This is a genomic window from Streptococcus macedonicus ACA-DC 198 (genome assembly GCA_000283635.1).
GTDB lineage: Bacteria > Bacillota > Bacilli > Lactobacillales > Streptococcaceae > Streptococcus > Streptococcus macedonicus.
Genome location: HE613569.1, coordinates 87501 through 145171 on the forward strand (window position 1 = coordinate 87501; position 57671 = coordinate 145171).

A 57671-nucleotide genomic window follows, 5' to 3' on the forward strand; every position below is an offset into this window, starting at 1 on the left:
CTTTTTTTAGTTTTTGATATAATTAACTGGTTAATGAAATGAGGTGTGAAATATGCAGCTAGAGAAGCAAGTAGATAAGTTAGTAAATCAAATTTTGTTGAAAGCAGAAAATCAGCATGAATTGTTGTTTGGTGATTGTCAGAGTGGTGTTGCCATAACAAATACTCAAGAGCATATCTTAATGCTTCTGTCACAAGAACGTTTGACAAATTCTGATTTGGCAAAACGTTTGAATATTAGTCAGGCAGCGGTAACGAAGGCAATTAAGTATTTGGTGAGTCAAGGAATGTTAGCGTCTGTGAAAAATAAAGAGGACGCACGAGTGACCTATTTTGAATTGACAGACATTGCTAAGCCAGTTGCCAAAGAGCATACTCATCATCATGATGCAACATTGGCTGTTTACAAAAACTTATGTCACCAGTTTTCTGAGGATGAACAAGACGTTATTGCACGATTTTTGAAGGTCTTTTCAGATGAGTTAGAAGGGCGAGAATGAGATATATTACTGTAGAAGATTTGTCTTTTCAATATGATAGTGAGCCAGTTTTAGAAGGAATTAACTATCATCTTGATAGTGGAGAATTTGTCACTTTAACAGGTGAAAATGGTGCTGCCAAATCTACGTTGGTAAAGGCGACATTAGGTATTTTGACACCAAAAAGTGGTCAAGTAACCATTTCAAAAACGAATAAAGAGGGTGAGAAGCTTCGCATTGCTTATTTACCACAGCAAATTGCGAGTTTTAACGCAGGTTTTCCATCAACGGTTTATGAATTTGTGAAATCAGGGCGTTATCCAAGGAATGGTTGGTTTCGTCGTCTGACCAAGCATGATGATGAGCATGTCAAAATTAGCTTAGAATCTGTTGGCATGTGGGAAAATCGTCATAAGAGAATTGGTAGCTTGTCAGGTGGGCAAAAACAGCGTGTTGTTATTGCTAGAATTTTTGCATCTGATCCTGATATTTTTATTTTGGATGAACCAACTACTGGTATGGATGCTGGAACGACAGAAACTTTTTATGAGTTGATGCATCATAGTGCGCATAAACATGGAAAATCTGTTTTGATGATTACTCATGATCCAGATGAGGTAAAACATTATGCTGACCGTAACATTCATTTGGTACGTAATCAAAAGACGCCATGGCGTTGTTTTAATGTGCATGGTACTGATGTGAAAGGGGCTGTTGATGTTGATTGAAATATTTTCTTATGATTTTATGCAACGTGCTATTATGGCAGTAATTGCTATTAGTATTTTTGCCCCGATTTTAGGAGTTTTCCTTATCTTACGCCATCAAAGTTTAATGAGTGATACGCTTAGCCACGTTTCTTTGGCCGGTGTTGCTTTAGGTATTTTGCTTGGGACTTCAACAACTTGGTCAACGATTCTTGTTGTCACGATTGCTGCGGTTATTTTGGAGTACTTGCAGACGGTTTATAAGCATTATGTTGAAATTTCAACAGCTATTTTAATGTCGCTTGGTTTGGCGATTTCGTTGATTGTGATGAGTAAGTCTGAAAATGGTAGTAGTGTTAATTTGGATCAATATTTGTTTGGTTCGATTATTACGATAAATATAGGGCAGGTAATTGCGCTATTTACCATTGCAGTTGTTGTTGTGTTTCTAACGATTTTATTTATTAGACCAATGTATATTTTGACATTTGATGAGGAGACAGCTTTTGTTGATGGTCTGCCTGTTCGTTTAATGTCTGTTCTCTTTAATATTGTGACAGGGATTGCGATTGCTTTGACAATTCCTGCGGCTGGAGCTCTTTTGGTTTCAACGATTATGGTTTTGCCAGCAAGTATTGCTATGCGCTTGGGAAAGAATTTTAAATCGGTCATTCTTATTGGTGTAATCGTTGGTTTTATCGGTATGGTAGCTGGTATTATCACCTCTTACTACTGGGAAACACCTGCGAGTGCTACCATTACAGTTATTTTTGTGGGAATTTTCCTTTTGGTGAATTTATTTAATATGATTTTTCATCGTAATAGCTAAAAAAGAGGGGAGCCCTCTTTTTTTGTTGTAATAAAAAACAGACACCCAAAGGTGCCTGTAAAGATTATACTAATTAGTATGTTAACACGAAGTATTTTTTCTTACCGCGACGGATAACTGTTAGTTCGTTATCGATTTTATCGTCGTCAGAAAGTGTGTAGGCTAAATCTTGGATACGTTCACCGTTGATGTAGATGGCACCATTTTGAACGTCTTCACGTGCTTGACGTTTTGATGGTGAAATTTTTGTGGCTACAAGAACTTCAACGATATTGCGGTTATCATCGGCTTTAACAGCGTAGTTAGGAACGTTGTTTAGACCTTGTTTCAATTCTTTTGCTGAAAGGCTCTTGATGTTTCCGGCGAAAAGTTGTTCAGTGATTTTAAGGGCTTGTTTGTAAGCTTCTTCGCCGTGAACAAGTGTGACAACTTCGCGTGCTAAGATCTTTTGTGCTAAACGTTCATGACGAGCTGCGTTGAATTCTCTTTCGATTTCAGCGATTTCTTCTAGTGAAAGGAATGTAAAGATTTTCAGGAAGCGAACAGCGTCGTCATCCATAACGTTGAGCCAGAATTGATACATTTCGTATGGAGATGTTTTGTCGGCATCAAGCCAAACAGCATTTCCTTCAGATTTACCGAATTTTTTACCTGTTGAATCAGTGATGAGTGGTACGGTCATGACATAACCTGTTTTATCAGCTTTGCGGCGTAGCAACTCTGTACCAGCAGTCATATTTCCCCATTGGTCTGAACCACCGATTTGCAAGGTAACGTTGTATTTGTCATTTAATTCGTAGAAATCGTAACCTTGCATGATTTGGTAGGCGAATTCAGTGTATGAGATACCAGTTTCGATACGTTTTTTAACGGATTCTTTACTCATCATAGCGTTGACAGTAAAGTATTTTCCGACATCACGTAGGAAGTCAATGAAGCTGACATTACCAAACCAATCATAGTTGTTTACCATAACGGCTTTGTTGTCACCATTTTCGAAATCAAGGAAACGTGATAATTGATTTTGAATCTTAGTTACCCAGCCGTCAACAGTTTCTTTAGTTTGAAGACTGCGTTCAGCATCTTTGAATGATGGGTCACCGATAAGTCCAGTAGCTCCTCCAACAAGAGCATATGGTTTATGTCCTGCCAATTGAAGGCGGCGTGATGTTAAAATAGCAACTAGGTGACCAAGGTGCAAGCTATCAGCTGTAGGATCATAACCAGTATAATAGGATACTTGCCCTTCTGTTAATGCTTTGACAAGGGCTTCTTCATCAGTCGTTTGAAAAACCAAGCCACGTTCTTTGAGTTCTTCGAATATGTTCACGAGCTTTCTCCTTACTTAAAATTTTGAGGTTGATAGTAATTTCTAGCTAAGCTAAATCTACCCCAATGATATATTGTAGTTTACAGGCTATTATATCAAAAAGCGGTACTTCTATGCAAGCTTTATCAAAGTTTGGTATAATATTAATGAGGTATTAGAATGTTTAAGAGAAACAAGAAAAAGAAAAAAACAAATCACCAGAAATTTAGTGTTATAGATTTGGGTTCGGTTGCTTTAAGAACAGTGAAATTATTAACCGACTTTTTTTATATTATTATCATCCTGTTTGGGATGTTAGGGGCGGGGATAGCTTTTGGTTATCTTGCAAGTCAGATTGATTCTGTCAAAATTCCTAGCAAGGAAAGTCTGGTTAGTCAGGTAACATCTCTGACTAGGATTTCAGAGATGTCGTATTCTGATGGTAGTTCGATTGCAAGTATTGATACTGATTTGTTGCGAACACCTGTTGAAAGCGACGCTATTTCAGACAATGTTAAAAAAGCTATTATTGCGACTGAGGATGAAAACTTCGAGAGCCATGATGGTGTTGTTCCAAAAGCTGTTTTTCGTGCAATCTTAGCTTCAGTACTTGGTTTGGGTGAGACAAGTGGTGGGTCAACTCTTACGCAACAGTTGATTAAACAACAAATTTTGGGAGACGATCCAACCTTTAAACGTAAATCACGCGAAATTATCTACGCATTGGCGCTAGAACGTTATTTGAGTAAAGATGAGATTTTGACTGATTATCTTAACGTCTCTCCATTCGGACGTAATAATAAAGGTGAAAATATTGCTGGGATTGAAGAAGCAGCGCAAGGGATTTTTGGCGTTTCAGCCAGTGATTTGACAATTCCACAAGCGGCATTTTTAGCTGGTTTGCCACAAAGTCCGATTGTCTATTCTCCGTACACAGCTGCAGGGCATCTAAAAAACGAGGAGGATATGGCTTATGGTTTGTCTCGTCAGCAAGATGTTCTTTATAATATGTATCGCGCAGACTATTTGACTAAAGCTGAATATGAGGAATATAAGGCTTATGATGTTAGTCAGGATTTCATTCAACCTGAATCAACGACAACGAGTGAACATGATTTCCTTTATTATGCTGTTTTAGAAGAGGCTCAGGATATCATGTATGATTATTTGGTTGATCAAAATGGTGTTTCTGAACAAGAATTAAAAAATGATTCAACGAAGGAATCTTACCAAAAATTGGCTTTAGAAGCATTGCAACAGGGTGGTTATACCATCAAAACAACAATTGATAAAGATGTTTATAACGCCATGCAGAATACCGTAGTACAATACGGTAGCACGCTTGATCAAGGAAGCTCAGAAACGGTTGAAGTTGGTAATGTCTTGATGGATAATTCAACTGGAGCTGTTCTAGGATTTATTGGTGGACGGGATTATTCAACTAACCAGAACAACCATGCGTTTGACACTGCGAGGTCACCAGGATCAAGTATTAAGCCGATTATCGCGTATGGGATTGCTATTGACCAAGGGCTTTTAGGTAGTGCTAGTATGTTATCTAACTATCCGACAACTTTCTCTAGTGGTCAGTCAATCATGCACGGTAGTGAAGAAGGAACGGCAATGGTTACTCTCCAAGAAGCTTTGAATACGTCATGGAATATTCCAGCTTATTGGACGTATCAAATGTTGCTCAATGATGACGTTGATGTTGAATCTTACATGAAGAAAATGGGATATGATATTGATGATTATTCTATTGAAAGCTTGCCTTTAGGTGGAGGAATTGAGACAACGGTTCTTCAACAAGTTAATGCTTACCAAATGATTTCAAATGGTGGTGTTTACTTGAAAGATTACATGGTTGATAGTATCACAGATAGTCAAGGCAATGTTATTTATCAACATAAAGCTAATCCTGTACGTGTCTTTTCTGAAGCAACGGCTAGCATTTTAAATCAGTTATTAAAAGAAGTTATCACTGGTGGTGGTACGACAAAATTTTATTCAGATTTGAAGAGTTTAAATGCGACAGCCGCTAGTGCGGATTGGACAGGTAAAACCGGTACAACTGACAATTATACAGACGTGTGGCTTGTGCTATCAACACCGAAAGTAACGCTTGGTGGTTGGGCAGGTAATGACGACAATACTTCTTTACCTGATGCAGCAGGATATACTTATAACGCGCAGTACATGGCTTATTTGGTTAATGCTATCTACAATGCTGATTCAAGTGTCTTAGGTGTTGATAAGAAATATAGTTTGTCTTCAAGTGTTATCAAATCAACAGTTCTTAAAGCAACAGGTTTACAGCCTGGTACGGTGACGGTCAATGGTCGTTCGCTTACTGTGAATGGTGAAACAACGACAAGTTTTTGGGCTAAGAATGGTGCGGGTACAATGACTTATAAATTTGCTATTGGTGGTACAGATAGTGATTATACAAAAGCTTGGGAAAGTTTGTTGACTAATTCCTCTATCACAACAAGTAGCAGCAACTAATATACTTGCAAGAATTGAAAAAATAAGGTATAATGTTAACAACTATTTGTCGTCTGCTTTAGTTGAAATATTGTCCAACTAAGGTTTACAGCAGTTAAATCACACTTTTATTGGTCAGATTTAGCTGCTCTTTTTGTGCCTAATTTTAGAAAAAATAGGAGTTGTAACCTATATTTAAAGATTCTAAAAATTCACATCAACGACACACTTGGCAGGGTGTTTTAACGAGCAGCCTAACTATAAAGGTCAAGATGAAAAATAATGATGATTCTCGTTAAAATGAAGGGAATCGGGTTATGTGACATTTATTGACCTCTGTATTTTAATGAAGGAGTAAAAAACTTGGCAGGACATGAAGTTCAGTACGGAAAACACCGTACACGTCGTAGCTTTTCAAGAATCAAGGAAGTTCTTGATTTACCTAACTTGATTGAAATTCAAACGGATTCTTTTAAAGACTTCTTGGATAATGGATTGAGAGAAGTTTTTGAAGATGTACTTCCGATTACAAACTTTACGGATACTATGGAGCTTGAATTTGTTGGTTACGAGTTAAAAGAGCCTAAATATACGCTTGAAGAAGCTCGTATCCACGATGCATCTTATTCGGCACCTATTTTTGTAACCTTCCGTTTGATTAATAAAGAAACAGGAGAAATCAAAACTCAAGAAGTTTTCTTCGGTGATTTCCCAATCATGACCGAAATGGGTACATTCATTATCAATGGTGGTGAACGTATTATCGTTTCTCAGTTGGTTCGTTCTCCTGGTGTTTATTTCAACGATAAAGTTGATAAAAACGGTAAAGTTGGTTACGGTTCAACTGTAATTCCTAACCGTGGAGCTTGGCTTGAATTAGAAACAGATTCAAAAGACATTGCTTACACACGTATTGACCGTACACGTAAAATTCCATTTACAACACTTGTACGTGCACTTGGTTTCTCAGGTGATGATGAAATCATAGATATCTTTGGTGACAGCGAGCTCGTTCGTAATACTATTGAAAAAGATATTCACAAAAATCCATCAGATTCACGTACTGACGAAGCACTTAAAGAAATTTACGAACGCCTTCGTCCAGGTGAACCAAAAACAGCTGATAGCTCACGTAGTTTGCTTGTAGCTCGTTTCTTTGACCCACGTCGTTATGACTTGGCAGCTGTTGGACGTTACAAAATCAATAAAAAACTTAACGTCAAGACTCGTCTCTTGAATCAAACCATTGCTGAAAACTTGGTTGATGCTGAAACTGGTGAAATTCTTGTTGAAGCTGGTACAGTAATGACACGTGACGTGATTGATTCAATTGCTGAACAATTAGATGGTGATCTTAACAAATTTGTTTACACACCAAATGATTACGCTGTTGTCACTGAACCTGTTGTTCTTCAAAAATTCAAAGTTGTGTCACCAGTTGACCCAGACCGCATTGTTACAATCGTAGGTAATGCCAATCCTGATGATAAAGCGCGTGCGCTTACACCAGCAGACATCTTGGCTGAAATGTCATACTTCCTTAATCTTGCTGAAGGTCTTGGTAAAGTTGACGATATCGACCACCTTGGTAACCGTCGTATTCGTGCCGTTGGTGAATTGCTTGCTAACCAATTCCGTATTGGTCTTGCTCGTATGGAACGTAATGTTCGTGAACGTATGTCAGTTCAAGACAATGAAGTGTTGACACCACAACAAATCATCAACATTCGTCCTGTAACTGCGGCTGTTAAAGAATTTTTCGGTTCTTCTCAATTATCACAGTTCATGGACCAACACAACCCACTTTCTGAATTGTCTCACAAACGTCGTTTGTCAGCCTTAGGACCTGGTGGTTTGACTCGTGACCGTGCTGGTTATGAAGTTCGTGACGTGCACTACACTCACTATGGTCGTATGTGTCCAATTGAAACTCCTGAAGGACCTAACATTGGTTTGATTAATAACTTGTCAACATACGGACATCTTAATAAATATGGTTTCATCCAAACACCATATCGTAAAGTTGACCGTGCTACTGGTGTGGTTACAAACGAGATTGTTTGGTTGACTGCCGATGAAGAAGATGAATACACGGTAGCGCAAGCTAACTCAAAACTTAACGAAGATGGAACATTCGCTGAAGAAATCGTTATGGGACGTCATCAAGGTAATAACCAAGAATTCCCATCAAACATCGTTGACTTCGTAGATGTTTCTCCTAAACAAGTAGTTGCCGTTGCGACAGCATGTATTCCTTTCCTTGAAAACGATGACTCAAACCGTGCTCTTATGGGTGCCAACATGCAACGTCAAGCGGTGCCATTGATTGATCCACATGCACCATATGTTGGTACTGGTATGGAATATCAAGCAGCTCACGATTCTGGTGCCGCTGTTATCGCTAAACACGATGGACGCGTAGTTTTCTCAGATGCTGAAAAAGTTGAAGTTCGTCGTGAGGATGGTTCACTTGATGTTTACCACATTACTAAATTCCGTCGTTCAAACTCAGGTACAGCATACAACCAACGTACACTTGTTAAAGTTGGTGATATTATTGAAAAAGGTGACTTCATTGCTGACGGACCTTCTATGGAAAAAGGTGAAATGGCACTTGGTCAAAACCCAATCGTTGCCTACATGACATGGGATGGTTACAACTATGAAGATGCCGTTATCATGAGTGAACGTCTTGTTAAAGAAGATGTTTACACATCAGTTCACTTGGAAGAATTTGAATCAGAAACACGTGATACTAAGTTAGGCCCTGAAGAAATCACTCGCGAAATTCCAAACGTTGGTGAAGAAGCTCTTAAAGACCTTGACGAAATGGGTATTATCCGTATCGGTGCTGAAGTTAAAGAAGGTGATATCCTTGTAGGTAAAGTAACACCTAAAGGTGAAAAAGACCTTTCTGCTGAAGAACGCCTTCTTCACGCAATCTTCGGTGATAAATCTCGTGAAGTACGTGATACATCACTTCGTGTGCCACACGGTGGAGATGGTGTTGTTCGTGATGTTAAAATCTTCACACGTGCTAACGGTGATGAATTGCAATCAGGTGTCAACATGCTCGTTCGTGTTTACATTGCACAAAAACGTAAAATCAAAGTCGGAGATAAAATGGCCGGTCGTCACGGAAACAAAGGGGTTGTTTCTCGTATCGTTCCTGTTGAAGACATGCCATATCTTCCAGACGGAACTCCAGTTGATATCATGTTGAACCCTCTTGGGGTGCCATCTCGTATGAATATCGGACAAGTTATGGAACTTCACCTTGGTATGGCAGCTCGTAACCTCGGTATTCACATTGCAACCCCAGTCTTTGATGGGGCAACATCAGAAGACCTTTGGGATACTGTTCGTGAAGCTGGTATGGATAGCGACGCTAAGACAGTTCTTTATGACGGTCGTACAGGTGAACCATTTGATAATCGTGTCTCTGTTGGTATCATGTACATGATCAAACTTCACCACATGGTTGATGATAAACTTCACGCTCGTTCAGTTGGTCCTTACTCACTTGTTACACAACAACCTCTTGGTGGTAAAGCACAATTTGGTGGACAACGTTTCGGTGAAATGGAAGTTTGGGCTTTGGAAGCTTATGGTGCATCAAATGTCCTTCAAGAAATCTTGACATACAAGTCAGATGATGTGACTGGACGTCTTAAAGCTTATGAAGCTATCACTAAAGGTAAACCAATTCCAAAACCAGGTGTACCAGAATCATTCCGAGTGCTTGTTAAAGAATTGCAATCACTTGGTCTTGATATGCGTGTGCTTGATGAAGATGACAACGAAGTAGAACTTCGTGATCTTGATGAAGGTGAAGACGACGATGTTATGCACGTTGATGACCTTGAAAAAGCTCGTCAAAAACAAGAAACTGAATCTGCCGAAAAAGTAGAAGATTCTGCTGAAGAAAATAAATAATAGGAAACAACAATTTAGACATGGAAAGTGCAAACAAAATTTGCCTTTCCTAGTCAGATTGTTTGAATGAGTCCTATAACGATAAATAATGTCTTGCAGACAAAAAGTTTGTAAGTCGTGACAAGCTAGAAAGTAGCTCTGCTATTTTCAAAAGAACAATAAAGAAAGGTAAAACTAGTGGTTGACGTAAATCGTTTTAAAAGTATGCAAATCACATTAGCCTCACCAAGTAAAGTCCGTTCATGGTCTTATGGTGAAGTTAAAAAACCTGAAACAATCAACTATCGTACGCTCAAACCAGAACGTGAAGGTCTTTTTGATGAAGTAATCTTTGGACCAACAAAAGACTGGGAATGTGCTTGTGGTAAATATAAACGTATTCGTTATAAAGGAATTGTTTGTGACCGCTGTGGTGTTGAAGTAACACGTGCTAAAGTTCGTCGTGAACGCATGGGACACATTGAATTGAAAGCTCCAGTATCACACATCTGGTACTTCAAAGGTATTCCATCACGCATGGGACTTACTCTTGACATGAGTCCACGTGCTCTTGAAGAAGTTATTTACTTCGCTGCTTACGTAGTTATCGATCCAAAAGATACTCCGCTTGAACCAAAATCACTTTTGACTGAGCGTGAATATCGTGAAAAATTACAAGAATACGGACAAGGATCATTTGTTGCGAAAATGGGTGCTGAAGCTATCCAAGATCTTCTTAAACGCGTTGATTTGAAATCTGAAATCGCTGAACTTAAAGAAGAATTGAAAACAGCAACAGGGCAAAAACGTATCAAAGCTGTCCGTCGTTTGGACGTGCTTGATGCTTTTTACAAATCTGGTAACAAACCAGAATGGATGGTACTTAACATCTTGCCAGTTATTCCACCAGATCTTCGTCCAATGGTGCAATTGGATGGTGGACGTTTCGCTGCATCTGACTTGAATGACCTTTACCGTCGTGTTATCAACCGTAACAACCGTTTGGCTCGTTTGCTTGAATTGAATGCCCCAGGTATCATTGTGCAAAATGAAAAACGTATGTTGCAAGAAGCTGTTGATGCTCTTATCGATAACGGTCGTCGTGGTCGTCCAATCACTGGTCCTGGTAGCCGTCCTCTTAAATCTTTGAGCCACATGCTTAAAGGTAAACAAGGTCGTTTCCGTCAAAACTTGCTTGGTAAACGTGTTGACTTCTCTGGACGTTCAGTTATCGCCGTAGGTCCAACACTTAAAATGTATCAATGTGGTGTGCCACGTGAAATGGCTATCGAATTGTTCAAACCATTCGTAATGCGTGAAATCGTTGCGCGTGACTATGCTGGTAACGTTAAAGCAGCTAAACGTATGGTTGAACGTGGTGATGAACGTATTTGGGATATTCTTGAAGAAGTTATCAAAGAACACCCAGTACTCCTTAACCGCGCACCGACTCTTCACCGTTTGGGTATCCAAGCCTTCGAACCAGTCCTTATTGACGGTAAAGCACTTCGTCTTCACCCACTTGTTTGTGAAGCCTACAATGCCGACTTCGATGGTGACCAAATGGCCATCCACGTGCCACTTTCTGAAGAAGCACAAGCTGAAGCACGTATTCTTATGCTTGCCGCAGAACACATCCTTAACCCTAAAGATGGTAAACCAGTCGTAACACCATCTCAAGATATGGTTCTTGGTAACTACTACCTTACTATGGAAGACTCAGGTCGTGAAGGTGAAGGAATGATCTTCAAGGACCGTGATGAAGCAGTTATGGCTTACCGCAATGGTTATGTTCACTTGCATACTCGTGTGGGTATTGCCGTTGATAGCATGCCAAATAAGCCATGGACTGACGAACAGAAACATAAAATCCTGGTTACAACTGTAGGTAAGATTCTCTTCAACGATATCATGCCTGAGGATTTACCTTACCTTCAAGAGCCAAACAATGCTAATCTAACAGAAAAAACTCCAGATAAGTACTTCTTGGCACCAGGACAAGATATTCAATCTGCTATTGACAGCTTGGAAATCAATGTACCATTTAAGAAGAAAAATCTTGGAAATATCATTGCGGAAATCTTTAAACGTTTCCGTACAACAGAAACATCAGCTTTCCTTGACCGCTTGAAAGACCTTGGTTACTATCATTCAACTCTTGCTGGTTTGACAGTGGGTATCGCCGATATCCCAGTTATCGATAACAAACAAGAAATTATCGATGCAGCTCACAGCAAAGTTGAACAAATCAATAAAGCCTTCCGTCGTGGTTTGATGACTGATGATGACCGTTATGTTGCTGTTACCACAACATGGCGTGAAGCTAAAGAAAAACTTGAACAACGTCTGATTGAAACACAAGATCCTAAGAATCCTATCGTTATGATGATGGACTCAGGAGCTCGTGGTAACATCTCTAACTTCTCACAACTTGCCGGTATGCGTGGTTTGATGGCTGCTCCGAACGGACGTATCATGGAATTGCCTATCCTATCTAACTTCCGTGAAGGTTTGTCTGTCTTGGAAATGTTCTTCTCAACTCACGGTGCTCGTAAAGGTATGACCGATACAGCCCTTAAGACTGCCGACTCTGGTTACCTTACTCGTCGTTTGGTTGACGTTGCCCAAGACGTTATCATTCGTGAAGACGATTGTGAAACTGACCGTGGTCTTGTTATTCGTGCTATCACTGATGGTAAAGAAGTAACAGAAACTCTTGAAGAACGTCTTGTTGGTCGTTACACTAAGAAATCTGTTAAACATCCTGAAACTGGCGAAGTTATCGTTGGTCCAGATGTATTGATTACTGAAGATACGGCGGCTGAAATTGTTAAAGCTGGTGTTGAAGAAGTTACAATCCGTTCAGTATTCACATGTAACACTCGTCATGGTGTCTGCCGTCACTGTTATGGTGTCAACCTTGCAACAGGTGATGCGGTTGAAGTTGGTGAAGCAGTTGGTACAATTGCCGCTCAATCTATCGGTGAACCTGGTACACAGCTTACAATGCGTACTTTCCATACGGGTGGTGTTGCGTCAAATACCGATATCACACAAGGTCTTCCTCGTATCCAAGAAATCTTTGAAGCTCGTAATCCTAAAGGGGAAGCCGTTATCACTGAAGTTAAAGGTACTGTTGTTGACATCGAAGAAGATGCTTCTACACGTACTAAGAAAGTTTACGTTCAAGGTAAAACTGGTATGGGTGAATACGTGGTACCATTCACTGCCCACATGAAAGTTGCTGTTGGTGATGAGGTACACCGTGGTGATCCACTTACCGAAGGTTCTATCCAACCTAAACGTCTCCTTGAAGTTCGTGACACATTATCAGTTGAAACTTACCTTCTTGCTGAAGTACAAAAAGTTTACCGTAGCCAAGGGGTAGAAATCGGTGATAAACACGTCGAAGTAATGGTTCGCCAAATGCTTCGCAAAGTTCGTATTATGGATCCAGGTGATACAGAACTTCTCCCAGGCACACTTATGGATATTGCAGACTTTACGGATGCTAACAAAGATGTTGTTATCTCTGGTGGTATCCCTGCAACATCACGTCCAGTGCTCATGGGGATTACAAAAGCTTCGCTTGAAACTAACTCATTCTTGTCAGCCGCATCATTCCAAGAAACAACTCGTGTTCTTACAGATGCTGCTATCCGTGGTAAGAAAGATCATCTTCTTGGTCTTAAAGAAAATGTTATCATCGGTAAAATCATTCCAGCTGGTACAGGTATGGCTCGTTACCGCAACCTTGAACCACTAGCTGTTAATGAACTTGAAACAAGTGAAGAAGCAGAAACAGTTGAAGCAACTGTTTCAACAGATGCTGAATAAGGTTAATTCGCATTTTATGCTAATAAATGAAAAGGTCTGAGATGAAAATTCTCAGACCTTTTTGCTTGTTATTATTGGAATTTTGCTGATAATAATAATTCTAAATAAGCAAATTCTTTTTAAAATACTTTTAATTTTTATATAATAAATTCCATAAGGAAGTGTGTTAATGTATCAAGTGATAAAAATGTATGGGGATTGGGAGCCGTGGTGGTTCTTGAAAGATTGGGAAAAAGATATTATAGAAGAAAAATGCTTTGAGTATTTTGAGGATGCTTTCTCTTTCTACAAAACAGAATGGTTATCTCTTAAAACGACTTTACCAAGTTGTAAATGTCATGATAATCTTCAGGCGGCTTTCTGGGATAAAACAGAGCAACGTTGGTGTGAGAATTGTGGGGATTATCTGCAACAGTATCATTCCATTTTAATGCTCAAAGACGGTCAAGAATTACCTGAAGGGACTTTTTCTTATCATTTTAACGTTCAAAATGATTAATCAAGACCAAGACCTCAAAATTGTAAATTAGAATCGTAATCATGGAATTTTTTCCATGATTTTTTCGTTTTTTATGACTAATTTACGAATAGAAAAGTAGGAGGTCAAGATGATTCAGGAAAAAGCAAAGCAACTCATTAAGGATGCTGTTGAAGTTAATGCGCAAGATATTTACATTTTACCTAGAGAAGACTGTTATGAAGTGTATCAACGCGTGGGAGACCAACGGCAATTTGTTGATTATTTTGAACTAGAGCAGATGACTAGCTTGATTAGTCATTTTAAATTTGTGGCAGGTATGAATGTTGGGGAGAAACGTCGTAGTCAGTTAGGTTCTTGTGATTATCAATTTGCAGATGAGGAAGAGATTTCGCTTCGTTTGTCGAGTGTTGGTGATTATCGCGGACGAGAAAGTTTGGTGATTCGCTTGCTTTATTCTGGTCGTCATGACTTGCAATATTGGTTTGACGGGATGAAAAATATTTTAGAAGCTATTGACAGTAGGGGGCTTTACCTTTTTTCGGGACCAGTAGGGAGTGGAAAAACCACTCTCATGTACCAATTGGTTCGTGAAAAATTTCCTAATAAGCAAGTCATTACAATTGAGGATCCTGTTGAAATCAAACAGGAACAAATGTTGCAGTTGCAGTTAAATAGTGATATTGGGATGACTTATGACGAGCTGATTAAATTATCGCTTCGTCATAGACCAGATATTCTGATTATCGGAGAAATTCGTGATAGCGAGACAGCGCGTGCAGTTATTCGTGCGAGTTTGACGGGAGCTGTTGTATTTTCGACCATTCATGCGAAGAGCATCCCTGGCGTTTACGCACGTCTTTTGGAATTGGGGCTTAGTAAGCAAGAATTGGAAAATAGTTTGCGTGCCATTGTTTATCAACGCTTAATTGGCGGAGGAGGTGTAATTGATTTTGCTAAAGAAAACTTTGAAAGTCACCAACCAGAGTGCTGGAATACAAAAATTGAAAGTCTTGTTAAAGACGGACATATCACAGCTGAACAAGCAAAAATCGAAAAAATTGCCATTTAAAAAACAGCGCAAGGTTATTCAACTCTTTAATAATCTTTTTGAAAGTGGGTTTAATTTAACAGAAATCGTGTCTTTTCTCCGAAGAAGTCAATTGTTGTTAGACATTTATGTTGAGAGGATGCAAGAAAGTTTGTTAAATGGTGCTAGACTAGCAACAATGATGGCAGATTTAGGGTTTTCAGACAGTATTGTCACACAAATTGCTTTGGCTGATGTTCATGGAAACAGTCAGAAAAGTCTGCTGAAGATTGAGTCTTACCTTTCTAGCATGACTGTCGTCAGAAAAAAGTTGATTGAAGTTGCAACGTATCCATTGATTTTGTTGTTGTTTCTTATTTTGATTATGCTGGGGATGAAGAATTATCTACTGCCACAGCTGGAAAGCCAAAATGTGGCAACGCAGATTATTACGCATTTTCCAACGATTTTTTTGCTAAGTATTTTCTCGATTGGAGTCTTGCTTGTTTGTGCGACATTTTATGCTAGGCGTTTATCGCAGATTGATTTATATAGTCGCATAAGCCGGATTCCACTTGTGGGAAACTATGTTAGGTTATATTTGACAGCTTACTATGCGCGTGAATGGGGAAATTTGATTGGGCAAGGTATTGAATTAATGGCAATCGTGAAAATCATGCAAAAGCAAAAGCCGCTCTTATTTCAAGAGATTGGAAAGGATATGGAAGAAGCGTTGCTTTCAGGGCAAGCTTTTCATCAAAAAGTTCTAGGCTATCCATTCTTTTTGCGAGAATTGAGCCTAATGATTGAATATGGTGAGGTCAAATCGAAGCTGGGACGTGAGTTAGACATTTATGCTGAGGAAACATGGCAGAGATTCTTTGGCAAATTGACTCAAGCAACACAGCTCATTCAACCACTTGTTTTTGTTTTTGTGGCTTTGATTATTGTGTTAATTTATGTGGCAATGTTGTTGCCAATGTATCAAAATATGGGAGGAAATTTTTAATGAAAAAGTTTTGGAAAAAATTATGTCAGAAAACGGTAAAAGGGTTCACACTTGTGGAGATGTTGATTGTGCTTCTTATTATCAGTGTTTTAATGTTGCTTTTTGTACCGAATTTGAGTAAGCAAAAGGATGTTGTTCGTGAAAAAGGCGATGCTGCTGTTGTGAAAGTGGTAGAGAGCCAAATGGATTTGTACGAAATGAAAACGGGAGACAAACCGACTGTTGATGATTTAGTTGAAGTTGGCTACATCACTTCTGAACAAGCAAAAACTTACAATGAAGCTAAAAAATAAAACTGTTTCAGCTTTTACCCTTTTAGAAAGTTTATTAACACTAGGAATTTCCTGTTTTATTATCATGATGTTTTCAGGCTCTTTGAATGGTATTTTTCAAAATGTGGAAGAAAAGATTTTCTTTTTATCGTTTGAAAATCTCTATTGTGACACGCAAAAATTAGCTAATGCTAGGCAACAAATTCTTACGTTGACCGTTTCGCAAGAGGAAGTGTCAACTGATTTTTCAACTGTAAAACTCCCTCCGTCGGTCAAAGTAGATAAAACTTATCAAGTCAATTATGACAAAGCAGGAGGCGATTCGTCCTTGGCAAAATTAACCTTTCAAACGTCAGATAAAGAGGTCAACTATCAATTATATTTAGGGAGTGGTAAATATAAAAAGACAGAAACTAAAAGCTTACATACTCCTTGAAAGCTTGATAGCACTAGGATTGTTAGCGATGATTACGAGTGTTGTTTTAGGGGAAATTGATAAAAATAGCCAGTCTATGCAAGAAAGTTTACGGCAGCAGGAAGCTCTTAATGTGGCAACAATGGCTGTGCAAACAGGACAAAATCATTTGAAGATGAATGGTGTTGAGGTTGAGATTATCAAAAAAGATGGAGAGATCTATGTTTATGAGGGGAAAACGGAAATATTACACGTTAAAAAAGACTAGTTTAGAGGCATTCAGCCTCATAGAATGTTTGGTTTCTTTATTAGTAATTTCGGGTGCTATTCTTGTTTACAATGGCTTAACGCAATATATTTCTGCAAATGTGCATTATTTGTCGGAAAATCAAGAGGAAAACTGGCTTTTGTTTTCACAACAGCTGCGTGCGGAGCTTGCCAATTGTCAATTAGATAAGGTTGAAAATAACAAACTATATGTGACGAAGTCCAGTCAAAAGTTGGCATTTGGACAGTCAAAGGCTGATGATTTTCGTAAAACAAACGCATCTGGTCAAGGCTATCAGCCAATGATATTTGGAGTAAAATCTTCTGCTATTTCTAGAGATGGTCAGAAGGTGACAATGACATTGAATTTAGAGAATGGTTTGGAGAGGACATTTGTTTACACTTTTGAAACGGCAAGTTAAGGCAGGGATTTTAATCTATGCTTTGCTTATGGCAGCAATTTTTGCCTTGCTTTTACAATTTTATCTAGGACGTGTCGTGGCAATGGAGCGACAACATCAAGCGCAGCTATCTGCTAGTCAGGCTTATTTAATGGCAAAATTAACAAAAGATTTGGCAAAAGAGGATACTGGTCACCTTACATTTGATCAAGGAGTAGCTGACTACAACTTCCAAGATAATCGATTGCAGGTGGTGGTCAAACTGTCTAATCAACAAGAATTTGACTATGTTTTCTAAAGTGTTCAGAAAGAGAAAGCTAATTAGGACTTTCTTTTCATTTCCTGCGTTTTTTGATATGATAGGGTTGCGGAGGACAAGATGAATTTTGAAAAAATTGAAACAGCCTATGAGCTGATTTTAGAAAATATCCAATTAATTGAAAATGAGTTAAAAACTCATATTTATGATGCGCTTATTGAACAGAATTCTTTTTACTTGGGGGCTGAAGGTGCCAGTGAAGAAGTTGCTGCCAACAATGAAAAACTACGTCAGCTTGCATTGACCAAAGAAGAGTGGCGTCGAGCTTTCCAATTTATCTTTATTAAAGCTGGTCAAACAGAGCAGCTGCAAGCCAATCATCAATTTACACCAGATGCTATTGGTTTTATTTTGCTGTTCTTGATTGAAAATCTGACAGATTCAGATAAAATTGATCTTTTAGAAATTGGTAGTGGGACAGGAAACCTTGCTCAAACATTGTTAAATAATTCGTCTAAAGAATTAAATTATCTTGGTATTGAAGTTGACGATTTATTGATTGATTTATCAGCAAGTATTGCAGAAGTGTTGGATTCTGATGCTCAGTTTATTCAAGAAGATGCTGTGCGTCCACAAATTCTGAAAGAAAGTGATGTGATTATTAGTGATTTGCCAGTTGGTTTTTATCCTAATGATGACATTGCCAAACGTTATAAAGTGGCAAATTCTGATGAGCATACTTATGCCCATCATTTATTGATGGAACAATCGTTAAAATATCTCAAAAAAGATGGTATTGCAGTCTTTTTGGCGCCCGTCAGTCTTTTGACAAGTAAGCAAAGTGATTTATTGAAACAATGGTTGAAAGATTACGCGGATATTATCGCCGTGATTACCTTGCCAGAATCTATTTTTGGTAATGCAGCGAATGCAAAATCAATTTTTGTTTTGAAAAAACAGGCTGCGTATACGCCAGAAACCTTTGTTTATCCACTTTCTGACTTACAAAGTCGTGAAGCTCTGACTGATTTCATTAGAAAATTTCAAAAATGGAAAATTGATAATATTAATTTTTAAAAAAATATGATAGAATAGGGATATAACATGAAAACGCTTTAGGGGTAAATTTATGGCGAAAACTATTTCTATTAATGCAGGAAGTTCAAGTCTGAAATGGCAATTGTATAATATGCCAGAAGAAGAAGTTATTGCAAAAGGACTAATTGAACGTATTGGTCTTGTCAATGGTGTTTCCACGGTTAAATTTAATGGACATACGAAATCTGAAACCAAGGATATTCCAGACCACACAGCGGCTGTTAAAATTCTCTTGGATGATTTGATTTCAATGGACATCATTGCTAGTTATGATGAGATCACAGGTGTTGGACACCGTGTCGTTGCTGGAGGTGAGTATTTCAAAGACTCGGCTTTGGTGACGGATAAGGTCATTCAACAAGTTGAAGAATTATCCATGTTAGCACCGCTTCATAATCCTGGAGCAGCTCTTGGAATTAGAGCTTTTAAAGACCTTTTGCCTGACATTACAAGTGTTGTTGTTTTTGATACTGCTTTTCATGCAACAATGCCCGAAGTAGCATACCGCTATCCGATTGCAAATCGTTATTATACTGATTATAAGATTCGTAAATATGGTGCCCATGGAACAAGTCACCAATATGTCGCCCAAGAAGCGGCAAAGGTTTTAGGAAAACCTTTGGAAGATTTGAAATTGATTACTTGCCATATTGGTAATGGGGTGTCCGTGACTGCGATCAAGGACGGTAAATCCGTTGATACTTCAATGGGCTTGACACCGCTTGGTGGGACAATGATGGGAACACGTTCAGGAAGCATTGATCCTGGTGTGATTACGTATTTATTAGAATGTGAACCAAATCTCGATAGCCCTCAAAAAATGCGTACGGTATTAAATCGCGATTCAGGTCTTCTTGGTATTTCTGAGAAATCAAGTGATATGCGTGATATTCTTGCTGGAAAAGAAGAGGGCGATGAAAAGTGTCAGTTGGCTTATGACATGTATATTGATCGATTACGAAAATACATTGCACAGTATTTTGCGGTTTTGAATGGCGCCGATGCTATTGTCTTTACGGCAGGTATCGGTGAAAATTCAAGCGTTGTTCGTGAGGATATTATTTCTGGCATGACTTGGTTTGGTGTTGATACGGACCCAGCTAAGAATGTGTCAGGAGCCTACGGCGTTATTTCGACAGATCAAGCGCGTGTGAAAACTATGGTTATCCCAACCGATGAAGAACTTGTGATTGCGCGTGACGTTGAACGTTTTAAAAATTCTACTAATTAAGTTATCAAATATTATGATAAGACCAGAAAAGTTGACCTGAATGTGTCAGCTTTTTTGATTATTTTATACAAAACGTAAAATAAACTTGACAAAAAATGTAAAGTAAACTATACTAAAAATGTAAAGTCTCATTTACCAATTGATGCGATATGGAGGAGGAAATGGAAACAAAAATCCAAGAACTACGCAAAGCAAATAAAATTAGTCAAGCAGAACTGGCAGAAGCGTTAGCTGTGACAAGGCAGACGATTATCTCACTTGAAAAGGGACGTTATAATGCTTCTTTGGAGTTAGCTCATAAAATCGCTAAATACTTTGGGAAAACAATTGAAGAGATTTTTATTTTTGAAGATGAAAAGTAGAAGAAAAAGATGAACACACTTTATGAGACTATGAAAAACAGCAACCATGTGACGTTGAAAAACATTGGTCTTGCTACGCTAAATTTAGGGCAACTATTGTTACTTACAGCATTGGTGGCTAATCTGAGTGACCTTTTATTGGGTTTTTTACTAGCAATGAGTATCATGTTAAACGTATTATCTATTACTTTTTTTCAAGATAAAATTTTGGGGAAATAAAGGGAGAAAATTTTGGTTTTAAAAGCTTTAATAAGTCTAACTCGGAAAAAGACATTGGAAGAATATCGTCATTATATGATGACAGTATCATTAAGTTTTCTATTTATTGCTGCTTTATGTTTATTGATTTCATTTTTTATCAAGATCAATGATTTTGCGGCTGGTTTATTACTAGGCGGAGGAGTAGCAGGATTAGTAGTTGCTATCTATTATTTAACTTTGACAAGGCAGCCGAATCGGTTAAGAGCAGCTTACATAGCAGCTTATGATGAGCGCAATCAATTTATTTTGAGGGTGACAGCTATATCAATTTTGATTTTCTTATTTTTAGAGAATTTTATGTTGATTATCTTATATGCTTTTATGGGCGTGGTGTTAACGTATCCGATAGTTTTGCTGATTTGGTTGTATAGTTTATTTTTGGGATTTGTTTTCTTTAAACTAATATTTACAAGAATTTTATAAGGGGTGATATCATGAAAAAATTTTTAATAGCTTTAAAATATTTCTTTTTGGCCTTAGGATTGATTTTACTGGAACAGTTGCCAACTGCTTTTATTACGGCAAATCAACCATTTTGGCAATCTGTATTAATTGCTTTAGCTCTTTTGGTAGTTGCTGTTTTCACAGTCTATGTTGCTAAGCGGTTTGGGCTGTTGAATCATTTAGAGGAATTAAAGACCTGGCAAGCTTGGAAGACGGTTTTGATAGGCTTTGTTGTACTAACTGTTGTTAAGTATATTGGTGGTATTATTTTATTTTTAGAAAATGGTCTTGGGGCAAATACAGAAAACCAAGCAGCACTTGAGCAGCTTGGAATGTCACCTCTTTTGTTAATTGTATTGACTGTTATTGCTGCACCGATTGTAGAAGAAACAGTTATGCGTGGACTTATCTTAGGACGTACCTTTAATAATTCTTATTTTGGTGTTATCATTAGCTCTCTTCTTTTTGGTTTATTGCATATGCCAACTAATATTGGAAGTTGGGTTATTTATGGTGGTATGGGATTGGTACTTGCTGTTGTTTATTATAAGACACAGAAACTGGAGTATACAATAGCTATCCATTTTATCAATAATGCATTGGGAGTGCTTCTTATGCTCCTGTAAGGTAAAGTTTCATAATTGATTATATTAATTTAACCCAAGCTATCTAAGAAAAGGAGGTTTGGGTTATTTTTATTTGTTTTTATTAGAAAATTCGCTATTTTTAAGGGAATTATTTTGTCGAGAGATGAGGATATGCTAAAATATGAAATATATACTCTTTTGCTGATAGGAGATTAAGTTGGAAAAGTTTGGGATTAAAGTACGTGCATTAAGAGAGGAAAAAGGAATTTCACGTGAGGAATTTTGTGGCGATGAAACAGAATTGTCTGTACGGCAATTAGCTAGAATTGAAAAGGGACAATCCGTTCCAACTCTTAATAAAGTGGGATATATTGCAAAGGTTTTGGACGTAACGATTGGTGAATTAGTTGATGGTAAAAATCTAGAGCTTCCTACTAGATACAAGGAGTTAAAGTATTTATTATTGCGAACACCGACTTATGGAGATGAGAAACGTCTTCAGAGACAAACTTCCTATTTTGACGAGATTGCAGAAAGATATTACGAAGTTATACCTGAAGAGGAACGTTTGGTTATTGATTGTTTACAATCAAAGATTGATGTTCATTTCAGTGATGATGTTAATTTTGGTGAGGGAATTTTAAATGACTATTTTGACCAGGTTAGACGAAAGAAAAAATTTCAAATCAATGATTTGATTTTAATAGATTTATATTTTGCTTGCCTTGCTTCTGCTAAATCGTTTGAGGGAATCTATAGCTTAGATTTATATGATGAATTAATGGAGTGTTTGCTGAATCAAGAAAATCTTTCGCCAGAAACTTCTTTGATTTTAAATAATGTTTTATTAAATAATGTAGATTTGGTTTTACGATTCCATAGAGAATCATTTATAAAACGAATAATTATAAAAAGCGACACTATCATGGCAAGTGTTCATGATTTTCAAAGACGTCCAGTTTTAAGTTTAGTTGAGTGGAAATATTATTTACAATTTAAAAAAGATTTTTTAGCGGCACAAAAATCTTACTCCAATGCAATTTTATTTGCTAATTTAATTGGAGATACTTATTTGAAAAGTAAATTAGTAGAAGAATGGAATAATGATACAACATGACATTTTTGTCATGTTGTTTTCTTATAGATTTTATTAACATAAAATCATAAATTATAAGAAAGGTTGGAATTGATAGATGCTAAAATTTTTTTCAATTGTTATAACTGGTTGGTGGGGATTATAATCTCCTACAAAAACAGTTCTCTAGAGGCTTTGTTCTTGAAATAATGGATTGTGGATAGAATTTTAAACGGTACTATGGGAACGAGGAACTGGCAGAATGCCTTCTGCGTTCTTAGTTAAAAAATAGATTAGATAAGATAAAGTCAGAAAGGGAAGTGTTTTGAAACGGCAAGATGCTTCTTTTTTTGTTGTAGTTCTATTATTTTTTACAAACTTGTTATATGAATTGCGATAATTTCCGAACAAATATGTTATAATGTATTTATATAATTCGTAAAATATATTTTTGCGTACTTTGTTGAGTTTGGAGCTTAGGCTCCTGTAATGTTTGTATTGAGGTATTTTTACTTATGAAACTTTTAGTTGTTGGCTCTGGTGGGCGCGAGCATGCTATTGCTAAGAAGTTGTTGGAATCTCCTCGAGTGAATCAGGTTTTTGTAGCACCTGGTAATGATGGCATGACACTTGATGGACTTGATTTGGTAAATATCGGTATTTCCGAACATTCTAAGCTGATTGATTTTGCGAAAGCTAATGATATTGCTTGGACATTTATCGGACCTGATGGTGCTTTGGCTGCAGGAATCGTTGATGATTTTAATGCTGCTGGTTTGAAAGCATTTGGACCAAGTAAAGCAGCTGCAGAGCTTGAATGGTCTAAAGATTTTGCTAAATCAATCATGGCTAAATACCATGTTCCAACAGCTGCTTACGGCACTTTCTCAGATTTTGAGCAAGCAAAGAGCTATATTGAAGAACACGGTGCACCAATTGTTGTTAAGGCTGACGGTTTGGCGCTTGGTAAAGGTGTTGTTGTTGCCGAAACAATAGAACAAGCGATCGAAGCGGCGCATGAAATGTTGCTTGATAATAAATTTGGTGATTCTGGTGCGCGTGTGGTCATTGAAGAATTTCTTGATGGTGAAGAATTTTCACTATTTGCCTTTGTTAATGGTGATGAATTCTATATCATGCCAACTGCACAAGACCACAAACGTGCTTTTGATGACGATAAAGGTCCTAATACTGGTGGTATGGGAGCTTATGCACCAGTTCCACATTTGCCACAAAGTGTTGTTGACACAGTTGTAGAAACAATTGTGAAGCCAGTTTTTAATGGTATGATTGCGGAAGGGCGTCCATATCTTGGTGTTCTTTATGCAGGACTTATTTTGACAGCTGATGGTCCAAAAGTTATCGAATTTAACTCACGTTTTGGTGACCCTGAAACCCAAGTTATCTTACCACGTTTGACATCTGATTTTGCTCAAAATATCACTGACATTTTAGATGGCAAAGCTCCAGAAATCACTTGGATAGACAAAGGGGTCACTCTTGGTGTTGTTGTGGCTTCAGAAGGTTATCCAGTTGCTTATGAAAAAGGTGTCCGCCTTCCTGAGAAAACGTCAGGTGATATTATCACTTATTATGCAGGTGCTAAATTTGCTGATGATAAAGCACTTCTTTCAAATGGTGGTCGGGTTTACATGTTGGTAACAACTAAGGAAGATGTTAAATCAGCACAAGATGTTATCTATGCTGAACTTGCAACTCAAGACACAACAGGTCTTTTCTATCGAAACGATATCGGAAGCAAAGCTATTGGACGTTAAGCCAAAATGTATTTTAGTCAGCGCTTGTCTTTTGGGCGAAAGCTGTAAGTATAACGGAGGTCATAATTACAATCAAGCCCTTGTAGATTATGTTGCTGACAAAGATGTGATAGCTGTTTGTCCAGAAGTGTTAGCAGGTTTGTCTACACCACGAGAACCAGTTGAAGTGCGTGACGGTCGTGTTGTTGATGTTGCTGGTAATTGTTATGATGAGATGTTTGAAAAGAGTATTAAGTGTTGTCTAGATGAAATGGCTGGAAAGTCAATTGATTTAGCAATTTTACAATCACGTACTCCATCATGTGGTGTTAATCAAGTCTATGATGGAAACTTTTCTGGACAAAAAGTGGCAAGTAGTGGGCTCTTTGCTCAAAAATTAAAAAAACTTGGCTATCATGTTGTTGATGTTGAAGATATAAAACAATTGGAAGGAAAATAATGAAACCATTAATTTCAGTTATCATGGGTAGTAAATCTGATTGGGCTACCATGAAAAAAACAGCAGAGGTACTTGATCAATTTGGTGTGGCGTATGAAAAGAAAGTTGTTTCTGCACATCGTACACCAGATTTGATGTTTAAACACGCCGAAGAAGCACGAGGGCGTGGTATTAAGGTGATTATTGCTGGTGCTGGTGGTGCTGCTCATTTGCCTGGTATGGTCGCAGCTAAAACGATACTTCCAGTTATTGGTGTTCCTGTGAAATCACGCGCGCTTAGCGGACTGGATTCGCTTTATTCAATCGTTCAAATGCCTGGCGGAGTACCTGTGGCAACTATGGCTATCGGAGAGTCAGGAGCAACTAATGCTGCTCTAACAGCTCTTCGTATTTTGGCAATTGAAGATACTGAATTGGCAGAAAAACTAGAAAACTTTGCACTTGAACAAGGTAAAGTTGCGGAGGCTTCAACAGATGAACTCGACTAAAACAATCGGTATTATCGGTGGTGGACAACTTGGACAAATGATGGCTATTTCAGCTATCTATATGGGGCATAAAGTGGTTACTTTGGACCCTGCAGCAGATTGCCCAGCTTCACATGTGAGTGATATGATTGTGGCACCTTATGATGATGTTGAAGCTATGCGTGAACTAGCAGAACGCTGCGATGTGCTCACTTATGAGTTTGAAAATGTTGATGCGGATGCTTTGGATGCGGTTGTCAAGGAAGGGCAATTACCGCAAGGAACTGATTTGCTTTGTATTTCGCAAAACCGTATCTTTGAAAAAGACTTTCTAGCTAAAACAGCAGGTGTGAAAGTAGCACCGTACAAGGTCGTCACATCAAGTCTTGACCTTGAGGATATTGATTTATCTAAGAAATATGTTTTAAAAACAGCAACTGGCGGTTATGATGGTCATGGTCAAATCGTGATTAAATCAGTTGAAAACTTAGCTAACGCTAACAAATTAGCCAATTCTTGCGAATGTGTTTTGGAAGAATTTGTGAATTTTGACCTTGAAATTTCAGTGATTGTTTCAGGAAATGGCAAGGATATGACCGTTTTTCCAGTACAAGAAAATATTCATCGCAATAATATCTTATCTAAAACAATTGTACCAGCTCGCATTTCTGATGAACTTGCTCAAAAAGCACAAGCTATGGCTGTTCAAATCGCTGAAAAACTGGAATTGTCTGGTACACTTTGTGTCGAAATGTTTGCGACGCCTGATGATATTATCGTCAATGAAATTGCACCACGTCCTCACAATTCAGGACATTATTCAATTGAGGCCTGTGATTTTTCACAATTTGACACACATATTTTGGGAATTCTCGGCTTGCCACTTCCAAAAATTCATCTCCATCAACCAGCTGTTATGCTGAATGTTCTTGGACAACATATGGAAAAAGCACAAGCTTATGTGCAAGAAAATCCTAGCGCTCACCTCCACCTTTATGGTAAACTAGAGGCAAAACATAACCGCAAAATGGGACACATTACTTTGTTTAGTGATGAACCAGATACCATTGCGGAAATGGGTGAAGGAATGGATTTTTAAAGTGTTAATCGGGGAAAATATGCTGAAAATCATTGTTCATGCTTATATTGATAATGCTGAGAAAGCTATCGTTGAAGTCGTTTTTGCTTCTTCAGATAAGTCTCGTATTTCTGAAAAAATGGCAGAGCTGACAAATAATTACCCCAATGATTACCTTGCTGTTTATGATTTACCACTTGATACAGATTTAACAACTTTACCTCACTATCCATCTGTTGAATTGGTAAGGAAGATTTTAATTAATTGTGTTAGTTATTTTATTGATATAACTAAAAAAGGAAAGGAGCTAGGGAGTTAACTGTATTCGCTTAACGCCCTTTATATCTTAAACATGATCGATCGTTATTCACGCCCTGAGATGGCGGCAATTTGGAGTGAAGAAAACAAATACAAAGCTTGGCTTGAAGTTGAAATTTTGGCTGACGAAGCCTGGGCTGAATTGGGAGAAATTCCTAAAGAGGACGTCGCTAAAATCCGTGCCAATGCAAGCTTTGACGTTGACCGTATTTTGGAAATTGAACAACAAACACGTCACGACGTTGTGGCGTTCACTCGTGCAGTTTCTGAAAGTCTTGGGCAAGAACGTAAATGGGTGCACTATGGCTTGACATCAACTGACGTTGTTGATACAGCTTATGGTTACCTTTACAAACAAGCTAATGAAATCATCCGCAAAGATTTGCATAATTTCCTTGAAATCATTGCTAACAAAGCTAAAGAACATAAATTTACAATCATGATGGGACGTACTCACGGTGTGCATGCTGAGCCAACTACCTTTGGTTTGAAGTTGGCAACTTGGTACAGTGAAATGAAACGTAACATCGAACGTTTTGAACACGCTGCTGCTGGTGTTGAAGCTGGTAAAATCTCAGGTGCTGTTGGTAACTTCGCCAACATTCCACCATTTGTTGAAGCTTATGTGTGTGAAAAACTTGGTATTCGTGCACAAGAAATTTCAACACAAGTTCTTCCACGTGACCTTCATGCAGAATACTTTGCAGTTCTTGCTAGCATTGCAACATCAATTGAACGTATGGCAACTGAAATCCGTGGTCTGCAAAAATCTGAACAACGTGAAGTTGAAGAATTCTTCGCTAAGGGGCAAAAAGGTAGCTCAGCTATGCCTCACAAACGCAACCCAATCGGTTCAGAAAATATGACAGGTCTTGCACGTGTTATTCGTGGTCATATGATAACAGCTTACGAAAACGTGTCACTTTGGCATGAACGTGATATTTCTCACTCATCTGCTGAACGTATTATCTCACCAGATACTACAATCCTTATTGATTACATGCTTAACCGTTTTGGAAATATCGTGAAAAATTTGACTGTTTTCCCAGAAAACATGATTCGCAACATGGGGTCTACTTTTGGTCTTATTTTCAGCCAACGTGTAATGCTTAAATTGATTGAAAAAGGAATGACACGTGAACAAGCTTATGACCTTGTTCAACCTAAGACAGCTTATTCTTGGGATAACCAAGTTGACTTCAAACCACTTCTTGAAGCTGATGAAGAAGTCACTTCACGTTTAACACAAGAAGAAATCGATGAATTGTTCAATCCATCATACTACACTAAACGTGTTGATGAAATCTTTAACCGTATCGGTTTAGGTGATTGATGTAAAAAAATCTTATGTTTTTATTGCCCCTGTGGCTCATAATAAAAAAGACAAACCTCATTTTTGGGGTTTGTCTTTTGTTTGAAACGCTGTAAAGGCGTTTTTTATTTTACAAAGCTTTTGCTTTATCGATTGTAGCATCGATACTTGAAATGACACTAGCTGTCAATCCTGTTTTTTCAAGGTCGAGAAGTCCTGCGATGGTTGTTCCACCAGGGCTTGAGATTTTATCAATCAAGTCATGTGGGCTGTCAGAACCGTGAAGAAGATTTTCGGCACTAGCAAGGACAGTTTGTGTCACGATATCAAGTGATTTTTCTTTTGGAATACCATATTTGACACCAGCTTTGGCAAGGGCTTCGATAAATAGGTAAATGTAAGCCGGGCTAGAGCCTGCAAGAGCTGTAAAAGTATCAAAGTCTTTTTCAGGAATATCAAAGGTTGAACCAAAGCTGTCAGTGATTTCTTTGGCGGTTACTAGGAGTTCTGCAGAAACGTTGTCATTGGTACAAATCGCTGTTGTGCTTTTTAGAATTTGAGCATTGAGGTTTGGCATGATACGAATTAATGGAAGATTTGGGTCTGTTAATTTGCCAAGGCGTTCCAATGTTACCCCTGCTGCCATTGAAAGAATGGGTTGGTGGAAGTGAAGTCCAGCAAGGACTGATTCAAACATTTGTGGTTTGATACCAAGGATAACCAAATCAGATTGGTCAATGAGTTCTTGGTGTGAAAGGGCTGCTTCAACTTCAAGCTGCTCTGCGATTTCGCGTGAGCGAGGAAGTGAAGAACCTGAAATGATGATATCGTGTGATGTTGTGTTAAGTCCGTTGATAATGGCAGTTGCCATTTTTCCGACTCCGATAAATCCAATTTTCATAGTAAGACAAGGGGGAAGTGCAACAGAGCTGCTTAATGACCTGAGTCCCCTAGATCCTTTCTAGTATTTTTTGATGAGGTCAACAGTTGAGCGGTCTAATTTTTTAACAATAGCTTGAAGGAAAGCTTGCGCTTGCAAGAAGTCATCCATAGCATAAAGGCTTTGGTGTGAATGAATGTAACGCGCACAAACACCGATAGTTGTCGATGGGATACCACCGTTTTTAAGGTGAGCAGCACCAGCATCTGTACCCCCTTTGGCAGCATAATATTGATATTTGATACCAGCTTCTTCAGCGGTTGTGAGTAAGAAATCACGCATATCTTTTAACATGATATGTCCTGGGTCGTAGAAACGGAAAAGTGTTCCGTCGCCAATTTTACCTTGGTTGCCATAAATGTCACCAGCAGGTGAGCAATCAACGGCGAAGAAGAGTTCTGGTTGGAATTTTGTGGCAGAAACGTGTGCGCCACGAAGGCCAACTTCTTCTTGAACATTGGCACCAGCAATAAGTGTATTATCAAGTTCTTGACCTTTAAGGCTTTCAAGCAATTCGGTTACCATAAGCACACCGAAGCGATTGTCCCAAGCTTTAGAGATAACGTTTTTTTGGTTGGCTGTGAGAATTGTTTCAGATTTTGGTACGATGATGTCGCCTGGAAGAATGCCAAATGATTCTGCTTCAGCTTTGTCTGTAAAACCAGCGTCGAAAATGATGTCATCAATTTTTGGAAGAGCAGCAGAGCCATTTGCTCCACGAAGGAAATGCGGTGGAACAGAACCAGAAACGACTGGAATGACGCGACCGTCACGTGTGTAAAGAGTAAAACGTTGTGAGCTTAGCACCAAAGGATTCCACCCACCAATACCAACAGCACGCATGGTACCGTCAGCTTTGATGTCGCTGACCATGAAACCAACTTCGTCCATGTGAGCAGCAACCATGATGCGTGGTGCATTTTCAGCAGCAGAGTTTTTAATACCAAAAATACCACCAAGACCGTCAGTTTGCACGTCATCAACGAGCGGTGTGATTTTTGAACGAAGATAGTTACGAACGCTATGCTCGTATCCTGCAATACTATCAAGTTCTGTGATTTCTTTTATTTTTGAAAATAATTCTGACATAAAAACCTCGATTCTATGATTTCTATTTTATCACGTTTTCAGACAATTTAATGTTAGAAATAGCATTAAATATTTCTATCTTGGTATTATAGGATGAAATATGCTAAAATAAAGCGTATGAGAAACAAAAAAAGAAACTTACTGTCACGTTTTAGCTTAGTGGGAGTCGGTGGTGTCATCATTTTGGGAGCAATCCTAAAAAAACAATGCGAAGAAAAGCGACAAGAAAAAATTAAGCAAGCCATTCGTAATTATTTTAGTCGATTTGACAATATCTCGGTGCTTTATGTGAATGCTTTTGAATCTGATAAGGAGAGAACGACTGGTGGTCTTGTTTTAGAGGACGGTCGGACGTTTCAATTTGTTTACCAAAATGGTGAGATTAGCTATGAGGAGGCGAAAAATGATTAGCCCAAAATCCTATGAAGAAATGGCTACCTATCTAGAAAAACCTGAAAAAGTGGTTTTCTTTTTTACGGCAAATTGGTGCCCAGACTGCCAATTCATCTATCCAGTCATGCCTGAAATTGAAGCAGAAAATCCAGAATTCACCTTTGTCCGTGTGGACCGTGATGATTTCATGGAAGTCGCACAACGCTGGAATATTTTTGGGATTCCAAGTTTTGTGGTGACTGAAAATGGAAAAGAAATTGGTCGTTTAGTTAATAAATTACGCAAAACCAAAGCAGAAATTAACAGCTTTTTAGCTGGATTGAAATAGGAGAGAAAATGATTTTTACGTACAACAAAGAACATGTCGGTGATGTCCTCATGGTAATTGTCAAAGATAGCAAAGGTGCTAAACTTGACTACGAACGCAAAGGCAATGTCTCACGCGTTTTCCTTGAGAAAAATGGTGAAACAGTTGCTTGGAATATTTTTGAAGTGTCAAGCTTGGTTACAATTGAAGGCGTTGGTCAAGTCACTCTATCTGACCAAGACGTTGCAACATTGAACGCTGAATTGGCAAAAGAAGGTTTTGCTGAGCAATTAGAAAATGACCCATCACCAAAATTCGTTGTTGGTCAAATCAAAGAAATGGTAGCTCACCCAGACAGCGACCACTTGAACATTTGCCAAGTGCAAATTTCAGATGACAAAACCGTTCAAATCGTTGCAGGTGCGCCAAATGCCACTGTTGGTTTGAAGACAATCGTAGCCCTTCCAGGTGCTATGATGCCAAACGGAAGTCTTATCTTCCCAGGTGCCCTTCGTGGCGAAAAGAGTTTTGGTATGATGTGTTCACCTCGCGAATTAGCCCTTCCAAATGCCCCACAAAAACGTGGTATCATCGAACTTGATGACACAGCCGTAGTCGGCGAAGCCTTTAACCCAGAAAAACACTGGAAAGGGTAAGAAAAGAGCTTGAGAGAAATTCTTAGTTAAGAAAAACAGAGATTCACGTATTTGGGCGCTGCCCCCCGTTAGTGGGACAGAAGAAAAACACTATTGTAAGACATGTTTCCTGTATTCGACAGGAGACATGTCTTTTAAGTTCCGTTGAATTCTAGTTTCATTATAAAATGTAATGTAGTTTTTGACAATATCTGTTATACTATCTCTATTGAGGTTTCTCCAGTTATGGAGATAAAAGGTTTCAGACTTTAGAACGGAGTGAAACCATTCAATGCAGGCATTATCTGCAGGTGTTCCTTTACGGGACATGGAGTGGGTGAGGGCTTTTTTTCATAAAAATTGATTTTATTTTAGCAGAATTGTTTAAAAATTTCATTTTTTAAGTAGATTAACAACTTCTTTTTCGAATAATAAGATAAGGAGGTAATGATGTACAATAAAGTTATTATGATTGGTCGTTTGACAGCGCAGCCTGAGCTTGTGACGACTTCAAATGAGAAATCTGTTACACGTGTAACACTAGCAGTCAACCGCCGTTTTAAATCGCAAAATGGTGAGCGTGAGACTGATTTTATTTCAGTTGTGGTTTGGGGACGTTTGGCAGAAACTCTTGTTTCTTATGCTGGAAAAGGAAGTCTGATTTCGATTGATGGCGAGCTTCGCACACGTAAATATGAAAAAGATGGTCACACGAATTATGTGACAGAAGTGCTTTGCCATTCTTTCCAACTTTTAGAAAGCCGTGCCCAACGTGACATGCGAGAAAATAATGTGGCAAACGACCTCGCTGATTTAGTTTTGGAAGAGGAAGAATTACCGTTTTAACCAACCCAAGCTCGAGTCAGTTTTTGACTTGGGCTTTTTTTGTTATTTAGTGAGATAAATTTTTCTTATATTTGGTCATAAGAAAAATAGATTAGGCAATTACATTGAAACATGTTAATCTAATCGTATCATTAATTCGGAGATAATAAATGCTTTTAAAAATAATTTCAGGTGGTCTTGTAGGTATTGCCTTTGGATTTGTCTTGCAACGTACACGGTTCTGTATGACAGGTGGCTTTAGAGATATGTATATTGCCAAAAATAATACTTTATTCTACGCGTTTTTAATAGCAATCACGGTAGAAAGCGTTGGTGTTCTTAGTCTAATTAAGTTGGGAATTGTTTCCTCTCCTTATGAGGATTACTCAGTGCTGGGGGCGATTATAGGATCTTATTTGTTTGGGATTGGTATTGTGTTAGCAGGTGGTTGTGCTACAGGAACTTGGTATCGTGCAGCTGAAGGATTAATAGGTAGTTGGGTGGCCTTATTTTTCTATATGTTAAGTGCAGCAAGTATGAAGTACGGTGCTTTACAATTTTTAAATCAAGCAATTTCAAAATACTGGGTAGCTAACGATAATTTAGCAGGGCAATTAGGTATTTCGGTGTGGTATTTTGTTTTACTTTTAGTCATTATAACAATACTTTTAGTAATCAGAGAATTGAATAAACCTAAAAAGATTGTTGCTACTCTTGCTCCCAAATATAAAGGAATTCGACATTTGCTTTTTGAAAAGCAATATCATAAGTTTTGGGTTGGATTCGTCATTGGTTTGATTGCTCTTATAGCATGGCCAGCAAGTGAGTTTACTGGACGTACAGGTGGTTTGGGTATTACAACACCTTCTGCTAATCTTATTAGTTATGTTGCGACTGGTGATATTAATTTACTTAATTGGGGAGTCTTTCTTATTTTGGGAATATTCCTAGGATCTTATATTGCTGCTCGAGGTGCTGGAGAATTCCGATGGCGTCTTCCTGATATAAAAACTATTAGGAAGAGCACTGTTGGTGGTATTCTTATGGGAATAGGTGCTTCTTGGGCAGGGGGATGTACGATTGGAAATGGTTTAACAGCGACAGCAGTCATCTCTAGCAAAGGTTGGATTGCTTTGCCTTTAACTATTCTTGGAGTATGGACTGCATCTTATTTTATATTTGTTAAGCCAAATAAATATTTGAAAGGAGAGTAGTTATGGCTGTGGTAGAACTTGAAACGGGTGGATTAGTGTGTCCTTTTCCATTGATTGATGCTAAAAACAAGATGAAAGAATTATCTATTGGTGATGAACTTCTTATTAAGTTTGATTGTACACAAGCAACGGAGAGTATTCCAAATTGGGCAGCAGAGAATAGCTACCCTGTTACGCGTTTTGAACAAGTTGGTCAAGCTTCATGGGAGATTGTTGTTCAAAAACAGTAACTAATTTTTTAACTAACCCAAGCTCGAGTCAGTTTTTGACTTGGGCTTTTTTGTTATTATCAGGAAATAGTTTTTGAAACCCTTTTCAAAAAGTGCTATACTGGGAGAAAATAGGAGGAAAAGGACAATGGTAAAAATAATTTTTAGTGATATTGACGGCACTCTTATTAATGATGCCTTGAAAGTGACGCCTAGGACACGCCAAGCCCTTCGTCATGCTGTTGATGCAGGTATTTTATTTGTTCCAGTTTCGGCGCGTATGCCAGAGGCGATTAAGCCAATTTTGACAGATTTTTTACCTGATGTACCCATGATTTCCTATAATGGTGCTTTTATTCAAGATGAAAATGGTCAAGTGATTGATAGTTGCCCTATGAGCCCCCAAGCAGCGCAAGCCATTTGCCAGTATTTAGAAAAAGAAGTTTCAGAGGTTGCTTGGAATGTCTACAGTGGCGAAAAGTGGTTGTCGCAAAATCGAATGAATAAATGGATTTCTCGTGAGGAAGAAGTTGTTGGACTGGTTTCTCAGGAGGCGGATTTGGAGACAATTGGGCATTTGTCTGAAGTTCATAAACTGCTTTTGATGGGAGAGCCAGAGAAAATGGTTACCTTGGAAGAAAAGTTAAAAGAACTCTATCCTGGCTTGTCGATTGCACGTTCGTTGCCGTATTACATAGAAGTGATGGCAAACGGCATTCAAAAAGGACGCGCAGTTAGCCTATTAGCCGACCATTATGGTGTTGATACGTCTGAAACCTTAGCATTTGGTGATAATTTTAACGACCTAGACATGCTGGAAGTTGCAGGTGAGGCATATGTCATGGCAAATGCTCCGCAGGAAGTTAAGGAGCGTGTTGGACACGTAACAGCCAGTCACAATCATGATGGAATTGCCTTAGTTCTAGAAAAACTTGGCATAAGTAGTTTCGAATAAATGGAGTATAAAAAACACCTGCGGGTGTTTTTAAAATTCGTTAGATAGAATGAGGGGCTATTTCTGACTGAATTGTCTGTACAATTTAAACGTGTTATAATTAAGGCGAATATAGCTATCAGTGGTCTCTTGGTTTTATTGAAAAGGTATGAGATGAAAAAAAGGAAATATGTCGGTGTTTTGGTAATCGCTTTTATTTGGGTTCTTGCCATTATGGGAGTTTATTGGAACTATAAAATGGTTCCTTCAAATGAAAATCAGGTTAAGATTGGTGCGACCTACATGACCATGAACAATGATTTTTACAAGGTATTAAACAACGAGGTTGAAAAAATTGTTGAGGAAAATAATGATATTTTGTACACTAGAGACCCTGTTTTGGACATTGATAAACAAACGCAACAGGTTGAATCGTTTATTGAAAAGGGTGTTAATATCATTATCATCAATCCTGTTGATGCAAACAGTCAAAAATTAATAAAAGCTTTGAAGAAAGCGAAAAGAGCTGGGATAAAAATTGTTGTTGTCGATAGTCAACTATCAGATGATTCTTCAGTAGATACGACGATTGTATCGGATAATTATCAAGCTGGTGTTTTATGCGCTCAAAATTTAATGCAGACGCAGTCAAGTGCCAAAATTTTGTTATTGGAACATCAAAATGCAGTATCAGCAGTAGATCGTATCAATGGATTTTTAGATACGATTGAAGGAAATGATGCCTATCAAGTGGTTGACCGCAAGGATTGCCTAGGGCAAACCGAAATAGCGATGCCGCAAGTGGAATCGGTCATCGCTTCAGGGGTCGAATTTGACACGGTGATGGCGATTAATGACCAAGTGGCTATCGGAGCTTTGGCTGCAATTGAAAATTCAAATGTGACAACATCGATTAAAATCTATGGTGTAGATGGTTCGCCAGATATGAAAAATTTATTGGCAACGACGAGTTCAATTCAAGCAACAGTAGCTCAATCGCCGTTAACAATCGGTAAACGAGCGATTCAGGCGGGTTACTCTCTATATCACAACAAATCAGTAGATAAGGAAATTGTCATTCCAGTTGAATTTATGACTAGTGAGAACGTTTCTGACTTTGATTTAGCGGGGTGGCAATGATGAAAGCTTTGAAAAATATTGATTTTGCAAAACGTGACCTGATTATTATTAATTTCTTGGCGGTGTTATTTTATAGCTCAGTTTATTTGTCAGCTACAAAGTACATTATTGACAATGGTTTGAGTCGTTCTTTATTAGAAGAAATTAGCGTCATTCCAAGTTCACCAGAGCGAATTTTTTGGTTGTCAAATCTCTTTTTTGCAGGGCTTTTACTTGTTATTTATATAAGAAATCAAAAGTTTAAAAAAGGGACAACGGCGCGTGATTGGTTTGCGATTTTTGAGGTGCTCTTGTTGTTAGCTACCTTTGTAGCGCTGCAATTTTCCTATAACGGTTTAATTTTGCTTGTTTTTATGGATATCTTTTTCTCTTACACGGATTTTTATACGTTTCGTGAGAAAAAGTCATGGTTGCTCTTTATTGTTGCTAGTTTCGGTGCGCTTTTGCTGTCAAATTATGACGTCTTGTCGCTTTTGATTAGAACGCCCGATTTGGATGTTTATATCGGATTTTTCCCTACAAGCACGCGTTTAGTGATTCTTTTCATCAAAAATTGTCTGGTATCGCTAAATATCATCATTTTCATTATTTCTTTAGTGACTTACATTGTTTATTCGGTGACTGAAAACCATAAGATTGAGGAAGAATTGCTCATGGCTTCGCAGGCAAATACGCGTTTGAAAGAATACATGGCGGTGTCTGAAAAAATTACTGAGGATAGGGAACGCAGGCGTATTGCGCGTGAAATTCACGATACTATTGGTCATGCCTTGACAGGCATTTCTGCGGGAATTGATGCGGTGATTGTCTTGATTGACCTTGACCCAAATGACGCTAAAAAGCAATTAACCAATGTTTCCAACGTTGTGCGAGAAGGGATTGTTGATGTTAGGCGCTCGCTGAATAAAATGCGTCCAGGTGCTCTGGAAAACCACAGTTTAAAAGACGCTATTGAAAAAATGCTTGTCGAGTATCAAGAATTATCGCATTTGCAGATTGATTTGAATTATCAGTGGGACAATATTGATTTTGACAAAACAAAAGAAGATGTCATTTTCCGTGTCATTCAAGAATCTGTGACCAATTCTTTGCGTCATGGACGAGCAACTGAAATTAAGATTAGTATGCTAAATGAAGATGATTACGTTTTGTTCATTAAAGATAATGGAGTGGGGAGCAAAACGATTCAATACGGTTTTGGGTTGACCCAAATGACGGAACGTTTAGCCATTATTGGTGGTCGTGTCCAATTTTCAGGTGAGGATGGTTTTGCCACAACGATTCATATCCCTAAAATAAAAGGAGAAGAAGAATGATACGAGTATTAATTGCAGACGACCAAGAATTGATTAGACAGTCGTTAAAAATTGTCTTATCTGCCTATCCTGATATCGAAGTTGTTGGCGCGGTGAGTGATGGGACAGAGGTTTTGGAAGCTCTATCGACTAGCAAACCAGACGTGATTTTAATGGATATTCGTATGCCAAAAATGGACGGTGTTTTGTGTACTAAAGCTGTTAAAGAACATTTCACAAATACGAAGGTGATTATCCTAACGACTTTTGATGATGATGATTTTATTTATAGCGCTCTAAAATATGGTGCCAGTGGTTATTTGCTGAAGGGAACTTCGATGGATGAATTGCATGATGCGGTGGTGACGGTTAATGACGGACGTGCCATGCTAAATCCAGATATTGCCACAAAAGTTTTTAAACTTTTTTCACAAATGGCGCAATCAAACTTTGCTATCCAAGTTGATGATGCGCTAACGACTGATATTAGTAAAATGGAGTGGCGCATTATACAGCAGATTGGTTTTGGATTGTCCAATAAAGAAATTGCTGCCAAACTGTATCTGTCGGAAGGGACCGTTAGAAATTATCTATCTAACATCCTTTCTAAGTTGAATTTGCGTGACCGTACGCAGCTTGCTATTTGGGCGGTGCAGACAGGTGTCACCTTGAAATCATTTGAGGAAGATGACCATGACTAAACTCAAAAAATATTACAAATGGTTATTGCTACCGCTACTAGTAATTGTCGTTGGGAGTGCTGCTTTTATTTATCATCAAACACACCAGAAAATCATTTTAAAAATCGGCATTTATGCAGGAAGTAGCTGGGATGTGCCGAATGGAAATGATTATAAAGTCATTGATACTGCGATTTCGCGCTTTGAAAAATTGCACCCAAATGTCGAGGTGGTCTATGAGAGTGGTATTTCAAAGAATGATTATTCTGATTGGTTAACAGACCAGATTGTTGCAGGAACACAGCCAGATGTCTTTATCGTGCCAGAAGATGACTTTAACCTCTTGTCATCAACAGGTGCACTTGCTAAGTTGGATGAGCATATTAGTACGAGCTTTGATGATTCGATATTTTATGAATCCTCTTATAAGGCAGGAAATTATAATGATACGCAGTACGCTTTGCCATTTGAAAGCAATCCAACCATGATGTGTATTAATATTGACCTTTTGGAAAAAGAGGGAATTTCGATTCCAGATTCTGGGTGGACTTTAGAGGACTTTTACAATATTTGCAAGCAAGTGACTAAGGATACTGACGATGATGGGGTGATTGACCAGTATGGCTGTACAGGCTACACTTGGCAACAAGCTGTCGCTGCCTATGGTGCGAAGCTATTTAACACAACGGGAACGAAAGCTTATTTTGACAGTGATGACGTGAAAAATGCCCTTTCCTTGATTACGCAACTCAATGCCCTTAGTGGAAATTATGAGGTTACTTCACAAGACTTTGACGAAGGAAAGGTTGCTTTTTTGCCAATGACTTTGGCAGAATATCGCACTTATAAACCTTATCCTTATCATGTTGCGAAATATTCTAGATTCTCATGGTCTTGTGTGACAATGCCAGCAAGTAGTGAGGACGGCGATGCAACGCAAGTCGCAACATCGCTTTATGCCATGTCCTCAAAAAACAAACACCGTACCTTGGCGTGGGAATTTTTACAATTACTCTGTACCGATGAGGATATTCAACAATCAGTCTTTGATTATTCGCAAGGGGCATCTGTTTTGAAAAGTGTGATGCAAAGCGACGCCACGAAAGAAAAGCTAAAAAAAGATGGTTTTGGTTCAGATTCTTTGACGGTTTCAACATTGGATTCAATGCTTAGTCAGGGAATTACCCAGCCAACGTTTAAAACGTATAATACCGTACTGGAACAAGCAGACTATTTGATTACCAAATCCATTGCCAATAACAGTATCGAGACAGATTTGTTTACAATCCAAAAGACAATAGAAGACAGTTTGAAATAATCTTGATGACATCTGGAGAGTTTGACCTCCAGATGTTTTTGTTTGCTTTCAAAATGACAATTGTCACATTCGAGGTGATAATTGTCATCAAAAGAAAGTGACAAACGAGAGTGTGAAAACGCTTAATACATTGATAGAATAATAGACAGATAAGGAGAGAAAAAACTATGAAGTATTTACTACTGGTGAGTCATGGTGGTTTTGCAGAAGGTCTCAAAACTTCTTTGGCTATGTTCGCTGAAGATAAGATGGACCAGGTCATCGCTATCGGTCTAAAAAATGGCAAAACAGTTGATGACTTTGAAAAAGACTTCAGACAAGCTATTTCAGGTTTAACAGCTGACGATTCTGTTGTTGTTCTTGCTGATATTATTGGCGGTAGCCCTTTGACAACTGCTTGTAATATCTTGGACCAACTCGGAAAATTGGAAAATGCTGTTGTTTTAGGGGGTATGAATTTACCAATGGCAATTACCTCAGCAGTTATGAAAGATATGCTTGAGGGTGACGCTTTTGTTCAAGCTGTTTTGCCAGAAGCTCAAGTAGCTCTTCAAGAATTTAAAATCGCTTCAGATGATGAAGAAGACGACATTTAATTAAAAAGGAGATTAACAATGACTATATCATTTGTACGTATCGATGACCGCATGATTCACGGGCAAACTGTAACACGTTGGGCAAAAGAATACCCTTGTGACGGTTTGATTGCCGTAAACGATGCTGCTTCAAAAAACAAAGTTTTAACCCAAGCTTACAAAGGAGCTTCGGACAAAAAAACCTTTGTTTGGTCGGTAGATGCTTTTGGACAAAAATCTCAAAAAGTATTGGATTCTGATACGCGCTATTTTTTGATTACCAAGAATCCAATTGACATGAAAAAAATTCTGGTTGACCAAGGTTTTGTTCCTAGTGATGTAAAAGAAATTATCGTTGGTCCATGTAATGACCGACCAGGTGCTGTCAAACTTGGGAATAATCAATCTATCACCCAAGAAGAAGCAGATGCCCTTGAAGCAATTGAAAAAGCTGGATACAAAGTGAAATTCCAATTATTGCCAGATGTTTCAATCGGTTACTGGTCAGATTTCAAATCAAAATTTGGTTATTAATTTATTGTTACTTAGCAGCGAATAAAGTGAGTTGGCATAGTCATTTTTGATGCCAAAACTCGTTTGCGCTCTTTGTATCTTGTTAATTGAACACGAGCTGCGAGCTGTGTCAAAAAGATAGTTTCTCCTAGAGTCTAGCGACTCTTCGTCAAAACTCCTATTTTGCCTTTGCTTGCTGACGCTCTTTGTATCTTAGTGTAGGAGATGTATTATGACAATTTCTTGGTTTCAAGCAGCTTTGTTAGGGTTGTTTGCATGTTTGTCTTCAATGCCAGGGCTTGGTGGTACAACCATTGGTAACTATACGCTTGGTCGTCCTCTTGTCGGTGGTCTTGTCTGTGGACTTATTCTTGGCGATGTTAAAACAGGAATCATCTGCGGTGTTGCTATGCAGTTGGTTTACATTGCCCTTGTAACACCTGGTGGTACGGTTTCAGCCGACGTGCGTGCGGTTTCTTATATCGGTATTCCTTTGGCAATGGTAGCCATCCATTCTCAAGGTTTATCAGCTGATTCAGCTGATGCGGCTAACTTGGCTAAATCAATGGGTACGCTTGTTGGTACTGTCGGTACGGTTCTTTTCTACGGAACAGCAACCATGAACCTTATTTGGCAACACATTGGTTGGCGTGCGATAGAAAAAGGTCAATTTAGAAAACTTTATCAAGTTGATTGGCTCTATCCATGGGTATCACATTTTGTATTCTCATTTATCCCGACATTGGTAATGTGTAAACTTGGAGCGACTGCTGTTACAGCAATGAAAGATGCACTTCCAATGGATGGTATTCCAATGAAAACCCTCTTTACAGTAGGGGCTTTGTTACCATGTGTCGGAATTGCCATTCTTTTGAAACAAATTGTTGAAAAAGTGACTGACTTTATTCCATTCTTTGTTGGCTTCACTTTGGCAGCTTCACTTGGTTTGAATTTGGTATCATGTGCAGTGATTTCATTAATCTTTGCCGTATTATTCTACGAACTTGAAATGGCTAAAACTGTAAAAGCAACAGCCACAGCAGCTGATGATTTTGATGACGATGATGAGGAGGATATCTAAAATGGCTCAAAAGAAATTAACAAAGAAAACCTTGATGAAATCTTTCCATCATTGGTATTATGGTAACCTTACTTGCTTCTCACAAGAGCATATGCAAACATTTGGTTATTTGACATCAATGCTTCCAATCGTGGAAGAATTATATGATAACAAAGAAGATCAAGCACGTTCAATGCAAACTTACACAGCTTTCTTCAATACAGAACCTCAGCTTGGTTCACTCATTGTCGGAATCACAGCAGGTCTTGAAGAAGCGCGTGCTAATGGTTCTGAAGAAGTTGATGACGAAACCATTAACGGACTTCGTGCAGGGCTTATGGGACCTGTGGCTGGTATCGGTGACTCACTTGTTGTTGGAACTTTGATTCCAGTTATTTTAGGGATTGCCCTTGGTCTTTCCACTGGTGGCTCACCAATCGGTGCTGTTTTCTACATCGTCGTTTGGAACTTGTTAGCTTATCTGGGTATGAGATTTGCCTATTTCAAAGGTTATGAACTCGGTGATAAAGCCGTTGAATTTCTAGTTGGTGCTCAAGGTCAAGCCATTCGTAAAGCCGTTTCTATCGTCGGTGGTATGGTTGTCGGTGGCGTTGCTGCCACTTGGGTATCTGTCCAAACTTCATTCCAACTTGGTAGTGCCAAAAATCCGTACTTGGTTCTTCAAGATAAATTAGACGCCGTTTATCCAGGTTTGCTAACAGCAATCTTCATCGTCTTTTGCTGGTGGTTAATGGCTAAGAAAAACATCTCACCAATTAAAGTCATGCTACTACTCGTTGTTATTGCCTTTGTTGGTGTTCTCATTGGATTCTTCGATCCAGGTTTGTCTTACTAATTTATAGACTTCTAGAGGAGATATATCATGACAAAATCAGAACTTATCAGAGGTTATGAAACTGAAATAGCTTATCAAAAACACATGCTTGAAAATTTAGGTCGTTGGTTAACTTTACTTCTAGCAGTAACAAGTTTAGGATTTTTACTCATTTATTTCTTTAACAAACAAATCATTTTGCTAATCCTCGGTTTTGTCTTGATGATCCTTGGAAGTTTGGGCATGATAATCTTTGGTCACGGTATCTATCATGGCAAAAAAAATCTTGCCAAAGTTATTGACGATTTTGAAACAAAACTCCAATCATTTTAAATCAAAATGTGTAAACTCTTTTTAAAAACTATTCTGAAATAACAATACAAAAAATTACAATTACTTACTCAAACATTCAACATAAAAAGGTTTCTAGTACATAATCTCTTTGCTAGAGACTTTTTTTATAACTCTTTTTTCTGAATTTTAAAAATATATTGACAGAAAGCAAAAATAAGGGTAAACTGTAAACAATCAAAAACAATGACGGTAAGCCATGTGAATGTCTCATGGTTTACAACTTAACAGGAGGAAATATGCTGAAAAAGGCGTCTGTAATGACTGAAAAACTAAATCATTACTATTACTTTAGTTTCTTTAGATAGACGTTTGTAGCCAATCATGGATGCAAACGTCATACCGTTTGTATCTATGAAGCTAAAGCATTTTACTGTTGAGAAAAGCCGATTAGATACTTTGAGTTCTAATTGGCAAGTAAGATATGTTTTTACGCATGTATTGAAAACCAGTTAGACTTTTGATCCTAGCTGGTTTTATTTATTGTGGCTGATGTAGAACTAAGCAGTTCTAATATTGAAAAAAGTTTTCCAATCTCGACATCGAGATTGGGAGTAAGAAAAGCAGAGGTAAGTAGTATGAAAAGAAACATGACAGCTATTATGGCTTTGATGTTAGCTGTACTCACGTTATTTGGGTGTTCATTATCAAAAAGTACTAGCGACGATGTTGTCCATATTGGGATTCTTCAGTATGTTGAACATCAATCGCTAACAGCAGCTCGCAAGGGATTTGTGGATGAATTAAAAAAAGAAGGCTACGTTGACGGGGATAATATCGTCATTGATTATGAAAATGCACAAGGTGACCAGTCAAATTTACAAACCATTTCAACCAATTTGATTGCTAATAATGACCTTGTTTTAGGGATTGCAACACCAGCCGCACAGACATTGGCTAATCTATCAACCGATGTTCCAGTCTTGTTTACAGCAGTTACCGACCCAGTATCAGCAAAATTAGTTGATTCAATGGAGAACCCTGGGGGCATTGCAACAGGAACAAGTGACATGTCGCCTATTTCAAAACAGGTCGAATTATTGCAAAAAGTTATGCCGAATGTGAAAAAAGTTGGCATCATGTACACGACAAATGAACGTAATTCCGAAGTTCAAGTTGAAGAAGCAAAAGAAGTGTTTGCTAAGGCAGGTATCGAGGTCATTACCAAAGGTATCTCATCAACAAATGATGTTCAAGATACCGCTAAAAGCCTGATGAGCCAGACAGAAGTTTTATTTATCCCAACGGATAATATGATTGTTAGTGCTATCTCGCTCATTACACAATTATCGAAAGAAACAAAAATTCCAGTTGTCGGTGGTTCAGCAGATGTTGTGGAACAAGGTATCCTCTTTACATACGGTGCTAATTACGAAGCCCTTGGTCGTCAAACGGCAAAATTAGCTATTCGTATCCTTGAAGGTGAAAATGTTAGTGATGTTGCTGCGGAATATCCAGAGACACTAAACGTCGTTACCAATGATGAAATGGCTGAGACTTTAGGAATTGATTTAAGTAGTATTGAGAACGACACGACAGAATCGTCTTCTGATACGACCGAAACAAGCACATCAGCAAGCTCAAGCACAACGAAAACAAGTTCATCAAGCACGTCAACACAAACGTCAGATTCATCAAGTACGAACGGTTGGCTTGATATTGTTTTGTCGGCAATTTCACAAGGTCTTTTGTGGTCAATCATGGCAATTGGTGTCTTTATTACTTTCCGTATTTTAGATATTGCTGACCTCTCTGCCGAAGGCTCATTCCCACTCGGGGCAGCTTCAACAGCGATTATGATTGTCAATGGCATTAATCCATTAATTGCTACTATTGGTGGTTTTGTGGCAGGAATGATTGCTGGTGCGGTGTCTGGTTTCATGCACACCAAGATGAAAATTCCAGCTCTGTTAACAGGGATTATTACTCTTACGGCACTTTATTCTATCAATCTTTTGGTGCTAGGTAGTGCTAATGTTTCGTTAGCAGGTCAAGAAACACTCGTGACCTTAATGACGTCAGCACTTAACTTGTCGAAACTATATGCTGTGATTTTGATTGGTGTTATCTCTGTCACATTAGTCATTATCTTGCTGGTGGTTCTGTTAAATACGCAAGTCGGTCTCGCGCTTCGTGCAACAGGTGATAATATTGCTATGGGTGAAGCTAATGGTATCAAGGTTGACCGCATGAAGATTTTGGGTTACATGATTTCAAATGGTTTGATTGCCCTTGCTGGTTCACTTTTGGCGCAAAATAATGGCTACGCGGATATGAATATGGGAACAGGTACGATTGTTAATGGTTTGGCATCTATTATCCTTGCTGAAGTCATCGTGAAATACTTGCCACTTGGCAAACGTCTCTGGTCAATTGTCCTTGGTTCAATCTTATATCGTCTGGTGCTTGTTATCATTCTAGCCATGAATGTCGATGCACAAATGCTCAAATTAGCGTCAGCAATTCTGCTTGCTGTGATTCTCTATGTTCCAGAAATTCGCAACAAACTTCATATCAAACCCTCAAAAACATTAACTCCAGGAGGTGAAGATTAATGGCACTTTTAACATTATCAAATATTCATAAAACCTTTGAAAAAGGAACTGTTAACGAAAATCACGTTTTGCGTGGCTTAGATTTAGACATTGAACAAGGTAATTTCATCTCTGTCATTGGAGGAAATGGTGCTGGGAAATCAACACTTATGAATTCCATTGCAGGCGTCGTTGACATTGACAAAGGAGACATTCTTCTGGAAGGAGAATCTATTCGTAAAGCTTCTGTTGCCGCACGTTCAAAAGATATTAGCCGTGTATTCCAAGACCCACGAATGGGAACAGCAACCAATTTAATGATTGAAGAAAATATGGCAATTGCTTACCGTCGTGGTAAAAAGCGCAGCTTCTTCAAAAAATCTGTCACTGAACAAGAACGTGAATTGTTCAAAGAAACATTGACAGAACTTGGTTTAGGACTGGAAAATCGTATGAAAACAGATGCGGCTTTCTTATCAGGAGGGCAACGTCAAGCACTAACGCTTGCCATGGCAACCTTGGTGCGCCCCAAAATTCTTCTCTTAGATGAACACACAGCAGCCCTTGACCCAAAAACAAGTGACATGGTTATGCATTTAACGAAAAAAATCGTTGAAGAACAAGAGCTAACAACTTTAATGATTACCCATAATATGGAACACGCTATCGAGTATGGTAACCGTCTTATCATGCTTTATCATGGAAAAATCGTGGTTGACGTTCGCGGTGATGAAAAGAAAAATCTCACCGTTGCTCAACTCATGGACCTCTTCCATAAAAATAGCGGTCAAGCCCTAAATGACGACGCCCTAGTGCTGGGGTGATATAGATTAACTGAGCAAAATTGCTTCTACTATAAGAACGATTTCAGCTCGTTTTTTTTTTAAAAAATTAGTGTTTTTTTCTTGACTATTTTTGACTAAGTGTTAGAATATATCTTGTAGGGAATAGCAGTCGATGTATTAGAGTGCTAAAAAAGAATTTAGCTCTGCTATTTTCAAACAAAAATTAAGAGATAATTGGAGGGAAAAGTATGTTAAAACCATTAGGTGACCGTGTGGTCTTGAAAGTTGAAGAAGAAAAAGAGCAAACAGTTGGTGGCTTTGTCCTTGCTGGCGCAAGCAAAGAAAGAACTCAAGTAGCAACTGTTGTAGCAGTCGGTGACGGTGCTCGTACCTTGACAGGTGAACTGGTAGCGCCAAGTGTTGCAGCAGGTGATAAAGTCATTATTGAAAATGGTGTTGGAATTGAAGTTAAAGACGACGATAACACAGTAACTATCGTTCATGAAGCAGATATTTTGGCTATTCTAGCATAAGAGAAATTGTGCTATTAACGTTTATTTAGAAAATTTATCAATAAATAAAACGGAGGAAACTAATCATGGCAAAAGATATTAAATTTTCAGCAGATGCACGTGCAAGCATGATGCGTGGTGTGGATATTTTGGCAGATACCGTCAAAGTAACCTTAGGCCCTAAAGGTCGTAACGTGGTTCTTGAAAAATCATTTGGTTCACCACTTATCACAAATGATGGTGTGACAATTGCCAAAGAAATCGAATTAGAAGACCATTTTGAAAATATGGGAGCTAAACTTGTATCAGAAGTTGCTTCAAAAACAAACGACATCGCTGGTGACGGTACGACAACTGCCACAGTATTGACACAAGCTATCGTTCGTGAAGGTCTTAAAAACGTTACTGCGGGTGCAAACCCAATTGGTATCCGTCGTGGTATCGAATCAGCTGTCGCTGTTGCAGTTGACGAATTGAAAGCTATTGCTCAACCAGTTGCTAATAAAGAAGCGATTGCTCAAGTCGCTGCGGTTTCATCACGTTCTGAAAAAGTTGGTGAATACATTTCAGAAGCTATGGAAAAAGTTGGCAACGACGGTGTTATCACTATCGAAGAATCACGTGGTATGGAAACAGAACTTGACGTTGTTGAAGGTATGCAATTTGACCGTGGTTACCTTTCACAATACATGGTCACTGACAATGAAAAAATGGTTGCTGACCTTGAAAATCCATACATCTTGATTACAGATAAGAAAATCTCAAACATTCAAGACATTTTGCCACTTCTTGAAGAAGTGCTAAAAACTAGTCGTCCACTTCTTATTATTGCTGATGATGTTGACGGTGAAGCTCTTCCAACACTTGTGCTTAACAAAATTCGTGGTACTTTCAACGTTGTAGCTGTTAAGGCTCCTGGATTTGGTGACCGTCGTAAAGCAATGCTTGAAGATATTGCTGTTTTAACTGGTGGTACTGTCATCACAGAAGACCTTGGTCTTGATTTGAAAGATACCAACATTACAGCTCTTGGACAAGCTGCTAAAGTAACTGTTGATAAAGATAGTACAGTTATTGTTGAAGGAGCTGGTGAGGCTTCAGCTATCGCTAATCGTGTCAATGTGATTAAATCACAACTCGAAGCAACAACATCAGAATTTGACCGTGAAAAATTACAAGAACGTTTGGCTAAATTAACTGGTGGAGTAGCTGTTATCAAAGTTGGTGCAGCGACAGAAACAGAATTGAAAGAAATGAAATTGCGTATTGAAGATGCGCTTAATGCCACACGCGCTGCCGTTGAAGAAGGTATTGTTGCAGGTGGTGGTACAGCACTTGTCAATGTCATTTCAAAAGTTGCTGAACTTGAACTTGACGGTGATGAAGCAACAGGTCGTAATATTGTTCTTCGTGCTCTTGAAGAACCAGTTCGTCAAATTGCATTCAACGCTGGTTACGAAGGTTCAGTTATTATCGAACGCTTGAAAAACTCAGAAGTTGGTACAGGATTTAACGCTGCAAACGGTGAATGGGTAAATATGGTTGAAGCAGGTATCATTGACCCTGTTAAAGTAACACGTTCAGCCCTTCAAAATGCCGCATCAGTTGCAAGTCTTATTTTGACAACTGAAGCCGTTGTAGCTAATCATCCAAAACCAGCTGCACCAGCGCCAGCAGCTCCAGGCATGGACCCATCATTGATGGGTGGCTTCTAAGCTAGATAAATGCTTATTAAAAATGAAAACTCCTCAAATCCTGAGGAGTTTTCATTTACCTTGAAAGCAATGTCTTTATTTAAGAGTTTTATAACAAAATTTGATATAATAAGAAAAAGTATGGATAACGTGGAAAAGAGCTAGCGCTCATTATTATGGAGAAAAATGATATTGAACGAAAAAGAATTAATGAATTTAGGTGAACTTTATCGGGAACTCAGAGTGGCGCGTGGGTTAAAATTAAAAGATGTGGCACGTGGCAATTTGTCTCTTTCACAATTATCAAAATTTGAAAACGGGCAAACAATGTTAGCAGCTGATAAATTGTTAGTAGCTATTTCTGGGATTCACATGAGTTTCGCCGAGTTCGGGCACGCTTTAAATCATTATCAAGAAAGCCCCTTTTTTGCTGTTGGTAAACAGATTGCAAAATTACAGTTAAAGGGTGATGTTGAAGGATTAAAACAATTGCTGAACACTTTGGAAGATACGGAAACATTTGACACCCATAACCGACTAAATAGGATAGATGTCGCTAGCGCTATTCATTCACTAGACCCAAATTATGAAATCGCCGATGAGGACAAGAAGTTTTTGACAGACTATCTTTATGGTATAGAAGAATGGACGGAGTATGAACTGTACATTTTTGGAAATACAATGGCTATTTTGTCAGATGCAGATTTGATTTTCTTAGGGAAAGCTTTTGCAGAACGTGATAAGTTTTATTTATCATTACCGCAGCATAAAAAAACAGCAGAGCTAACCTTTTTAAATATCATTTTTGCGCTAATTGACCGCGAAGAGTTTTATTACACCACTTTTTTCATTGATAAACTGGAAAAATTATTAAATTATCAAGATATGTTTGCAATTGTTGTTTTAAATTTCTTAAGGCAAATTCTAGCTTATTTAAAAGGTGAAATAACAACGACCGAACCAATGGAAGAATATATTGAAATGGTAGAAAAACTAGGTAACCCTACAACTGCTTTGGTGTTAAGAGAACGGTTAGAAGAATTTTGCCTAAAAGACAAGAAAAGAGCAGATAAACAACCACCGCTAACCTAATAGTGGATAATTGTTATCTACTCTCCGTGTTCGGAAATAGTTGGCACTAATTAAAATGGCCAAATTCTAAAAGTTAGAAGAACAGCTGCTACAGCAATCAATTTTTTGAGCATAACATTACCTCCCTTTTCTATCCATTATAGAATAAATTAAGAAAAAAAACTAAGATTCTCAAATATGAAAAAAATATGTTTAAATTTTCATATTTGAGAATTTTTAATATTGGCAATTTTCTATGTTATATTATATTCATAAGTATTTTGATTAATGCTTAATGGAACCATGTCGTTCTTATATGTAAGAAGTTTCAAGTATGAAAATCAATTGATTGGGAGCTTTTGATTTTGGGAGCATACTCGAAAACCAAGATATTGTTCTAAGGGAATTGGATCTTCCTAGGAGAAAATTAGCAGAATTGCTAAATAAGACTTGAACAATGACCAGTTCAAGTTAACAAGTCATACCTTTTTCAATTGAGTGACACCGTCTGTAGTATTCGTAGTAGTATTACTTACTCTATTACAAATTAGTATATCCATGAGGTATGACAACATTAAGAACGGTTTATAAGGTTTGTTTTAGACATGATTGTTCACATATAAAATCACTGATAGCTAACCTAGACATCCTCGTAGACCTTATATTTATTTGACACCGTATTTTCGGTTGGGGGCAGCTGAAAATATGTTGGTGCAGCTTGGTGACTGATTACCTTCTGAAAAGACTGATAAGCTACACTAAAAAACTTAAAGAAAAAACGAACTTTTTGATTTGGTGGGGTTCGTTTTTTCAGCTCTATAATTTCTGTAGTGGGTAACTCCACTGTGGAATTATAGGGCTTTTTGAATATACACAAAAAGTCCCATATGACTTATAATGAAAAGCGACCAAACTCACATTAGAAAGCATCATATGGAACAACTCTATCATACTACACAATTGATTGGAATTAAAGACAAAAATATCACGTTGAACAAAGTTTTGAAACATAAGACACACATTGAGATGATAGCTACACTGGACTACGCTCCTGGAAACTGTAATCACTGTCAGGGAAAACAGATAAAATATGACTTCCAAAAGCCATCGAAAATACCATTTCTTGAGGTGGCTGGCTTCCCCAGTCTTATTAGGCTCAAGAAACGGCGTTTTCAATGCAAGAATTGTCGTAAGGTAACCGTCTCTGAAACCAGCTTGGTACAGAAAAACTGTCAAATCTCTGAACCTCTCAGACAGAAGGTCGCGCAAGCCTTGGTCAATCGTCAAGCCTTAACACACATTGCTCAGGATTTAGCGATTTCAACCTCTACCGTACACCGAAAACTCAGGGAATTCACTTTCAAAGAGGACTTCTCTCGTCTGCCTGAAATCCTCTCCATCGATGAGTTTTCGTATCAAAAAGGAAAGCTTGCCTTCATTGCACAGGATTTTGAGACCAAGAAAATCATCACCATCCTTGAGAATCGGACACAAACAACCATTCGCAATCATTTCTTCAGGTATTCTAAAGAGGCTAGGAACAGCGTGAAAGTCGTTACCGTTGATATGTCTGGCAGCTACATCCCGATGATTCCTAAGCTCTTTCCCAAAGCTAAGATTGTTATTGACCGTTTCCACATTGTTCAACACATGAGCCGTGCTCTTAATCACACACGTATTCAACTTATGAAACAGTTCGACAAGAAATCTTTAGAATATCGTGCCCTCAAATACTACTGGAAATCCGTGCTGAAAGACAGTCGTAAACTCTCTCTAAACAGCTTTCGTTCAAGGACTTTTGGAGAAACGCTCACACCAAAAGAATGTTTGACCGAGATATTCCACCTTGTCCCTGAGTTGAAAGGGTATTATGACCTCTACCAGCTCCTACTGTTCCACCTGCAAGAGAAAAACGCTGACTACTTCTTTGACTTGATTGAAGAAGCCTTACCACATCTCAATCAAACCTTTAAAACAGCTCTGAGAACTATCCTTCACCACAAGCAACACGTCATAAACGCTATTGAGCTTCCTTATTCTAACGCCAAACTGGAGGCAACCAACAAACTCATCAAAGACATCAAGCGTAATGCCTTTGGATTCAGGAACTTTGACAACTTTAAAAAACGTATCTTTATCGCTTTAAACATGCAAAAAGAGAAGACGCATTTCGTCTCCTCTCGTGTTTAGCTATAAGTCACCCACTACAGTTGACAATGAGTCGTTTTTTCTTTTGCGTCAATTTTTCCAAGAAGCATTAAAATGGTCGAAAAATAATAGAAGGTGTAGTATACTAAAAGGAACAATAACAATTTACTCGTGAGTGTAGTAGTTTTTGAAGTGAAGGGGGTAAGCTTATGTTCTTTTGGTTAGGTGTTGCTGGTGCAGTTTTGGGTGCTATTTATATTGTTAGGATTGATAATAAAGAAGATTTTTGACTAATGGCGGCTCTTTGAGCCGTTTTTTCTGTTTTTTACTGTAATATGGTGTGGCTGTTTTGTAACAAGAGGTTAAAGAGCTTTTGATATAATATGTGAAATAGTAAGAATAATGGAGAAAAGTCATGAAAAAGATAAAAAGCATTTTAAGATTAAAAAAAGTTTGGATACCTAGTCTTATTTTAGGACTTGCTTTAGTACTATTTTTGGTGTGGGCAAGTTTTCATTATTCAAAGAAACATTTGATTGAGAAATATGTCTCTGCTTACCGTCAGTCTGGCGATACGTTTGAAAATATCAAGGAGTACGTTGTCTGGTCAGATACCAATCAACAAGTGACGAATGACCAAGCGCAATATGCAACATTTACAAAGCTTTCTAAAAGTGAAGCCCAAAAATTGTCAGAGACATTAGAAAAGGCAGACAGTTCGGATGATTCCTACATTAAAAAAGTGGGGCGAAGATTTCTCTTTTTCCCAGCTTACCGAGTAGCTTTAAAACCAATGAGTTTAAGCATTAAGACAAATATTAATCAAGTTGATGTTCTTCTAAATGAGAAAAAAGTAGCGGTTAGTGATTCGAAAGATTATACGTTAACACTTGAGCGTTTACCAATTGCGGATTATACGGCGAGTATTTCAGGCACCTACAATGGGAAGTCAGTAGAGCTAAGTAAAGCTTATGACGGTGATAATAGCTTGTTGGATTTGACTGTTAGTTTTAAAACATTCAAAGTAACAAGTAATTTGACTGACGGTGAGCTTTATTTTGATAACACACGCATTGGGACTTTGTCAAATGGTGAGTATGATGTGAGTGATTATCCTTTGACGGATTCTGCGCAAGCTTATGTTAAAAAGAATTATTCAGACGGAGAATTGACATCACAAAAGCAGGCTCTTTCTGGCATTTCTGATGGTGATACGGTGGCTTTAGATGCTGAAAATCTCTTAGATGAAGCAAGCGCTGGACAGATTCTTGTGTCAGCTTTTGACCAATTGATTTCGTATTTAAGCACGGGTCAAGATTCATCAACTGTCGCTACGGTATTTGAAGATGGAGCGAATAATGAGTTTTATGAAGGCTTAAAAGAGAGCATTAAGGCGAAAATGCAGACAGATACTCGTAAGGTGTCAAGTCTGACTGTGCCAGCCATCACGCTGACGAGTCTGTCTCAGATTGGCAAGGAGTCCTATCTCGTTAACTTTTCAGCAACTTATGATTTTTATTATGATAAATCAACAGATAGCGAGAAAAATACATCTGGTGATGTTATTCAGACCTTGGAAGGCAAGATGACCTTGAAAAAATCAGGTTCAAGCTATGTTGTGGCTAATTCTGGGCAAAAAAATATCACCGTGACAGGTGAGAATAATCAAGTAAAATCAGATTCAGTCTTCCCAGAAAAAATCTTGGGAACATGGAAGGCTGATGATGAGGATGACATGACGTTCAAGTTTGAGGCTGACGGTACGATTACTAAAACAACGAAAGATAACGAGCTCAAAACAGCGAAAGTTACTAAACTTGAAAAAGAGGAGGATAATATTTATCGTTATGTTTACGATGACGGTACCGATACATCAGCCTTTATTACTAGCGGTATTGGCGGTATCGGTATCAAATATGCCTTCGGTATTAAAATTGATGGGTCACATTTGAAATTAGTCCTTTGGCAAACTGGAACAAATGACGATTTTGATTACAGTAAACCACTTTACAGCAATACATTAACGAAAAAATAGAAAGTTATTCTGTTTAACAGTTGAAAAGCGCACAAAGAACGGCACCCCAAAAGTTAGACACAAAATCTAACGATTGGGGTGCTTTTGTTTTTATGATAAGCCTGCTTCAAAGGTTTGAGATTTGGCTTCAACACTGATTTTTTCAAGGGTAAATGGGTGTGTGAAACATAATTTGTGCGCATGTAGCATAAGACGTTTGGCAGGAATTTTGCTATAAAGTGGGTCGCCAATAATGGCATGGTTGTGAGCTGATAAGTGCACACGAATCTGATGCGTGCGTCCCGTCTTTAAGCAACATTTAACCAGAGTTCCATTTGGAAAAACTTTGAGGCGGTCAACGATGGTTAAGGCAGTTTGCCCATTTTTGCGGTCAACTACGCGCTTTCTACGGTCATGACGGTCGCGCCCAATTTTATCTTGAAAGACTTGGTGTTTGGGTTCGAATTTTCCTTGCACCAAAGCCCAGTATTCGCGAGCAATGTCTTTGTTTTCTAGCAAGCGATTGAGGATTGGCAAGACAAAAGGATTTTTGGCAAACATGACAGCTCCGCTAGTTTCCATGTCTAAACGGTGAATAACATAGCACGTTTGTCCGACATAGGCAGAGACGTGGTTAAGCAGAGCGATTTCATTGGGGTCATTGCCATGGGTTTTCATGTCTTCTGGTTTGTTGACGATGATGAGGTGTTCGTCTTGATAAAGACAATCAACTAGCTCAGCTTGTCCAAAGGGAATCTCTTTTTTGAGATAATCGTCATCATCAAAAATTAAATGAATCATGTCACCAGTTTTGACCAAACTCTGCCAATTAATCATTTCTCCGTTGATACGAAGATGTTTTTTAGTGCGCAAGAAGTGACGAATTTTTCGTGGAATGAGCAAATGCTCTTCTAAAAGTTTTTTGACCGTACAGTCTGGATAAGGATTTTTAAGCGTAAATGATAAAGTCATAGTTCTATTATAGCATGACTACAAGTTAAAACGCACCTTGTTTGGTGCGTTGTGTATTTATTTTTGGTCGATTTCGTGCAACCAGTTATGGTATTTTTCCAAGAGATTAACAGCCATTTGAGTTGCGACTGCCATTGAATAAGCTTCTGTGCCTTCGGCTTCGCTTTCAGAAACTTCAATTTTTGTTTCATCGTAAACAGCTTTTAAACTTTCGTGTGACAATGTTTTTTTAAATGCTTCAAATCCTTTGTTCATCGTAAAATCCTTTCTAATACTTCGTAGTAGTATTGTGGGAACAAGTAGTTGTTCAAAATCAGTTGTGAATCCTTTTCTATGCTTTTATTTTATCACAAAAAGGCTAAAATGAAATGAAAGCATTGTATTATTTAAGGAATCCCTTTATCTCTGACGATTTTAAAAGAAATTGATATAATGTAGCTATGTTAACGTAGAAATATAAATTCTTGATTTAAAAGTGTTTTGAGTTATTTTTTATAATTGTAGTAGAGAAACTAACCAAAAATTAACCAAGCAACATATTTTTAATCAATTAGGTATAGAATAAAGTGCATTAGTTTTTTACTAGTGCATTTTACTGTATATTAAATAGATTTTTTTAGTGACAGATTTTGAATTGGTAATTGGTATTTGCAGATTAGTTTCGTGTTGCATTAAAATTGAATTATTCTTAAAAAATAGTGACGTTTAAAAATAGAAGTAGCACAATAAGCATAGGAAGAAGTATTTATATTGAAAGCAGAAATATTATTTGACTATTACTTAATTTAAAGTCGTTGCATAGAAAGGGAGAATAACGGAAACAATATTTTTTAACTACTTTAATTAAACTTAAATCATTTACCTTGACGAAACTTATGAAAGTGTGATTCGTTATGAAAAAGATATTATTTATAATAGTTTTTTCTTTTAATGTATTGTTTTTATTATTCGGAACTAATTCGGCTTTTGCTTTGGAGAGTGATGTTTCTTATACTTTAACGCAGGAGCAAATAAATACAGAGTTTGAAGGGTTAAGTGATAATCAGACTGTAGTGGCATTGCCTGACGGTGGGATTATTTTTAGTGTTAATCAAGATATGTCTTTTCTAATGAAGAGGTTACACAAAATCAGGGTTATGTAGCTAAAGTGGGTCAGCTAAAAGATGAGTATCAAACTAAAGAATTTGTCACTTCTGTTAGTATGATTCCAGAAGTTCCGTTGACTAGGGCGGCTGCACCATCTGCTACGGCTAAAGTTTTGCGAAGTGGATAAGTCTATCGTTCGGCGGCTTTTAGTGGTACTGGATGGCGGTTTTCCGGTCTAGGATTTAAACCGGCAGATGGCACAGGTGCTTATTTAGCATGGCAGACATTTAATGATTATGGATGCGTTGGGGATTATAATGAGGCAACTAGAACATTAGGAGGAACTCCTACGGGTACCCTTTTATATATAGGCACGAGAATATATGTGTTGAGTCGTTATGTCTATCCGTTGTACTATTAATCCAGTAGTTGGAACGTACTATATAGTTGATAATATTTGAGGAAAAAGATGTTAAAAAAGTATTGCCTATATTAGGATTTATTATACTAGTTGTCAGTGTATCTGATATTTAGCAAACTAAAAATTGGATATTGTCAAAAATAGGTTACTTTTTAGAGCTTTATGCATATCGTAACAACAAAATAAGAGTAATTCAGTACCTCTGCAGTAAGCATGCTTCTTTGGTACTGAATTGCTCTTATTAAGACGTTTGTAAGGACATTGTAACACAATTTAATGGATTTGTTTGTGAAAATTATAAATTTTTATTTAGGTGCTATGAATCCGTATAAGGTTATATCAGAATAGTCCATATGATAGTAAAGAATAATCTATTTGAATGGAAAGCTATTGACAATAACTAAAAATACAATTTTTATGAGCCATATTGCGTGTTTTGTAAATATTTTGAGCTATAGTGTAGTGGCTGTATTTTTAGTGTTTTTGAGTTTTATGGTGGTTCGTGAGCTTAATAATTAGCATCAAAGCTATAAGATAGAGTAAGATGAAGCAAATCAAAGTAGCGGTGTATGTATGGGTTATTGCATATGACGTTGCTAATAACATTGGTCCGAAAAGAGCAGCCATTGCCCAAGCTGTTAAAATATAACCGTGTAAAATGGCTAATTCCTTTGCGCCATAAATATCGCTGAGATAGGGTGGAATTAGAGAGAACCCTGCCCCATAACAGGACATTAAAATAGCCATTGAAATAACAAATAATATTGGAGAATGGGAAAGCATGATCATTATTGTCATAAGAATATTAACAATGAATAAAATTAAAAAGGTTAAAGGACGACCTATAAAGTCTGAAAGACTTGCCCATAACAGTCTTCCAAAACCATTAAAAACTCCCATAATTCCTACAATAATTGCTGCCTCACTAGCAGATATTCCAGCTAAATCTTGAGCCATTGGAGCAACAACTGAAATAAGTCCCAGTCCACAAGAAATATTGATGAAAAAAATTATCCATAACATATAGAAATCCCATGTTTTTAAAGCTTTTTTAGCAGAGACACTTTGGGTGATATCCGTTGGTAAATTATCTTTAGATAAAACGTAAAAATCTTTGCTTGTAGGGAGTTTGATAAACTGTGAAACAAGAATCATTACAACGAAATATATTATTCCTAGTATATAAAATGTATTAATAATTCCAGAATGTATTATTAACCACTGTGCCATAGGACTAGTTAAAAGAGCTGCGAAACCAAATCCCATAATAGCTAATCCAGTAGCTAAACCACGTTTATCTGGGAACCATTTAATAATAGTGGATACAGGTGTAATATACCCAGCACCTAATCCGATTCCACCAATAATTCCATACCCTAGATAGAGCAGAACAATACTATTCTTTGCAATAGCCAAACCAGTCAATATGTTGCCTAAGGCATAAAGAAAGGCAGATATACTTCCAGTTAATCTAGGACCAAATTTTTCTACGAGTTGTCCCATAAAAGCAGCGGACATTCCTAAACAAAAAATAGCAAGCGAGAAGGCAAAAGCAATGGCCGATTGATCCCATCCTGTTTCTGCGATAATTGGATTTCTGTAGACGCTCCAAGCATAGGTTGAGCCTAGCATTAAATGTAAGATAACACCACATGTTGCGATGAAGTAACGATTAGTTTTCATTTTTTCTCCTTTTACGAATATTATTTTATATATAGTCATATTCGTTAGGATTTTATAGTAACTTTTTTATAAAAATAAGTAAAATAATAAGATTTTAAATAAGTGAGTTTATATTCTTAGTAATTAACATAAAAGTATTTTATTAAAGAAAGTCATCGTGTGGATAGTTGGAAGTAAGGTTTAGAAAAGGTGAAGCTATCATATTTTCTATAAAGTTGGAATGAAAAGGCAACACTTTTCTGAACAATTTTTATAAAGTGCTTTTTTAGCGATAATTCGTTTGGTCATGGGAGTTTGG

General features: G+C 37.9%; 58 protein-coding genes and 2 pseudogenes (1 of these 60 only partly in view). 52 read left to right on the forward strand and 8 right to left on the reverse strand.

Annotated elements, in window-relative coordinates; genetic code table 11:
• Positions 1 to 52 precede the first annotated feature (52 nt).
• Genes SMA_RS00650 through SMA_RS00660 form a run of 3 tightly spaced genes read left to right on the forward strand, consistent with a single transcriptional unit; the run spans position 53 to position 2014 of the window.
• Positions 53 to 499 (forward strand): zinc-dependent MarR family transcriptional regulator, encoded by a 447-nt coding sequence (locus tag SMA_RS00650; RefSeq protein WP_014293755.1) that lies wholly within the window; start codon positions 53 to 55, stop codon positions 497 to 499.
• Positions 496 to 1206: a metal ABC transporter ATP-binding protein gene (locus SMA_RS00655; RefSeq protein WP_014293756.1), complete on the forward strand. Its 711-nt coding sequence runs from the start codon at positions 496 to 498 to the stop codon at positions 1204 to 1206. Before SMA_RS00650 ends, SMA_RS00655 begins: the two co-directional genes overlap by 4 nt.
• Positions 1196 to 2014 (forward strand): metal ABC transporter permease, encoded by an 819-nt coding sequence (locus tag SMA_RS00660; protein ID WP_014293757.1) that lies wholly within the window; start codon positions 1196 to 1198, stop codon positions 2012 to 2014. Before SMA_RS00655 ends, SMA_RS00660 begins: the two co-directional genes overlap by 11 nt.
• A gap of 73 nt (positions 2015 to 2087) precedes the next feature.
• Here the strand turns inward: SMA_RS00660 and tyrS are convergent, their stop codons facing one another.
• A complete protein-coding gene (gene tyrS / locus SMA_RS00665; RefSeq protein ID WP_014293758.1) occupies positions 2088 to 3344 on the reverse strand; it encodes a tyrosine--tRNA ligase in 1257 nt (418 codons plus the stop codon).
• A 159-nt stretch (positions 3345 to 3503) separates the two neighbouring features.
• On the opposite strand from tyrS, the gene pbp1b reads away from it, so the two are divergent.
• The 24 genes and pseudogenes from pbp1b (at position 3504) to purB (ending at position 28161) form a co-directional block, all read left to right on the forward strand.
• The gene (pbp1b, locus tag SMA_RS00670; RefSeq protein ID WP_014293759.1) at positions 3504 to 5828 is read left to right on the forward strand and encodes a penicillin-binding protein PBP1B; all 2325 of its coding nucleotides are present in this window, start codon (positions 3504 to 3506) and stop codon (positions 5826 to 5828) included.
• Positions 5829 to 6170: 342 nt separating this feature from the next.
• Complete coding sequence (rpoB, locus tag SMA_RS00675) at positions 6171 to 9743, forward strand: DNA-directed RNA polymerase subunit beta (RefSeq protein WP_014293760.1); 3573 nt, start codon at positions 6171 to 6173, stop codon at positions 9741 to 9743.
• A gap of 177 nt (positions 9744 to 9920) precedes the next feature.
• Positions 9921 to 13559, forward strand: a complete 3639-nt coding sequence (gene rpoC / locus SMA_RS00680; protein ID WP_014293761.1) for a DNA-directed RNA polymerase subunit beta' — start codon at positions 9921 to 9923, stop codon at positions 13557 to 13559.
• A 169-nt stretch (positions 13560 to 13728) separates the two neighbouring features.
• A complete protein-coding gene (locus tag SMA_RS00685) occupies positions 13729 to 14058 on the forward strand; it encodes a DUF1033 family protein (protein ID WP_014293762.1) in 330 nt (109 codons plus the stop codon).
• A 109-nt stretch (positions 14059 to 14167) separates the two neighbouring features.
• On the forward strand, positions 14168 to 15109 hold the full coding sequence (comGA, locus tag SMA_RS00690; RefSeq protein WP_014293763.1) for a competence type IV pilus ATPase ComGA: 942 nt from the start codon (positions 14168 to 14170) through the stop codon (positions 15107 to 15109).
• Complete coding sequence (gene comGB / locus SMA_RS00695) at positions 14991 to 16076, forward strand: competence type IV pilus assembly protein ComGB (RefSeq protein WP_014293764.1); 1086 nt, start codon at positions 14991 to 14993, stop codon at positions 16074 to 16076. Before comGA ends, comGB begins: the two co-directional genes overlap by 119 nt.
• Positions 16076 to 16369, forward strand: a complete 294-nt coding sequence (gene comGC, locus SMA_RS00700) for a competence type IV pilus major pilin ComGC (RefSeq protein ID WP_014293765.1) — start codon at positions 16076 to 16078, stop codon at positions 16367 to 16369. The genes comGB and comGC overlap by 1 nt, the downstream gene beginning before the upstream one ends.
• Entirely contained in the window at positions 16353 to 16784 is a 432-nt protein-coding gene (comGD, locus tag SMA_RS00705) for a competence type IV pilus minor pilin ComGD (RefSeq protein WP_014293766.1), read from the forward strand. Before comGC ends, comGD begins: the two co-directional genes overlap by 17 nt.
• Complete coding sequence (comGE, locus tag SMA_RS00710) at positions 16738 to 17031, forward strand: competence type IV pilus minor pilin ComGE (protein WP_044562943.1); 294 nt, start codon at positions 16738 to 16740, stop codon at positions 17029 to 17031. The genes comGD and comGE overlap by 47 nt, the downstream gene beginning before the upstream one ends.
• A complete protein-coding gene (gene comGF / locus SMA_RS00715; RefSeq protein ID WP_014293768.1) occupies positions 16985 to 17452 on the forward strand; it encodes a competence type IV pilus minor pilin ComGF in 468 nt (155 codons plus the stop codon). The genes comGE and comGF overlap by 47 nt, the downstream gene beginning before the upstream one ends.
• Positions 17424 to 17729 (forward strand): competence type IV pilus minor pilin ComGG, encoded by a 306-nt coding sequence (gene comGG, locus SMA_RS00720; RefSeq protein ID WP_014293769.1) that lies wholly within the window; start codon positions 17424 to 17426, stop codon positions 17727 to 17729. The genes comGF and comGG overlap by 29 nt, the downstream gene beginning before the upstream one ends.
• Before the next feature lie 81 nt (positions 17730 to 17810).
• Complete coding sequence (locus SMA_RS00725) at positions 17811 to 18767, forward strand: class I SAM-dependent methyltransferase (protein WP_014293770.1); 957 nt, start codon at positions 17811 to 17813, stop codon at positions 18765 to 18767.
• A 52-nt stretch (positions 18768 to 18819) separates the two neighbouring features.
• On the forward strand, positions 18820 to 20019 hold the full coding sequence (locus SMA_RS00730) for an acetate kinase (protein WP_014293771.1): 1200 nt from the start codon (positions 18820 to 18822) through the stop codon (positions 20017 to 20019).
• Positions 20020 to 20180: 161 nt separating this feature from the next.
• The gene (gene relB / locus SMA_RS00735; RefSeq protein WP_012961332.1) at positions 20181 to 20381 is read left to right on the forward strand and encodes a type II toxin-antitoxin system RelB family anti-toxin; all 201 of its coding nucleotides are present in this window, start codon (positions 20181 to 20183) and stop codon (positions 20379 to 20381) included.
• Positions 20382 to 20390: 9 nt separating this feature from the next.
• The gene (locus tag SMA_RS00740; RefSeq protein WP_014293772.1) at positions 20391 to 20600 is read left to right on the forward strand and encodes a hypothetical protein; all 210 of its coding nucleotides are present in this window, start codon (positions 20391 to 20393) and stop codon (positions 20598 to 20600) included.
• Positions 20601 to 20612: 12 nt separating this feature from the next.
• The gene (locus SMA_RS00745) at positions 20613 to 21065 is read left to right on the forward strand and encodes a hypothetical protein (protein WP_014293773.1); all 453 of its coding nucleotides are present in this window, start codon (positions 20613 to 20615) and stop codon (positions 21063 to 21065) included.
• 11 nt (positions 21066 to 21076) lie between these two features.
• Positions 21077 to 21712 carry a CPBP family intramembrane glutamic endopeptidase gene (locus SMA_RS00750; protein WP_014293774.1) on the forward strand — a complete coding sequence of 212 codons (636 nt, stop codon included), beginning with the start codon at positions 21077 to 21079 and terminating at the stop codon, positions 21710 to 21712.
• A 178-nt stretch (positions 21713 to 21890) separates the two neighbouring features.
• Positions 21891 to 22790, forward strand: coding sequence for a helix-turn-helix domain-containing protein (locus SMA_RS00755; protein ID WP_014293775.1), 900 nt, complete (start codon positions 21891 to 21893; stop codon positions 22788 to 22790).
• Positions 22791 to 23263: 473 nt separating this feature from the next.
• Positions 23264 to 24526, forward strand: coding sequence for a phosphoribosylamine--glycine ligase (gene purD / locus SMA_RS00760; RefSeq protein WP_014293776.1), 1263 nt, complete (start codon positions 23264 to 23266; stop codon positions 24524 to 24526).
• The gene (locus SMA_RS00765; protein ID WP_014293777.1) at positions 24516 to 24965 is read left to right on the forward strand and encodes a 2-thiouracil desulfurase family protein; all 450 of its coding nucleotides are present in this window, start codon (positions 24516 to 24518) and stop codon (positions 24963 to 24965) included. The genes purD and SMA_RS00765 overlap by 11 nt, the downstream gene beginning before the upstream one ends.
• Positions 24965 to 25453 carry a 5-(carboxyamino)imidazole ribonucleotide mutase gene (gene purE / locus SMA_RS00770; RefSeq protein ID WP_014293778.1) on the forward strand — a complete coding sequence of 163 codons (489 nt, stop codon included), beginning with the start codon at positions 24965 to 24967 and terminating at the stop codon, positions 25451 to 25453. Before SMA_RS00765 ends, purE begins: the two co-directional genes overlap by 1 nt.
• A complete protein-coding gene (purK, locus tag SMA_RS00775; RefSeq protein WP_014293779.1) occupies positions 25440 to 26531 on the forward strand; it encodes a 5-(carboxyamino)imidazole ribonucleotide synthase in 1092 nt (363 codons plus the stop codon). The genes purE and purK overlap by 14 nt, the downstream gene beginning before the upstream one ends.
• A 19-nt stretch (positions 26532 to 26550) precedes the next feature.
• Positions 26551 to 26774: pseudogene (locus tag SMA_RS00780) on the forward strand (phosphoribosylaminoimidazole carboxylase).
• A gap of 88 nt (positions 26775 to 26862) precedes the next feature.
• The gene (purB, locus tag SMA_RS00785) at positions 26863 to 28161 is read left to right on the forward strand and encodes an adenylosuccinate lyase (RefSeq protein WP_014293781.1); all 1299 of its coding nucleotides are present in this window, start codon (positions 26863 to 26865) and stop codon (positions 28159 to 28161) included.
• Between the two features lie 109 nt (positions 28162 to 28270).
• On the opposite strand, the gene proC is transcribed toward purB, so the two are convergent.
• Positions 28271 to 29041, reverse strand: coding sequence for a pyrroline-5-carboxylate reductase (proC, locus tag SMA_RS00790; RefSeq protein ID WP_014293782.1), 771 nt, complete (start codon positions 29039 to 29041; stop codon positions 28271 to 28273).
• Positions 29042 to 29101: 60 nt separating this feature from the next.
• The gene (gene pepA, locus SMA_RS00795; protein WP_014293783.1) at positions 29102 to 30169 is read right to left on the reverse strand and encodes a glutamyl aminopeptidase; all 1068 of its coding nucleotides are present in this window, start codon (positions 30167 to 30169) and stop codon (positions 29102 to 29104) included.
• A gap of 117 nt (positions 30170 to 30286) precedes the next feature.
• Here pepA and SMA_RS00800 point away from each other — a divergent pair, with 117 nt between their 5' ends.
• Genes SMA_RS00800 through ytpR form a run of 3 tightly spaced genes read left to right on the forward strand, consistent with a single transcriptional unit; the run spans position 30287 to position 31525 of the window.
• Complete coding sequence (locus SMA_RS00800) at positions 30287 to 30580, forward strand: DUF4651 domain-containing protein (protein WP_039670370.1); 294 nt, start codon at positions 30287 to 30289, stop codon at positions 30578 to 30580.
• Positions 30573 to 30890, forward strand: coding sequence for a thioredoxin family protein (locus SMA_RS00805; RefSeq protein WP_009853246.1), 318 nt, complete (start codon positions 30573 to 30575; stop codon positions 30888 to 30890). The genes SMA_RS00800 and SMA_RS00805 overlap by 8 nt, the downstream gene beginning before the upstream one ends.
• A gap of 8 nt (positions 30891 to 30898) precedes the next feature.
• The gene (ytpR, locus tag SMA_RS00810) at positions 30899 to 31525 is read left to right on the forward strand and encodes a YtpR family tRNA-binding protein (protein WP_014293785.1); all 627 of its coding nucleotides are present in this window, start codon (positions 30899 to 30901) and stop codon (positions 31523 to 31525) included.
• Positions 31526 to 31615: 90 nt separating this feature from the next.
• On the opposite strand, the gene SMA_RS12345 is transcribed toward ytpR, so the two are convergent.
• Positions 31616 to 31834, reverse strand: coding sequence for an IS3 family transposase (locus SMA_RS12345; protein WP_081498561.1), 219 nt, complete (start codon positions 31832 to 31834; stop codon positions 31616 to 31618).
• Between the two features lie 120 nt (positions 31835 to 31954).
• On the opposite strand from SMA_RS12345, the gene SMA_RS00815 reads away from it, so the two are divergent.
• From SMA_RS00815 to SMA_RS00910, 20 genes are all read left to right on the forward strand, one after another.
• Positions 31955 to 32350: a single-stranded DNA-binding protein gene (locus SMA_RS00815; protein ID WP_014293786.1), complete on the forward strand. Its 396-nt coding sequence runs from the start codon at positions 31955 to 31957 to the stop codon at positions 32348 to 32350.
• Between the two features lie 149 nt (positions 32351 to 32499).
• Complete coding sequence (locus SMA_RS00820; protein WP_014293787.1) at positions 32500 to 33543, forward strand: YeeE/YedE family protein; 1044 nt, start codon at positions 32500 to 32502, stop codon at positions 33541 to 33543.
• Between the two features lie 2 nt (positions 33544 to 33545).
• Positions 33546 to 33773, forward strand: coding sequence for a sulfurtransferase TusA family protein (locus tag SMA_RS00825; RefSeq protein WP_014293788.1), 228 nt, complete (start codon positions 33546 to 33548; stop codon positions 33771 to 33773).
• 127 nt (positions 33774 to 33900) lie between these two features.
• The gene (locus SMA_RS00830; protein ID WP_014293789.1) at positions 33901 to 34707 is read left to right on the forward strand and encodes a Cof-type HAD-IIB family hydrolase; all 807 of its coding nucleotides are present in this window, start codon (positions 33901 to 33903) and stop codon (positions 34705 to 34707) included.
• Positions 34708 to 34860: 153 nt separating this feature from the next.
• Positions 34861 to 35826, forward strand: coding sequence for a sugar ABC transporter substrate-binding protein (locus SMA_RS00835; protein WP_014293790.1), 966 nt, complete (start codon positions 34861 to 34863; stop codon positions 35824 to 35826).
• Positions 35817 to 37142, forward strand: coding sequence for a sensor histidine kinase (locus SMA_RS00840; RefSeq protein WP_448169449.1), 1326 nt, complete (start codon positions 35817 to 35819; stop codon positions 37140 to 37142). The genes SMA_RS00835 and SMA_RS00840 overlap by 10 nt, the downstream gene beginning before the upstream one ends.
• Positions 37139 to 37822 carry a response regulator transcription factor gene (locus SMA_RS00845; RefSeq protein WP_014293792.1) on the forward strand — a complete coding sequence of 228 codons (684 nt, stop codon included), beginning with the start codon at positions 37139 to 37141 and terminating at the stop codon, positions 37820 to 37822. Before SMA_RS00840 ends, SMA_RS00845 begins: the two co-directional genes overlap by 4 nt.
• Entirely contained in the window at positions 37815 to 39119 is a 1305-nt protein-coding gene (locus tag SMA_RS00850) for an ABC transporter substrate-binding protein (protein WP_014293793.1), read from the forward strand. Before SMA_RS00845 ends, SMA_RS00850 begins: the two co-directional genes overlap by 8 nt.
• Positions 39120 to 39286: 167 nt before the next feature.
• Complete coding sequence (locus SMA_RS00855) at positions 39287 to 39715, forward strand: PTS sugar transporter subunit IIA (RefSeq protein ID WP_014293794.1); 429 nt, start codon at positions 39287 to 39289, stop codon at positions 39713 to 39715.
• Positions 39716 to 39733: 18 nt separating this feature from the next.
• Entirely contained in the window at positions 39734 to 40228 is a 495-nt protein-coding gene (locus SMA_RS00860; RefSeq protein ID WP_014293795.1) for a PTS sugar transporter subunit IIB, read from the forward strand.
• Between the two features lie 211 nt (positions 40229 to 40439).
• Positions 40440 to 41288 (forward strand): PTS mannose/fructose/sorbose/N-acetylgalactosamine transporter subunit IIC, encoded by an 849-nt coding sequence (locus SMA_RS00865; protein WP_014293796.1) that lies wholly within the window; start codon positions 40440 to 40442, stop codon positions 41286 to 41288.
• A 1-nt stretch (position 41289) separates the two neighbouring features.
• On the forward strand, positions 41290 to 42123 hold the full coding sequence (locus SMA_RS00870; protein ID WP_014293797.1) for a PTS system mannose/fructose/sorbose family transporter subunit IID: 834 nt from the start codon (positions 41290 to 41292) through the stop codon (positions 42121 to 42123).
• 27 nt (positions 42124 to 42150) lie between these two features.
• A complete protein-coding gene (locus SMA_RS00875; RefSeq protein WP_014293798.1) occupies positions 42151 to 42435 on the forward strand; it encodes a PTS fructose transporter subunit IA in 285 nt (94 codons plus the stop codon).
• A gap of 596 nt (positions 42436 to 43031) precedes the next feature.
• Positions 43032 to 45008 carry an ABC transporter substrate binding protein gene (locus SMA_RS00880; protein WP_014293799.1) on the forward strand — a complete coding sequence of 659 codons (1977 nt, stop codon included), beginning with the start codon at positions 43032 to 43034 and terminating at the stop codon, positions 45006 to 45008.
• Entirely contained in the window at positions 45008 to 45811 is an 804-nt protein-coding gene (locus SMA_RS00885; RefSeq protein WP_014293800.1) for an ABC transporter ATP-binding protein, read from the forward strand. Before SMA_RS00880 ends, SMA_RS00885 begins: the two co-directional genes overlap by 1 nt.
• A gap of 209 nt (positions 45812 to 46020) precedes the next feature.
• A complete protein-coding gene (gene groES, locus SMA_RS00890) occupies positions 46021 to 46305 on the forward strand; it encodes a co-chaperone GroES (protein WP_014293801.1) in 285 nt (94 codons plus the stop codon).
• 65 nt (positions 46306 to 46370) lie between these two features.
• Positions 46371 to 47999 (forward strand): chaperonin GroEL, encoded by a 1629-nt coding sequence (gene groL / locus SMA_RS00895; RefSeq protein WP_014293802.1) that lies wholly within the window; start codon positions 46371 to 46373, stop codon positions 47997 to 47999.
• A 165-nt stretch (positions 48000 to 48164) separates the two neighbouring features.
• A complete protein-coding gene (locus tag SMA_RS00900; protein ID WP_014293803.1) occupies positions 48165 to 49070 on the forward strand; it encodes a helix-turn-helix domain-containing protein in 906 nt (301 codons plus the stop codon).
• 912 nt (positions 49071 to 49982) lie between these two features.
• Entirely contained in the window at positions 49983 to 51239 is a 1257-nt protein-coding gene (locus SMA_RS00905; RefSeq protein WP_014293804.1) for an ISL3 family transposase, read from the forward strand.
• Between the two features lie 373 nt (positions 51240 to 51612).
• Positions 51613 to 53232 (forward strand): zinc ribbon domain-containing protein, encoded by a 1620-nt coding sequence (locus tag SMA_RS00910; RefSeq protein WP_014293805.1) that lies wholly within the window; start codon positions 51613 to 51615, stop codon positions 53230 to 53232.
• A 90-nt stretch (positions 53233 to 53322) separates the two neighbouring features.
• Here the strand turns inward: SMA_RS00910 and SMA_RS00915 are convergent, their stop codons facing one another.
• On the reverse strand, positions 53323 to 54183 hold the full coding sequence (locus SMA_RS00915) for an RluA family pseudouridine synthase (RefSeq protein ID WP_014293806.1): 861 nt from the start codon (positions 54181 to 54183) through the stop codon (positions 53323 to 53325).
• 57 nt (positions 54184 to 54240) lie between these two features.
• A complete protein-coding gene (locus SMA_RS00920; RefSeq protein WP_014293807.1) occupies positions 54241 to 54438 on the reverse strand; it encodes a hypothetical protein in 198 nt (65 codons plus the stop codon).
• Between the two features lie 638 nt (positions 54439 to 55076).
• On the opposite strand from SMA_RS00920, the gene SMA_RS00925 reads away from it, so the two are divergent.
• Together SMA_RS00925 and SMA_RS11765 are read left to right on the forward strand one after the other, a co-directional pair.
• Entirely contained in the window at positions 55077 to 55325 is a 249-nt protein-coding gene (locus tag SMA_RS00925; RefSeq protein WP_014293808.1) for a hypothetical protein, read from the forward strand.
• 5 nt (positions 55326 to 55330) lie between these two features.
• Positions 55331 to 55456 carry a hypothetical protein gene (locus SMA_RS11765; protein WP_014293809.1) on the forward strand — a complete coding sequence of 42 codons (126 nt, stop codon included), beginning with the start codon at positions 55331 to 55333 and terminating at the stop codon, positions 55454 to 55456.
• Between the two features lie 708 nt (positions 55457 to 56164).
• Here the strand turns inward: SMA_RS11765 and SMA_RS00930 are convergent.
• Together SMA_RS00930 and SMA_RS00935 are read right to left on the reverse strand one after the other, a co-directional pair.
• Positions 56165 to 57373 carry an L-lactate MFS transporter gene (locus SMA_RS00930; protein WP_014293810.1) on the reverse strand — a complete coding sequence of 403 codons (1209 nt, stop codon included), beginning with the start codon at positions 57371 to 57373 and terminating at the stop codon, positions 56165 to 56167.
• 207 nt (positions 57374 to 57580) lie between these two features.
• Positions 57581 to 57671: pseudogene (locus SMA_RS00935) on the reverse strand (integrase core domain-containing protein) (its annotated part continues 305 nt past the right edge of the window); the annotation flags it as partial.

What these genes read in the sequence shown, in the direction of transcription:
- SMA_RS00930 (WP_014293810.1), bottom strand. Translation starts at nt 57,373, where the DNA reads ATGAAAACTAATCGTTACTTCATCGCAACATGTGGTGTTATCTTACAT.
- purD (WP_014293776.1), top strand. Translation starts at nt 23,264, where the DNA reads ATGAAACTTTTAGTTGTTGGCTCTGGTGGGCGCGAGCATGCTATTGCT.
- SMA_RS00805 (WP_009853246.1), top strand. Translation starts at nt 30,573, where the DNA reads ATGATTAGCCCAAAATCCTATGAAGAAATGGCTACCTATCTAGAAAAA.
- SMA_RS00835 (WP_014293790.1), top strand. Translation starts at nt 34,861, where the DNA reads ATGAAAAAAAGGAAATATGTCGGTGTTTTGGTAATCGCTTTTATTTGG.
- purK (WP_014293779.1), top strand. Translation starts at nt 25,440, where the DNA reads ATGAACTCGACTAAAACAATCGGTATTATCGGTGGTGGACAACTTGGA.
- SMA_RS00875 (WP_014293798.1), top strand. Translation starts at nt 42,151, where the DNA reads ATGACAAAATCAGAACTTATCAGAGGTTATGAAACTGAAATAGCTTAT.
- purB (WP_014293781.1), top strand. Translation starts at nt 26,863, where the DNA reads ATGATCGATCGTTATTCACGCCCTGAGATGGCGGCAATTTGGAGTGAA.
- SMA_RS00655 (WP_014293756.1), top strand. Translation starts at nt 496, where the DNA reads ATGAGATATATTACTGTAGAAGATTTGTCTTTTCAATATGATAGTGAG.
- comGA (WP_014293763.1), top strand. Translation starts at nt 14,168, where the DNA reads ATGATTCAGGAAAAAGCAAAGCAACTCATTAAGGATGCTGTTGAAGTT.
- SMA_RS00800 (WP_039670370.1), top strand. Translation starts at nt 30,287, where the DNA reads ATGAGAAACAAAAAAAGAAACTTACTGTCACGTTTTAGCTTAGTGGGA.
- SMA_RS00885 (WP_014293800.1), top strand. Translation starts at nt 45,008, where the DNA reads ATGGCACTTTTAACATTATCAAATATTCATAAAACCTTTGAAAAAGGA.
- SMA_RS00865 (WP_014293796.1), top strand. Translation starts at nt 40,440, where the DNA reads ATGACAATTTCTTGGTTTCAAGCAGCTTTGTTAGGGTTGTTTGCATGT.
- comGF (WP_014293768.1), top strand. Translation starts at nt 16,985, where the DNA reads ATGTTTATGAGGGGAAAACGGAAATATTACACGTTAAAAAAGACTAGT.
- SMA_RS00860 (WP_014293795.1), top strand. Translation starts at nt 39,734, where the DNA reads ATGACTATATCATTTGTACGTATCGATGACCGCATGATTCACGGGCAA.
- SMA_RS00820 (WP_014293787.1), top strand. Translation starts at nt 32,500, where the DNA reads ATGCTTTTAAAAATAATTTCAGGTGGTCTTGTAGGTATTGCCTTTGGA.
- groES (WP_014293801.1), top strand. Translation starts at nt 46,021, where the DNA reads ATGTTAAAACCATTAGGTGACCGTGTGGTCTTGAAAGTTGAAGAAGAA.
- SMA_RS00725 (WP_014293770.1), top strand. Translation starts at nt 17,811, where the DNA reads ATGAATTTTGAAAAAATTGAAACAGCCTATGAGCTGATTTTAGAAAAT.
- SMA_RS00650 (WP_014293755.1), top strand. Translation starts at nt 53, where the DNA reads ATGCAGCTAGAGAAGCAAGTAGATAAGTTAGTAAATCAAATTTTGTTG.
- ytpR (WP_014293785.1), top strand. Translation starts at nt 30,899, where the DNA reads ATGATTTTTACGTACAACAAAGAACATGTCGGTGATGTCCTCATGGTA.
- SMA_RS00660 (WP_014293757.1), top strand. Translation starts at nt 1,196, where the DNA reads ATGTTGATTGAAATATTTTCTTATGATTTTATGCAACGTGCTATTATG.
- purE (WP_014293778.1), top strand. Translation starts at nt 24,965, where the DNA reads ATGAAACCATTAATTTCAGTTATCATGGGTAGTAAATCTGATTGGGCT.
- pbp1b (WP_014293759.1), top strand. Translation starts at nt 3,504, where the DNA reads ATGTTTAAGAGAAACAAGAAAAAGAAAAAAACAAATCACCAGAAATTT.
- SMA_RS00915 (WP_014293806.1), bottom strand. Translation starts at nt 54,183, where the DNA reads ATGACTTTATCATTTACGCTTAAAAATCCTTATCCAGACTGTACGGTC.
- SMA_RS00870 (WP_014293797.1), top strand. Translation starts at nt 41,290, where the DNA reads ATGGCTCAAAAGAAATTAACAAAGAAAACCTTGATGAAATCTTTCCAT.
- SMA_RS00740 (WP_014293772.1), top strand. Translation starts at nt 20,391, where the DNA reads ATGAACACACTTTATGAGACTATGAAAAACAGCAACCATGTGACGTTG.
- proC (WP_014293782.1), bottom strand. Translation starts at nt 29,041, where the DNA reads ATGAAAATTGGATTTATCGGAGTCGGAAAAATGGCAACTGCCATTATC.
- SMA_RS00880 (WP_014293799.1), top strand. Translation starts at nt 43,032, where the DNA reads ATGAAAAGAAACATGACAGCTATTATGGCTTTGATGTTAGCTGTACTC.
- SMA_RS00850 (WP_014293793.1), top strand. Translation starts at nt 37,815, where the DNA reads ATGACTAAACTCAAAAAATATTACAAATGGTTATTGCTACCGCTACTA.
- comGD (WP_014293766.1), top strand. Translation starts at nt 16,353, where the DNA reads ATGAAGCTAAAAAATAAAACTGTTTCAGCTTTTACCCTTTTAGAAAGT.
- SMA_RS12345 (WP_081498561.1), bottom strand. Translation starts at nt 31,834, where the DNA reads ATGTCCCGTAAAGGAACACCTGCAGATAATGCCTGCATTGAATGGTTT.
- SMA_RS00815 (WP_014293786.1), top strand. Translation starts at nt 31,955, where the DNA reads ATGTACAATAAAGTTATTATGATTGGTCGTTTGACAGCGCAGCCTGAG.
- groL (WP_014293802.1), top strand. Translation starts at nt 46,371, where the DNA reads ATGGCAAAAGATATTAAATTTTCAGCAGATGCACGTGCAAGCATGATG.
- SMA_RS00905 (WP_014293804.1), top strand. Translation starts at nt 49,983, where the DNA reads ATGGAACAACTCTATCATACTACACAATTGATTGGAATTAAAGACAAA.
- SMA_RS00920 (WP_014293807.1), bottom strand. Translation starts at nt 54,438, where the DNA reads ATGAACAAAGGATTTGAAGCATTTAAAAAAACATTGTCACACGAAAGT.
- relB (WP_012961332.1), top strand. Translation starts at nt 20,181, where the DNA reads ATGGAAACAAAAATCCAAGAACTACGCAAAGCAAATAAAATTAGTCAA.
- pepA (WP_014293783.1), bottom strand. Translation starts at nt 30,169, where the DNA reads ATGTCAGAATTATTTTCAAAAATAAAAGAAATCACAGAACTTGATAGT.
- SMA_RS00730 (WP_014293771.1), top strand. Translation starts at nt 18,820, where the DNA reads ATGGCGAAAACTATTTCTATTAATGCAGGAAGTTCAAGTCTGAAATGG.
- SMA_RS00845 (WP_014293792.1), top strand. Translation starts at nt 37,139, where the DNA reads ATGATACGAGTATTAATTGCAGACGACCAAGAATTGATTAGACAGTCG.
- SMA_RS00825 (WP_014293788.1), top strand. Translation starts at nt 33,546, where the DNA reads ATGGCTGTGGTAGAACTTGAAACGGGTGGATTAGTGTGTCCTTTTCCA.
- SMA_RS00900 (WP_014293803.1), top strand. Translation starts at nt 48,165, where the DNA reads ATGATATTGAACGAAAAAGAATTAATGAATTTAGGTGAACTTTATCGG.
- SMA_RS00830 (WP_014293789.1), top strand. Translation starts at nt 33,901, where the DNA reads ATGGTAAAAATAATTTTTAGTGATATTGACGGCACTCTTATTAATGAT.
- SMA_RS00855 (WP_014293794.1), top strand. Translation starts at nt 39,287, where the DNA reads ATGAAGTATTTACTACTGGTGAGTCATGGTGGTTTTGCAGAAGGTCTC.
- SMA_RS00685 (WP_014293762.1), top strand. Translation starts at nt 13,729, where the DNA reads ATGTATCAAGTGATAAAAATGTATGGGGATTGGGAGCCGTGGTGGTTC.
- SMA_RS00750 (WP_014293774.1), top strand. Translation starts at nt 21,077, where the DNA reads ATGAAAAAATTTTTAATAGCTTTAAAATATTTCTTTTTGGCCTTAGGA.
- SMA_RS00910 (WP_014293805.1), top strand. Translation starts at nt 51,613, where the DNA reads ATGAAAAAGATAAAAAGCATTTTAAGATTAAAAAAAGTTTGGATACCT.
- SMA_RS00925 (WP_014293808.1), top strand. Translation starts at nt 55,077, where the DNA reads ATGAAAAAGATATTATTTATAATAGTTTTTTCTTTTAATGTATTGTTT.
- comGC (WP_014293765.1), top strand. Translation starts at nt 16,076, where the DNA reads ATGAAAAAGTTTTGGAAAAAATTATGTCAGAAAACGGTAAAAGGGTTC.